The sequence below is a fragment of the Stenotrophomonas sp. SMYL20 genome (assembly GCF_036320045.1).
Taxonomy (GTDB): domain Bacteria; phylum Pseudomonadota; class Gammaproteobacteria; order Xanthomonadales; family Xanthomonadaceae; genus Stenotrophomonas; species Stenotrophomonas maltophilia_A.
Map to the genome: position 1 here is coordinate 1 of NZ_JAWIRT010000009.1, position 56,993 is coordinate 56,993.

Genomic DNA, 56,993 nt, shown 5'->3' on the forward strand with positions numbered 1-56,993 from the left:
GGGGGGGCCTTCCCGGGGGGTGGGCGCCATGGATGGCGCCATCGAGCTTACAGGGACGTACTTGCAGCGTCCCCTGCATGGCCCACCCGACCGGCCAAACACGCGATCCGCTCTACGCGCCCAGCCACGAGGGGCTCAGCCGTTCGCGGCCAACTCAGCATCCAGCGCGCGCAGGCGATCTACCGTCCCGACATCGGTCCAGCGCCCGCGATGGTGCTGCCCCGTCATCAACCCCTGTGCCATGAAGTGCTTCTGCAGCGGCACCACCGAGAACTTCGGTGGGAGCCGCTCGCTGCCCGGTGCATCACCGATCACCGTGTGCCAGTCGGCCACGATGGAAGGGCGATACACGCCGATGCCGGCATAGGTCAGGCACGGGCCTTCGCGGTCGTGGTGCAGCAACCCCTGCGCGTCGAGCCGGTAGTCACCGTGCGGGTGCTGCGCCGGATTGTCGACCAGAATCAGATGCGCCTGGCCCTGCGGCTCGCGCGGCAGCGTGGTGAAATCGAAATCGGTCCAGATGTCGCCGTTCACCACCAGGAACGGGGCGTCGCCCAGCACCGGCAGTGCATTGAGGATGCCGCCGCCGGTTTCCAGCGGGGTCTGCCCTTCGTACATGAAATGCAGGCGCAGGCCCCATTGGCTGCCATCGCCCAGCGTCGCTGGAAACTGTTCGGCCAGCCATGCGGTGTTGACCACCACCTCGCGCACACCGAGTGCGGCCAGGCGTTCCAGGTGCCAGACGATCAGCGGTTTGCCGGCCACGTCCAGCAGCGGCTTGGGCGTGTGCAGGGTCAGCGGGCGCATGCGCTCGCCGAGGCCGGCAGCAAAGATCAGTGCCTTCATCGGGCCACGCGCATCGGTGTGGTCAGGTCGGCCAGCGCCGGCTTGATGCGGTGTTCCAGCAGCTGCTGCAGCGGTGCCAGCTCGCGGTAGCGCGGCAGCACTTCATCCAGATAGGTGATGAAGCGCGGCGCGTCGTCCAGGTAATGGCCCTTGTTGTCGCGATAGCGCAGGCGGCAGAACAGGCCGAGGATCTTCACGTGGCGCTGGATGCCCATCCAGTCGGCATCGCGCAGGAAGGTGGCACGGTCGGGCACCGGCAGGCCGGCGTTGCGGGCGCGCTCGTGATACTGCGCCAGCCACTCGTCCACACGCTGCAGCGGCCAGCTCAGGAACGCGTCCTTGAACAAGCTCATCGCATCGTAGGCGATCGGGCCGCGCACCAGGTCCTGGAAATCCAGCACTGCCGGACCATTCTCGACCGGCATCAGATTGCGCGGCATGTAGTCGCGATGGGTCATCAGCTGGGCCTGGCCCAGCGCGTTGTCCATCAAGCGGCGGTGCACCAGCTGCAGCCCTTCAATCTCGCCGCAGTCCAGTTCCAGGTTCAGGTGGCGCAGCAGGAACCATTCGTCGAACAGGCCGGCATCGCGCTGCAGCAGTGCTTCGCCGAACTGGCCGAAGTCGGCCGGCACCGGGATCGCCTGCAGGCGCAGCAGCTGTTCGATCGAACGGCCGAACCATTCATCGGCGTTGCGCTCGTCGAGGATCTTCGCCAGGGTCGGGCCGCCGAGATCTTCCAGCAGCAGGAAGCCGGCATCCAGATCCTGTGCCAGCAGCGCGGGCACACGCAGGCCGTTGTCATCCAGCAGGCCGCGCATGCGCAGCCACGGGCGCGGATCTTCCAGCCCCGGCGGGGCGTCCATCACGATGTGGCTGCCGCGCGTGCTGGTGGTGCGCCAGTAGCTGCGCATGCCGGCATCGACCGAGGCGCGTTCGACCACCGCACTGGAATCATCGAGCTGGGTACGGGCCCACTGCAGGCGCTGCGCGCTGCGCTGGGGATCGGAGGCGGGTTCGGTCATGCAGGCATATCCGGGCGCGCCGGGCGCGCCTACGTCGGGAACAGGAAGGGAAGAGGGTGCGGGATCAGCGGCGACCGCTGAACAGACGCAGGACGGCCAGCACGGCCACCGCGCCCAGCACCGCACCGAGGAAGCCGGCCGGCTCACCGGGGGCGTACCAGCCCATGTACTGGCCGAACCACCCGGCCAGCAGCGCGCCGATGATGCCCAGCACGATGGTCAGCAGGCAGCCCATGCGGTTGTTGCCGGGCATGAAGAATCGCCCGAGCAGGCCGACGAAGAAGCCGACCAGGATGATGTAGAGCCAGCTGCTGCTGCCGAACAGACCATTCATGCGCGCGATTTCCACCAAGGGTGGACGCAGCCTAGCAAGGCCAGGCTGCGTCCGTCACGGTGTGCCGGATTCAGCAGCAGCCGTGGTCGCCGTGGCGGGTGCCACTGTCGGCAGCCACCGGCGAACCGCTGGTCTCGCCGCGCAGGCTGGCGGCGTAGTGCTCGCTGATCACCTTGGACACGCAGGCGGTGACCTTCTTGCCCATCGGAATGTGCAGGAACTCGTTCGGGCCGTGTGCATTGGAGTGCGGGCCGAGCACGCCGGTGATCATGAACTGGGCGCCCGGGAACTTCTCACCCAGCATGCCCATGAACGGGATCGAGCCACCTTCGCCCATGTACATCGCCGGCTTGCCGAAGAAGGCCTGGCTGGCGTCGTCGATGGCCTGGGTCAGCCACGGCGCCATGGCCGGGGCGTTCCAGCCGGTGGAGGCCTTTTCCAGATCCAGAGTGACCTGCGCGCCGTTCGGCGGATCGCGCAGCAGCGCTTCCTTCAGCAGCTCACCGCAGGTCTTGCCATCGGCGGTCGGCGGCAGGCGCAGCGACAGCTTCACCGAGGTCTGCGGGCGCAGCACGTTGCCGGCCGATTCCAGCGCCGGCATGCCACCGACGCCGGTGACCGACAGTGCCGGGCGCCAGGTGCGGTTGAGCACCAGCTCGGTCAGGTCCTCGTTCATCGGACGCAGACCGTCGACCATCGGGAACTTCTCGAAGATCTCGGTATCGACCACTTCGGCGGCGCGCTTGGCCTGTTCCTGGCGCTCGGCCGGGATCTCAACGTTCATGCCGTCGATCAGGATGCGGCCGGTGTCCTGGTCCTCGATGCGCGACAGCAGCTGGCGCAGCAGGCGGAAGCTGGACGGCACCACGCCGGAGGCATCGCCGGAGTGCACGCCTTCGTTGAGCACCTTCACGGTGAAGTTGCCGCCGGTCAGGCCGCGCAGCGAGGTGGTGCACCACAGCTGGTCGTAGTTGGCGCAGCCCGAATCCAGGCAGACCACCAGCGACGGCTTGCCGATGCGGTCGGCGAGGTGGTCGACGTAGGCCGGCAGGTCATAGCTGCCCGACTCTTCACAGGCTTCGATCAGCACCACGCAGCGGGCGTGCGGCAGGCCCTGGGCCTGCAGCGCCAGCACGGCGGCCAGCGAGCCGAAGATGGCGTAGCCGTCGTCCGCACCGCCGCGGCCATACAGCTTGTCGCCGCGCAGGACCGGGGTCCACGGGCCGAGGTCGTCGTCCCAGCCGGTCATTTCCGGCTGTTTGTCGAGGTGGCCGTAGAGCAGGATGGTGTCGTCGCCGGTTTCGGCGCCGGTAGCCGGAATTTCCAGGAAGATCAGCGGGGTACGGCCTTCCAGACGCACCACTTCAACCTTCAGGCCGGGCAGCTGCTGGGCCTTGGCCCAGTTCTCCATCAGGGTGACCGCCTGTTCCATGTAGCCGTTCTGCACCCAATTGGCGTCGAACATCGGCGACTTGTTGGGAATGCGGATGTAGTCGACCAACTGCGGGACGATTTCGCTGTCCCACTTGTCATTGACGAATTGGCCGAGCTTGGCGCTGTCCATCTGAAACTCCGGTTGCATGGGCTGATCCAGCCATTCTACGCCTGTGCCGTGGGTAGGGTTTTTCCTACATCACGTCGGGTATTTGGCTGGCTTTTAGAAATCCAGGAAACCGATAGGCTGTGTGCATGTGGTGACGGACACTGTTCCTACCGACGGGATTGCCGGTCGGGACGGCCAGAATCACAAGGAGATACACGTCGTGCCTTGGAGTGTCGTGTTGAGGGCACTGGTGCTGGTCGTGTGGATCGCTGGGGCGCATGCCGCCGAACCGATCGACATCAACCGCGCCGATGCCCAGGCGCTGCAGCAGGGATTGACGATGGTCGGAGCCGCCAAGGCCGAGGCGATCGTCGAGCACCGGCGCAGACACGGCCCGTTTCATCGCGTCGAGGACCTGACGCAGGTGAAGGGGATAGGGAAAGCAATCGTCGAACGGAATCGACAGCGGATCACCGTAGGCAACAGGTTGTTGCCGGCGGATCCGGTACCCGGATCGGTACCGGTGCGAACCGTACCGAGGCGCTGACAGCAGGAATCGTCGGAACCGGCAGGAGGCTGGTTCACCGGTCACGGACAGGAAGGCCGTGACTACCGACCGCCGCAGGACGCGGCACCAATCACCAGGATGGTGGCATCACAGACCTGTGGAAGGGGCTGAGATACAAACAGGACAGACGCGGCCGCGTGCAGGATGCAACGCTACCCCCACAGCGCAGGATGCGAGGGGGCGGCAGCAGGCCGACAAGGACGTAACGATTGCCCGGTACGACACATGGCTGTGTCGCCGGGCAGTTTCATTTCCGGCGCCTGGTTTTGCCGCGGCCACCACGGGTCGATGGTGTACGGTGGCCGCACCGCATGGAAAGGACCCCCGCTGGATGCTTCTGCACCGCCCCACCACCCTGATGCTCGCCCTTGCACTGGCTCTGCCGCTGCCGCTGCTGGGCCATGCCGCTGCGCCGACGCCGGCCGCCAAGCCTGCCGCTGCCGCAGCCAGCACCGCCGAAGTGCGCGGACCGACCGACCTCAAGCCGGGCGAATACCTGTGGCATCCGGAAATTTCACCGACCGGCCCGATCGTGCTGGTGGTCAGCCTCGATGAGCAGCGCGCGTACGTGTACCGCAACGGCATTGCCATCGGCCTGACCACGATCAGCTCGGGCAAGGCCGGGCATGAGACGCCGACCGGCGTGTTCACCATCCTGCAGAAGGACAAGGACCACAAGTCCAACCTCTACAACAGCGCGCCGATGCCCTACATGCAGCGGCTGACCTGGGACGGCATCGCCCTGCATGGCGGCAGCCTGCCCGGTCATCCGGCCTCGCATGGCTGCGTGCGCCTGCCGCAGGCCTTCGCGCAGAAGCTGTTCAGTGAAACCCAGCGTGGCGACACCGTGGTCGTGGCCGATGCCAAGAGTTCGCCGATGACGCTGGCCTATCCGTCGGTGTTGGCGCCGGTCAACGCGCGCGGCCAGGCCCTTCCGGAAACCGAGGGTGGGGCCCCGGCGCAGGCCTGGTGGGATGACGCCGCGGCGCCGACCGGGCAGGTCGGCATCCTGGTCAGCTTGCACGACCAGCGCCTGTACGTGCTGCGCGATGGCGTGATGATCGGCGAGTCGCCGCTGAAGGCCGACGCCCTGCCGGCGTTCCAGGGCACCACCCTGTTCGTGATGGGGCAGGGCTACAGCGATACGCCCAGCCCGCTGGACGCGAACAAGCGCCTGCACCAGTGGACGGCCTATCCGCTGCTGGGCCAGGACCGTGCCCAGGCCACGCCGGACCTGCTGGCCACGCCCTCGCTGCCGATGGCGTTGCCGGCCGATTTCGCCCGCCAGCTGTACCAGGTGCTGGTACCGGGCACGACCCTGCTGGTGACCTCGCTGCCGGCGGTCCGCCCAAGCCCGGCTGAATCCGGGATGCAGCCGGTCTTGGAATCCGAGCCGCCAGGGTCCACCCTCAAGGGCAACTGAGTCCCTTCGTTGTGCCCATGACTGCATCCCGCCTGTGCCGGCTGGCCGCGTTCGGCCTGCTGGCGACCTCGGCCAGTGCTCCGGCGCTGGCACAGACGCCCGCCCTTGCCACCAGTGCCGATGATCTGGCCGCCTTGCTGTCGCGCAGTGCGCCCAAGGCCGACCGCCACGTATTGCAGCTGGCGGCGCACGCCATGCGCTGCGCGCTGCAGCGGCCGGAGCTGGGCATCAATGGTGATCGCCTCAGCGTGATCGATTATTCGCGGCCGTCCACCGAGCCGCGCCTGTGGGTGTTCGACCTGGCCCACCAGCGCCTGCTGTTCGAGGAATGGGTGGCGCATGGCCGCAACAGCGGTGAGAACCGCACCGAACACTTCTCCAACCGCGATGGCAGCTTCATGTCCAGCCTCGGCGCGTTCACCGCGCAGGAGACCTACATGGGCGGCAATGGGTACTCGCTGCGCCTGGCCGGGCTGGAACCGGGCTTCAACGACCGCGCGCGTGACCGAGCCATCGTCATCCATGGTGCGCCGTACGTGAACCCGGCGACTGCGCAGCTGCAGGGGCGGCTGGGCCGCAGCCTGGGTTGCCCTGCGGTGCGGCTGTCGGTGGCCAAGCCGCTGATCGATGCGTTGCGTGGCGGCACGATGGTGTTTGCTTACTACCCCGACCAGGATTGGCTGAAGCACTCGCAGCTGCTGGGCGGTGAGTGTGGTGGCCAGGGCACGCTCGCCACGCGGTGATGCATGACGGCGCGCGGCATGATGCAATGCGCCGATGAACATCGACTCCCTGTTGCACACTCCGAGCCAGGTGATCTCCCGCCTGGACTATCGCCGCGAACGCTGGCGCAACGGCCTGGGCTGGACCCGCGAGATCCTGCGCCTGCCGGCGCAGGGTGACGACTGGGCGCTGCGCCTGTCGGTGGCCGAGATCGAACAGGACGCCGCGTTCTCTGCTTTCCCCGGCGTGGAGCGCGAACTGGTGCTGCTGCAGGGCAATGGCGTGCGCCTGCGTTTCGAGGATGGCCGTGTGGCCGAGGTGCTGCCACCGCACGGGCGCGTGCGTTTTGCTGGTGAGGAAGCGCTGCACGGTGAACTGGTCGATGGCACCACCCACGACTTCAACCTGATGTGGAAGCGCGAGCTGCTGCAGGCCGAACTGCTGCACCGGCCGCTGGTGGGCACGATGTTCTTCTTCTGCGAACCGGGCGTTGCCTGGGCGCTGCATCTGCTGGCCGGTCAGGCAGAGTTTGGTGCAGATAGTGGCCTGCCGGCGCTGCAGGCGGGAGACACTGCGTGGTTGGCGGCCGGTGAACGGCAGCGTCATGCGGTGCAGGGCGGTGGCGAATTGCTGGCGATCCGGGTGAGTGCGGCGGGGGGATGATTCCTGGGCGCCGGTTGGCACTATCCACGCCATGCGTGGATGCGGCCACCGACACCGCGTCATGGTGCGAACCAAGGTTCGCACCCACCAGAAAGCGGTTCGCACCAGCCGAATCTGTTCAGTAGATCCACGCCATGCGTGGATGCGGCCACCGACACCGCGTCATGGTGCGAACCAAGGTTCGCACCCACCAGAAAGCGGTTCGCGCCAGCCGAATCTGTTCAGTAGATCCACGCCATGCGTGGATGCGGCCACCGATGCCGCGTCACGGTGCGAACCAAGGTTCGCACCCACCAGGAATCGGTTCGCACCCACTAGGATGCGGTGGCCTCAATACACATCGCGCCGGTAACGACCGGCCAGCAGTAGCGCTTCCTTACCCGCGGTACCCAGCACCTGCTCGATCACTGCATCCACCGCCGGGGCCATGCCCTGCAGGCTGCCGCAGACCAGGATCGTCGCGCCTTCATCCACCCACTGCCGCAGCGTTGCCGCTTCGGCCAGCAGCCGGTCCTGCACATAGCGGTGCGCGCCGCCATCGCGGCTGAATACCGCATCCAACCGCGCCAGCGTGCCGTCTTCCAGCATCGCCTGCAGTTCTTCACCGAAGTGGAAGTCGTGCGCGGCGGTGCGCTCACCGAACAGCAGCCAGGTGCGGCGTGCGCCACTGCGTACGCGTTCGTGCAGATGCGCGCGCAGGCCGGCGATGCCGGTGCCGTTGCCGATCAGCAGCAGCGGCACGTCGGCGGGCGCGCCATGGAAATTGTCGTTGCGGCGCAGACGCAGCTGTACCGGTTCGCCGATGGCAGCGTGGTCGCACAGCCAGCCGCTGCCAATGCCGGGTGTACCGTCAGCGCGCAGCTGGCGGCGCAGCAGCAGCTCAACCGCACCGTCGGCCATGACCGAGGCGATCGAGTACTCGCGATGCGGCAGCGGTTGCAGGGTCGCCAGCAAGGCAGGCAGATCACCCGGGGGAACCAATGAGGGCAGGTGCGAGCGCGCGACGCGTGCCAGCAACGTCTGCCCGTCATCCAGCACGGTGTCCGCGTCGAAGCGTTGTGCATCCAGCCAGGCACGCACGGTGTGCGATGCGTGCTGCGGGCCGATCTCGGCGATGTCACCGGCCTGCCACTGCGCATTTGCATCGGCCGGGGGCTGCAGGCGCAACCAGTACACCGGACCACCGGGGCTGCCCGGGTTCAGATGCTCGCGTTGCAGCAGCGTCCACGGCTGGTACTCGGCCGGGCTCCAGTCGGGCAGTTCGCTGGCGTTACCGCCGAGTTGTCCCAGCAACTGTTGCCAATGACGCAGTGCTGCCGGATCGGCGTTGTCGACCTCGATGGCGTCGAACAGCGGATGCGCGCCGTGCTGGCGCAGCCAAGTGTCCAGCTGGTGGCCGAATCCGCAGAAGTGGCCATAGCTGCGGTCGCCCAGCGCGAGCACGCCGTAGTGCAGGTGCTGCAGCGGGGGCGGGGTGGCCATCACCCCGCGCAGGAACGGCAGGGCGTGGTCGGGTGGATCGCCTTCGCCGGTGGTGCTGGCAATGAACAACGCGCGCTGGCTGGAAGCCAGCAGTGCTGCATCCACCTCATGCAGCCCGCGCACGCGCACTGGCACGCCGGCACCGCGCAGGGCCTCGGCGCTGCGTTCGGCCAGTTCGCGGGCGAAGCCGGTCTGGCTGGACCAGACCAGCAGGATGGGCGCGGTGTCTCCGGTTGCGGCGTCGTCGCGCGGGCGCCCACGCCACCACAGGGCCGCGCAGGCCAGCGCATACAACACCGTGGCGAGCACCGCGATCTGCGAGTGCCGCGCCGGTGGTGCGCCCCGCCACCACGCTTCGCCGAGATGCAGGCGAAGCAGTGCCCAGCCGATCGCTGCCAGCAGGAGCAGAACCAGTGCGTTGCCGAGCCAGGCGCGCGATGGACGTGCGCTCATGCGTCCTGCTCGTCGAGCAGGCGCTGGAAGGCGCTGCTGAGAAATTCCTGCGGGCCGTCTGCCGCACGCTGCAGGTAGCGCGCAGCCAGTCCTTCGCGCTCGGCCAGTGCCATGCCCTGTTCGCGACCGAGTACGGTCAGTGCGGTGGCCCAGGCATCGGCGTGCATGGCGTCGTCGGCCACCACGGTTACTGCCGCGGCAACCTGCCGCACCGGTCTGCCTGAGCGCGGGTCCAGGCTGTGACTGTAGGCCTCGCCATCGGCCTGGTACTGGTGCCAGCGATCGCCGGAGGTGGCCACCGCCTTGCCGTCCAGCGCCAGTACCCGTGGCGGGGTATCGGTGTGGGCGTCTTCTTCGGGTGCGGATTCCACCAGCACGCGCCACGGCTGGCCGTCCGGTTTGCGGCCGTAGCCGGCCAGTTCGCCGCCGACTTCGATCAGCGCGGCAGTGATGCCTTGTCCACGCAACCAGGCGGCCACGTGATCGACACCGAAGCCCTTGGCGATCGCAGAGAGATCCAGTTCCAGTCCACCCGGTTGCAGCAGCGCATCGTCCTGCCACTGCAGGCGCTGCCAACCGCAGCGATCACGCGTGGCCTGCAGGGTAGCGTCGTCGGGCTGGCGGCGTTCGCCGGCATGTGCCCCGAAGCCCCACAGTGCAACCAGCGGACCGATGGTGGGATCGAAGGCGCCGCCACTGGCGGAAGCGATGGCCTGTGCGCAGGCCAGAACGTGACGGGTTTCGGCCGGCAGCACGCACCATTGGCCGGCGTCGGCGCGGTTGTAGCGGCTCAGATCCGAACCACGCTCCCAGGTGCTCATCTGCGCGACCACCCCGTCCACCCGCGCCTGGATGCCAGCATGCAGCGGGTGCAGGTCGCGCTGGCGCGGTGCGACCAGCGACACGCTCCAGGTGGTGCCCATGGTGGTGCCGCCGAGGCGGGCGATGTCGAGCAGGGGATCGGTCATGGTGGTGTGCTGCAGGCGCGATGCCGGGGGCTGCCCGGCATCGCAGTCCACATTACTGCGGCAGCACTTCCAGCGTGGCGACGTAGCTCAGGCGGCGCTTGGCGGCCTGCTTCACCGAGGTCTTGTTGTCCTCGGTGCCGGTTTCCAGCCAGTACATGCCAGCTTCCGGCCAGGTCACCTTGATCTCGCCCTTGGCGTCGCTGGTCAACTTCTGCTCGTCCTGCGCGTTGCGGTAGCGGGTGGCGCCACGCACGATCTCGAACTCCAGGCCGGCGGTCGGCTTGCCGTCGACCAGCACGCGGAAGGTGGCTTCCTCGCCGGCGAACAGATCATTCGGGTGGCCGACGGCGACCAGCTCGATGCCACGGTTGGTCGGCTTCAGCGCGGTGTCGTTCGGGGCGCCGTTGGTGACGAAGGTCTCCACGCGGCCGACCGACTGGCTCACTTCCAGCTTCTTCGCATCCTTTGGCAGTTCGCCGAAGGTGGCGACGCTGCCGCGCCAGCGCTTGCGCTCGCCGTTCTGCTCGTAGGTGGCGAACAGGCCGTCATTGACCGACGCGATGCGGTAGGTGCCCGGCTGCTTCAGCTCGACATCGAACACGCTGCGGTACTTGCCGGTGGACGCGTTCTGCGGCTGCACGGTGCTGCCGTCCGGCGCGGTGATCACCACCGACTCCAGGCGCAGCGGCACGTGGTTGAAATAGAACAGGTCGTTGGAGACCGCACCGTCGACGGTGATCCACGGCGCATTGCCGGCGATCACGGTCTGCGAGGGCAGCAGCCAGGCCTTGTGGGCCAGGGCGGAGAAGGGAAGGGCAGCGGCCAGAGCGGCGGCGAGGACGAGCGTGCGCTTCATGCGGAAGACTCCAGGTGGATGCAGGGTGGTGCGGCGAGAGGAGGGGAATTACGACTTAATCCCCTCCGTCCCCTTTTCAGGGTTTGACGGCGAGGGTGACCTGGCCCAGTTCGGTGGCGCCCTGCGCCTTGCCGTTCTGTGCGGCGGTGGCCGGCCAGGTGAAGGGGATCTTCAGCAGTTCACGGCCGCCGACTTCGCGCACCGCTTCCACCACCAGGGTGTAGTTGCCCGGGGCCAGCTGCTTCAGCGCCGGCTGCTTGTCGTTGAACGACAGCGCGTGCTTGCCGGCCGGGCGGGTCGGGCCGGTCACGCCGTCCACCGGCACCTGCAGGGTGCGGCCGCTCTTGCGCCACCACTGGCGCAGGTCCGGCAGCCACTTGGTGCCGTGGCCTTCGCTGTTGCTGGTCTGCTGGTACCAGACCGACAGGTTGGCCGCGACCTTCTGGTCGGCGCCTTCCAGCCACACCGCCACATATGGGCGGTGGTACTCGGCCACGTTGAGCTTGGGCACTTCGACGTTGATGTCGAGGGTGGTGGCATAGGCCGGCGAGGTGGCCAGCAGGCCACTGAGGGCGATGGTCAGGGTGACGCGCATGGGGCGGCTCCGGAAACGAAGGGAAGTCAGTGGATCAGCAGCAGGGCGATCAGCAGCGGGATCATCAGGCCGAGGCCGACCAGCGGCCAGGTCATGCGCCGCTGCCGCGCATGCAGGTGCAGCAGGAACAGGCCGGTGATGCAGAACACCAGGCAGGCCACGGCGAACAGGTCCAGGAACCAACCCCATGCTGGGCCGGCATTGCGGCCCTTGTGCAGGTCGTTGAGATAGGACACCGCGCCGCGCGAGGTGGATTCGTATTCCACAGCGCCGGTTTCGCGGTCGATGCTCAACCAGGCATCGCCGCCGGGGCGTGGCAGTGACAGGTAGATCTCCTCGGCCGACCACTCGGCCGGGCGCCCGCCGATGGCGATGCCCAGCTGCGTGTCCAGCCATTGCCGGGCCGGGCGCGGGATCGGCGCGTTGCCATCCTCGCGCGTGCCCAGCTGGCCCAGCAGCGCGGCCGGCAGTTCCAGATGCTGGTTCTGCACCTCGGGCTTGGCCTCGATCTTCGCGGCATGGTTGAGGGTCAGGCCGGTCACCGCAAATAGCAGCATGCCGATCAGGCAGACCGCCGAGCTGATCCAGTGCCACTGGTGCAGCGTCCGCAGCCAGAAGCCACGGTTCTGTTGCTGCTGCACGGTGGAAGAGGCAGGACGGCTCACGGCACGGTTCGAGGCGGACGGGGACTCCCCATTACATCATTGATGAGAATAGCTCGCAATTGCGTGTCGTTCTGTATCCCTGGGGGATTGCCGGCCAGCGGCCGGCACTACCGACTGGCCGGCAATCCCGCGGATCAGTAGATCCACGCCATGCGTGGATGGAGCGGTGCCGACCAAGGTTGGCACCCGCCAGGGCAGGGCGCAGAGATCAGAACTTCGCGTTCAACGAAATCCAGTAGCTGCGGCGCTGGTCCTTGGTCGCGTAGTCGTCCACGCAGCTGAACTCGCTGGGATTGAGCAGCAGGCACGACTGCGAAACGAAGTCCTTGTCGAACAGGTTGTTGACCCGCGCGTTGACCGTCAGCCACGGCGTGGCCTTCCAGCTGCCACCGAGATGGAAGATCGTGTAGTCCTCGTAATAGCGCACGTGGCGGGCGCCGGCACTGTCGATGAGGGTGTCGCGATAGCGGTCGTAGCGGCCTTCGCCGATCAGCGACAGGCTGATCGCTTCGTTGATCTGCCAGTTGAGGCTGGCGTTGGCCATGTGCTTTGCCGGCGTGGTGCCAGAGATCGGGCGTCCCTTGTCGGGGCCGCTGGTCTGCTCGCTCTTGGTCCACGTGTAGTTGCCGCGCAACTGCAGGTTGTCGAGCAGGTCGACATGACCGGCCAGTTCTGCGCCGCGGGTCTCGGCCTTGTCGATGTTCACGCTCTGGGTGAAGGTGCTGTAGCCCAGTGCCGCCCAGCCCGGGCCGATGTCCACGCAGTAACCGCTGCCGGCGCGGGCCACTTCGCAGTTCGGGAACGTGCCGCCGCTGGCGATCTTGTCTTCGAACTTGTTGAAGAAGCCGGTGACATTGAAGCCCCAGCGCTGGCCTTCGTAGTACGCGGCCAGCTCGTAGTTGGTGCTGGTTTCAGGCTTCAGGTTCGGCGAACCCACCAGCGGCAGCACGCCCTGGCCACCGAAGCCGGTGATGCCCGGGAACAGCTGATCCGGTCGCGGGGTCTTGTAGCCGGTGCTGACGCCACCCTTGAAGGTCCAGGCGTCAGTGGCGTTCCACACCAGGTAGCCGCGCGGGCTGACATGGCTGCCGAACACGTTGTGGTCGTCGTAGCGCAGGCCGAAGGTGGCGGTGAGGGTGTCGGTCAGCGACCAGTTGTCCTCGGCGAACAGCGCCCACATGCGGTGCTTCTGCTTGGTGTTGCTGCGGTAACCGGCGCCGTCCATGCCGAACACGCCGTCGATCATGTCAGTGTCGTTGTACTGGCCGCCGACGGTCAGCTTGTGCGCGCCGAAGTCGAGGTCGAGCATGGTGTCGAGCACGTAGCCTTCCAGCTCCATGGTGCGCAGCGGACGCGGCAGGAATGCCTGCAGGCGTGCCATTTCACTTGGGTTGAGGGCGGCCAGTGCATTGCCGCGGCCGGCCGCGCAGTTGTTGGCGCCGCCGGTGCGGCGGCAGACGTCGTTCCACAGGGTCTGCAGGTTGGCGCGTTCGTCCAGGGTCAGCGGCAGCGAGCGGCCCAGGTTGCTGCTCTTGCTGTGGGTCAGCGAGGTCTGCCAGGTGCCGAAGCTGTAGCGGCCCTGGTGGGTCAGCGACAACTGGTCGCGCTCGTAGCGCTGGTAGGCGGTGTAGCCCACGCGCGGCTGCACCACGCGGCGGGTGACGGTACCGCTGCCGTTCGGGTTGGGGATGACGGCATTGCCGACGCGCCACAGGCTGGCCAGGCTGTCGAGGGTGCCGGTCTGGCCCTCGCTGTTGTCGTACTTCTGCCGCGACACGTCGTAGTCCAGCCACAGTTCGTGGTCATCGTTGACGTGGAAGTTCAGCCGCACACCGGTGTTCCAGTTGGTGTTGGCCACCGACTTGCCGCCGCCACCGAAGCCGATGCTGCGTTCCCACAGACTGCCGTCGGGCAGGGTCAGTGCATCCCACTCCGGATTGGAGGCCTTGGCGTCGTAGTAGCTGCCGCGTACTGCCAGGCCGATACGGTCCTTGACCAGCGGGCCGCTGAGGTAGACGTCGGTGGTGCGTGCATCGCCGAACTGATCGTCCTGCTGCACGGTGAAGCCCTGGGTGAGCGCGCCGTGCCAGCTGTCCTGGTTGCGACGGGTGATGATGTTGATCACGCCGCCCATTGCATCCGAGCCGTACAGCGTGGACATCGGGCCGCGCACCACTTCAATGCGCTCGATGGCATCCAGCGGCGGCAGGTAGGCGAACTGGCCACCGCCGAAGTTGTTCGGATACAGCTGGCCGACATTGCTCTGGCGGCGGCCGTCGATCAGCACCAGGGTGTACTCGGAGGGCAGGCCGCGCATCGAGATGGTGGCACGGCCGTTCTTGTCGCTGGCTTCCAGGCCGACGTCGATGCCTTCAACGTCACGCAGCGCGTCGACCAGATTGGTGTACGGGCGCTTGCTGAGTTCTTCGCGGCTGACCACGCTGATGCTGGCGGGTGCATCGACCACCTTCTGCTCAAAGCCGGAGGCGGTGACCACCACCTTGTCCAGCGTCTGTGGCGCGCCGGAAGCGTCACCGTGGGCGAAGGCCGGGGCGGTCATGGCCGCCAGCACGGCGCTGGTCAGCAGGGTACGGGACAGGGACGAACGGACACGATGGCGCTGGGCCATGGCAGTAACCTCGAAGGATGCAGGGTGGTGCAATGCCAGGCGCGAACGGCGCGGCATGCACGGGGAGGCCCGGTCAGGGGCGGCAGGGATGAAGCAGGCAGCGGCGTGCGGGCACGACCGCGCAGGCGGTCACGCGGGGCCGTGATTCAGGCGAGCGGCGGCGCCTGGCCGCGTTGCTGGCGGCGCCCGGGCGCGTCGGCCCAGGGCGTGTCCGGAGCGGCCAGCGGCCAGTCCGGGCGCACGCCGGGCATGGCCGGCGTGGTGGGTACGAGTTCAAGCTCGGTGCGCAGCCATTGGCTGGCCAGCAGCAACGGCGGGCGTGCCTTCTCGGCCGATTTCACCGGGGCGGCAGCACAGCGGCGCAGTTTGGCCGGTGCTTCTTCCTGCGGGGACGCTTCGCCACCGCGCTCTTCCAGCGGCATCTGCACGGCCATTCCGGCCTGGCCGTGGGGCAGCAGCGGCAGGGTGCCCAGCAGCAAAGCCAGCATCGCCACCCACGCCAGCAGGCTGGCCAGCGCAGGACGCTGACCGCGCATGGCGGTGCCCATCTTTCGATGGATGAGTGGGCGAGGGCGAAGCGGGCGCAGCAAGCAGGGGTCCCCAGGGGTCTGCCGGCAGCGGCCGGCATCAACGGGGCGTGATTGTAATGAGAGCTGTTAGCTGTTGCAAATGAGAATGATTGCCAAATTGTCGCGGGTCGGCCGGATGGGGCTCAGACTTCGCTCCAGCGTCGCAGCAGGTTGTGGTACACGCCGGTCAGCTGCAGGATCGCCTCGGCGTCACCGCCGGTCTGCCGCAGGCGCTCGATCGAGCCATCCATTTCCCACAGCAGGCGGCGCTGCACATCGTCGCGGATCATGCTCTGTACCCAGAAGAACGAGGCCACGCGCGCACCGCGGGTGACCGGCCGCACCTGGTGCAGGCTGCTGGACGGATACACGATCAGGTCGCCGGCCGGCAGCTTTACCTCGTGCTCGCCGTAGGTATCGCTGATGATCAGCTCGCCGCCTTCGTATTCGTCCGGATCGGACAGGAACAGGGTGCAGGAGATGTCCGAGCGCAGCTGTTCGCCGTTGGCCAGGTTCATCACCGCGCCATCGACATGGAAGCCATAGGTGCCGCCCCCGCTGTAGCGGTTGAAACGCGGCGGCAGGATCTTCAGGGGCAGCGCGGCAGCAAAGAACAAGGGGCTGCGGCTCAGCGCGGCCAGTAGGTCCCTGCCCAGCTCCGCTTTCAGGGGAGATGCATCGGGTAGCTGCAGATTGTGCTTGACCATCGCGCCCTGTGCACCGACGGTCTCGCGACCGTCGGTCCAGTCTGCAGCGTCGAGTCGCCTGCGTGCCTGCGCCACGTCCTGGGGTGAAAGCACGTCGGGAATGTGCAGCAGCATGGCGGTTCCTTTGGGGGCGCGGGGGAGTGGGCTCCCCCGCGTGCTGCATCAGAAGCGGATGTCCGCGCTGAGCAGGAAGGTGCGCGGGGCACCCGGGGTGTAACGGTAGCCGCTCTTGTTGATGCTGGCCACGTACTGCTTGTCGAACAGGTTGTAGCCGTTCAAGCGCAGCGAGATCGTCTCATTGATTGCCCAGGACACGACCGCGTCATACACCACGTAGGACTTGGTGAACGACGGGGTGCCCACCGCGCCGTCGGTGCCGCGGTGCATGCCGGCGGCATAGCGTACGCCGCCGCCCACGGTGATGCCGTAGGGCAGGGTGTAGCTGGTCCAGCCGGTGAATGTGTCGTCCGGGGTATAGGTCAGGTTGGTGGTGCCATCGGCGGCCACCTTCGCGCCTTCCCTTACGTCGGTGTCCAGGTGGCTGTATCCGGCGCTGACCGACCAGTTGTCGGTCAGGCGGCCGACTGCGGAGAGCTCCACGCCCTTGACCCGCTTGCTGCCGGTCTGGGTCGGGTTGCCGGCATCGTCGAGCACGGTGGTGTTGATCTCGTTGTCCACGTCCGTCTGGAACAACGCAAGGTTCACTGCCAGAGCGTCATCCAGGAAGGCCCACTTGCTGCCCACTTCGAAGGTCTTGGCCTTCTGCGGATCCAGCTTGGGATTGTCGGCACTGCTGGCCGAGCTGCTCAGCTGGAAGTTGGCGCCACCCGGGGGTTGCTGCGAGATGGCGTAGTTGGCGTAGACGCTGACCGCATCGCCGACCTTGTAGAGGGCGCCGAGCTTCCAGTTCAGCAGCGTATCGGACGCGTCCAGCGTCGGGTTGCGCAGCACCGTGCCGGCAGGATTGCTGCCACACGCCGGGCCGCCGCGGCCACCACACACCGACGCGCTGGCGTACTCGGTCTTGTAGTGGTCCGCACGCACGCCAGCGGTCAACAGGAAGCTTTCGCCGAAGGACAGGGTATCGAACAGGTACACCGAGGAGGTGGTGGTCTTGCCATGTGCATCGGCGCCGTTGTGCGCCCAGTTCAGGCCGCTGACGTTCCAGTCCGGGTTGTACAGGTTCGCAGCGGGCCAGCTGGTGCCGGCAGCGGCGGCCTGGCCGTAGCTGTCCAGTTCTTCACGGGTGAATTCCAGGCCAGCGCTCAATGCGTGCCCGACCGCGCCGGTGGCGAAGTCGGCGCGCAGGTTCAGCTGATCGGTGAGGATCGTGTTGCGCTGGTCCTTGAAGGTCGGCAGGCTGCGCGCGATGGCGTAGCTGGAAAGGTCGGCCGGGTTGGCATAGGTGATGTTGCCGGTCGGGCGGCCGCCTGCGCCGCGCACGCCGGTGCCCATGAAGGCGGTGAGCAGGTAATCCTGTTCGGTGCGACCCCAGCGGGCGGTGTTGGTCAGGCGCACGCTGTCGTTGAAGTCGTGCTCGAAACGGAACGTGGCCATCTTCGCGGTCACGTCATCGTGGTCGGCGCGGGTGCCGTAGAAGTTCTCCGGATCGACCGGGTGCCCGGCCAGCGCTTCCAGCGTCGGCTGCGGCGTCCAGCCCGGCAGGCCCAGGGTGGGCACGCCACCATCGGGCACGTTGTCCTGCTTCACATACAGCAGGTTGAGGTAGTAGCGGGTGGCGGTACCCAGACCGAAGGCCAGCGACGGTGCGATGCCCCAGCGCTTGTTCTGCACGTGGTCGCGGCCGGGCTGGTCGCTGTCCTGCCACATGCCGTTGATGCGCAGCGCGCTGGTGGTGCCCAGCGACTGGTTCCAGTCGGCGGTGGCGCGGCGCTGCTGGTCGCTGCCCAGCGAAATGCTGGCCGACGTCGCGTCCTGCAGGTTGGCCTGCTTGCTGACAAGGTTGATCGCGCCGGTCGGCGCCGAACGGCCATTGTCGGTGCCGGCCGGCCCCTTGGTCACTTCCACCTGTTCGATGTTGAACACATCGCGCGAGATCGAGCCCAGGTCGCGCACACCGTCCACATACAAGCTGTTGGAGGTGTCGAAGCCGCGCATGAACAGCGCATCGCCGGTGGTCGTGTTGCCGTTCTCGCCGGCATAGAAGGTGCCCACGCCCGGGCTGTTGCGCAGCGCCTCGGTCAGCGTGGTGGCACCCTGCTGGTTGAACAGGTCGCTGGTAATCACTTGGATGGTTTGCGGCGTGTCCTGCAGGCGCTGGGTGAACTTCGGCGAGGCCACCTTGTCGGCTTTGTAGCCCCGGGTGGCGTGCACGTCGATCTTGTCCAGCGTGCGGGCGTTGTCGGTGGCTTCAGCGTGGGCCAGCGCGGGCAGGGTGGCCAGGCCGAGGCCGGCGGCAAGACTGGCGGTGGCCAGCGGCAGGGTACGAAGCGGCGAAGCGTGCTTGCGGCTCTTGATCGGGTTCATGGGCGTCTGCAGAAGTGGAACAGGGAGAGGCGGCCGGCGCGGGCCGCGCGGCAGCAGTACGTAGAACGAGGGGGGCGTGCGGATGCGGCTGCGCATGGCGCAGCAGAGCGTCAGGCCAGCAGCGCGGGCGGTGCGTGGGATGGGGGCTGGCGCCGGCCCGGTGCGAGCACCGGAGGGGTCGGTGTCACCGGCGCCGGAGCGTCTGCAGGTGCATTGTCAGGGTGCTGCAGGCAGAGTCGCCGCAGGGCACGAGGTTGGTCACCGCGACTGCCATCGGGTTCGGATTCAGCGGGGTGCATCGCCTGTTCGTGCGGCAGCACGTGTGGCGGGGACGCGGGCGACACATCATGAGCATACAGAGTCGGCGCATCGGCGGTCGCCGTGTGCCTGCCTTCATGCAACGCAGACCAGCCCAACACCAGCGTCAGCAGTACGGCCACGAGCAGCGGCCACCCTTGACGGGCAAGCTGGCACAGCGTGGCGGTTGGCGCGGGCGAAGCCATGGCGCGGGGGCGGAGTCGTTACGAAGATGTTACGTAGAATAACATCAACGATAATGATTCGCATGTACGGGTCGTTCCGGGCCACCGAGATGGCCCGGGGACGCCCTGGGGAGGCTCTAATGGCCTTTCGGTAGATCCTCCCCATGAGTGGATGCTCTTTCGCGGGGCACCCCTTGGGAGATCTCTCCGGGCCGCGCACCGCCTCAATCCCGGTCGTCGCGGGTCCAGACGGCGTCGTGCTCGCGCTTCACCGGAAACTTGGGCACAGGGCTGTAGGCCGGGGCGCACAGGGCGCGGCCGTCACGCACGTCGAAGCGCGCGCCGTGCAGCACGCACTCCACGCTGCCCTCGATGGTGTTGAACTCGCCCGAGGACAGCTCGAACTCTTCATGTGTGCACTGGTCTTCCAGCGCGTACAACTCACCGTCGAGGTTGAACACCACGATCGGCGTGCCGGTTACCTCGTCGAACACGCTCTTCATTTCACCCGGCAGCAGCTCGGTGCCGGCACAGACGAAGGTCCAGGTATCGCTCACGCGGCGGCTCCGGCCAGCGGCTTTTCCAGGATCTCGAAGCGCAGGTCGTCGCGCTTGGGAATGCCGAAGCGTTCGTCGCCGTACGGGAACGGCTTCTTGATGCCGGTGCGCAGATAGCCGCGGCGCTCGTAGAAGGCGATCAGCTCGTCGCGCACGTCGATCACCGTCATCTGCATCACCGGCACCTTCCATTCGCGTGCGGCGTGGGCTTCGGCGGCGTCCATCAGCTGCTTGCCGACGCCGCCGCCCTGCTGGGCCGGATCGACCGAGAACATGCCGAAGTAGCCCTTGCCATCGACATCGGCGACGTGGGCGCAGGCCACCAGCTGGCCATCGCGCTCGGCCAGCAGGATGGTGGAGCGCGGGCGGTCCAGGTCGGCCTGGATGCCTTCAGCGTCGATGCGGGCGCCGTCCAGCAGGTCGGCTTCGGTGGTCCAGCCAACGCGGCTGGCGTCACCCCGATAGGCCGAGGTGACGAGGGCAATGAGGGCGGGGATGTCGGCCGACGTGGCGGCGCGGAAGGTCAGGGTGCTCATGGGGACATTCTAGGTGGAGCGGGGAAGGGCGCGGGAGGCAGCCGATTGGGGGGGGGGGGGCTTTGCCGAGTTTGGCCAATGCGCGGGGTTGACGCCATCTTCATTATTCGTTCATATCCATGGTCAGCACCCGCCCACCGTGAAGCAACGCGTGGCTGTCTGCCGGAGTGGGTGCCGCCTGGTCGAAGGCCAACTGCCGTTCGGCGCGGGTGGGGCACACAGGGAAGTCGATCCAGGGAGGATCTTCATGCAGTCTCGCCTCATTTCTCATCCGCGCGCCGCAACGGCTGCCAAGGGTCTGTTTCTCGGTTTCATTGCCCTGTGCGTGCTGGCACCGGTCGGCGTTTCCGCCCAGATTGTTCCCACCTGGCGCCAGGAGTACGACAAGCGGCTGAAGTACGGGGACATTGTCGAACCGCTGAAGGGCGAGATCTTCGGCGAGCAGGTCAACCTCTATGACGGTTCGATCAGCTTCAAGGCCACGGATGTTTCGATTCCGGGCAATGGCAGCCTGACGATGACCTTGGGCCGCAGCTATCGCGATGGCGATCGCAGTAGTGAGAGCCCATTCTCGGATTGGGATCTGGATATCCCGTCCATGTCCGGCGTCTATGGCGATCTGCCGGAGACCGCTGCTGTCGGCTATTGGGCGCCCGCTGCGCGCTGCAGTACGGTGGCGGCGCCTCCGTCACTGGAGGTCTGGAACCGTCGCCGCACCCAGACCGTAAATTTCTATCCCAATACTTTCTGGGATGGCGTGCGCCTCTCCCTGCCAGGTGGTGGCGGTGAGCCGGTCCTGGGAGGCAGCGGTGATGCGCGTCAGCCGCAGCCACAGTTTGGCGAACCGACGCCTTGGAATACCAAGGGCGGCTGGACGTTCAGTTGCCTGACCGCCCTGAAGAGTGGACAGCCGGGACAAGGCTTCCTTGGCCATGCTCCCGACGGCACTAAGTACTACTTCGACTGGATGGTCGCCAAGCCCCACAACGGTGCAACGCTGCAACCCTACGGACCTGAAAGCAATGCACTGCTGAATCGAAAGCTTGTGTTCCTGTACCCATCGCAGGTTGTGGATCGCTTCGGCAACTGGGTGCGCTACGAGTGGAGCGGCGACCGGCTGTTGCGCATGGTTGCCAACGATGGCCGCGAGATCAGCCTGGCCTACAACGCGAAAGGACTGATCGCATCCGCAACCGCTGCAGGGCGCACCTGGATTTACGGGTACACGGAGGCCGATATCCTGCGGACAGTGACGCTGCCGGACGGAACCCAATGGGTCTACAACCTGCCGCCGCTGTCAGTCACCCACAAGTACGCCGACTACATCGGGCAGGGCATCTGGGAGTACATGGACTACCCGGCCACATGCTCGCGCGTCAACAAGATCGTGGCTAGCGAGATCACCCTGAGTATCCAGCATCCGTCGGGTGCGTTGGGAACGTTCCTGTTCCGTCCGTTCCGCCATGGGCGCAAGAATGTGAAGCTGGATTGCCAGACCTCTGGTGACAATCACCTGTTTGCCGATGGCTGGAACTACACGCCGGTCTACCGTGACGCAATGTCGCTGGTGGCCAAGACCATCAGCGGTCCGGGGATGCCTACTGCACAGTGGACCTATCAATACACCAATCTCAATGGTGCCTACGCTCAGGACCTGGGCGGTCCAGTAATCCCGGTAGGCCAGGCGGAGCCGAAGATCACTACCGAGACGTTGCCCGATGGTGTCGTTCGCGTCTACGAGTTCGGCAAGGAAGTTGCCTACAACGACGGCCTGTTGCTGTCCACGACAACGCGTGCGGGTGGCTCGGTCGTGCGCGTTGACCGCAACAATTACTATCCGGATGCCCAGCTGGATGCGGCGCCCTTCCCGAAAGAGGCCGGCAAGGACTTCAAGTACGGTGCGAGCGATCTCAAGGCCCATTACAACCGCCCCGTCCAATCCACTGTGGTGGAACAGGATGGCGTGCAGTTCACCCGCACCGTGCAGGCCTTTGATGCATTTGCGCGCGAAGTCACCGTCGTCGAAGCGAATTCCGCTGGCCAGAGTCGCACCACCAGCACCAGCTACTACGACAATCCCACGCTATGGGTGAACGGCCAGGCGGCGCGCAGTGTGCTCAATGGCATCGAACAGTCCCGCACCGAATTCGATACGGCCAAAGCACTGCCGCTGCGCGCCTACGCATTTGGCCGCCTGGCGCAGCAGGTGACCTATGCAGCCGACGGCACGGTTGCCTCGGTGGCCGATGGCCGTGGAAATACCAGCCATCTGTCGGGATGGAAGCGTGGTGTTCCGCAGCAGCTCCGCATGCCGGCCACGCCCGAAGCGCCCAATGGTGCGGTGCGCACGGTTGCCGTGGACGACAACGGTTGGATCACCTCGCTGACCGACGAAACCGGCGCAACCACCGGCTTCAGCTACGACAGCATGGGCAGGCTGCGCAGCCAGCAGTTCCCTGGCGGCGACAGCGTTAACTGGAATGGCGTAACCATGGACCTGCAGCGGCTGGGTGGCGCGCAGCTGGGGGTGCCCGCCGGTGCGTGGAAGCACTCCCGCACGCAGGGCGGACGGCGCACGGATACCTACCTGGATGCGATGTTCCGCCCGGTGCTGGTGACCGAAAACGCCAACAATGTGCTGGACAGTGCCGTGGTGACCCGCTACGACACCAGCGGCAAGACCGTGTTTGCCTCGTATCCCACGCGGCAGCTCTCCGATATCAATGCCACCCTGACTGGCACCACGACGCAGTACGACGCGTTGGGCCGCCCCACCGTGGTCAGTCAATCGTCCGAGTTGGGGGCACTGGTTACCCGCACCGAGTACGTGGGCAACCTGTCGGTGAAGGTGACCAACCCCCGCGGCCAGGGCACGACGACCCGTCACCTTGCCTACGACCAGCCCAGCTACGAGATGCCGCTGACGCTGCAGCACCCGGAAGGCGTGGTGACCGAGATCCAGCGCGACACGCTGGGCAAGCCGCTGGCGATCACCCGCCGCAATGCAGACGGCAGCCAATCGCTCACCCGCCGCTACGTCTATGACGGCTACCAGCAGCTGTGCAAGACCATCGAGCCGGAAACCGGTGCGACCGTGCAGGACTACGATGCGGCAGGCAACGTGCTGTGGTCGGCGGCCGGCACGGGTTTGACCAGCACGACCGACTGCAACCGCAGTGAAGCCCTGGCCAGCGGCCGCGCGGTGAAGCGTAGTTACGACGCCGCCAACCGCTTGTCGACCCTGATCTTCCCGGATGGGCGCGGAAATCAGAACTGGTCCTACGCACCTGATGGTCTGCCGGCCGAGATCAGTACGCAGAACGATCCGACCCGGCCGATGGTCGTCAACCGCTACCAGTACAACCGCCGCCGCCTGCTCAGCGGCGAAACCCTGCAGCATCCGGATCTGGGAAGCCTGAGCCTGGCCTATGGCTACGATGCCAACGGCACGCTGGCCAGCAATACCTATCCGGGTGGGCGTTTCGTCAGCTATGCGCCGGACGCACTGGGTCGGGCGACGACGGTCGGCGGCTATGCGAAGGAGGCCAGTTACTTTGCCAACGGCGCGTTGGCCCGCTTCGTATATGGCAACGGAATCGTGCACACGTTGACCCAGAATGCCCGCGGGCTGCCCGACCGCAGCCGCGATGCCACTGCAGCGGCCGCAGTGCTGGATGACAGCTATGACTACGATGCTGGTGGCAACGTGATGGCCATTTCCGATGGTCTGCCCGGGGCGCCCGGCAACCGGGACATGACCTATGACGGCCTGGACCGGTTGCGGACGGTCACTGCGCCGGGCTTCGGCAACGCCTTGTATGAGTATGACGCGTTGGACAACCTGCGCCGTGCCAAGGTCGGCAGCCGCGATCGTACGCACTACTTCGATCCGACCAATCGACTGGTCAACGTGATTGAAACCGGAACCGGCGCAACTGTGACCGGTCTTGGATATGACGTGCAGGGCAATCTTTCGGTGCGCAATGGTCAAGCTTTCGCGTTTGACTACGGCAACCGGCTGCGCGCGGCGGGAACAGCAGAGAGCTACGAGTACGACGCCCACGGTCGCCGGGTGAAGGCTGGTGCCAGTGGCAAGGGGGCAATCTACTCGTTCTACGACAACGGCGGCGTGCTGCGATTCCAGCGCAACGAACGTACCGGCAAGCAGACCGACTATCTCTACCTGTCAGGCAGCCTGGTTTCCCAGGTGCATGGTGAAGCCGCACCCAGCGTTCCCGCGCTGAGTGCGCCGGGCTACATCACCCAGGGCAGCGTGAACCTGACCTGGAGCCCGGCCGGTGGTGCCAACCGCTATGAGTTGCAGCGTGCCCTTGCGGGCACCTGGAGCACGGTCTTCGATGGCGCGGCGCAATCATTCACCAGCACCGGCCTGGTCACGGGTACCTATCAGTTCCGGGTGCGCGGTTGTCGTGCGGTGTGCGGCGGATGGAGCAATGTCGCATCAGTGGCCGTGGCATTGGCGCCATCCACCGTGCCGACCTTGAACCTGCCTGCCACGGCCTTCAATGGCAGTTACAGCGTGGCTTGGTCTGCGGCTTCCGGTGCCGAGCGCTATGAGCTGGAGGAAAGCGCCAATGGTGGCGCTTGGGTCCAGGTGCACAACGCCATTGGCCAGTCCAAGGCCTTCAGTGGCAAGGCAGCGGGAAGCTACAACTACCGGGTTCGCGCATGTAACCCGGTGGGGTGCACGGGATACAGCGCCACGGCTGCGGTGACGGTCGTATATCCGCCTGCCACTGCGCCCGGACTCTCTGCGCCGGCACGCGCTGCGCCGGGCAGTATCGGCATTGGCTGGAACGGGGTGGCTGGTGCCACGCGTTACACCCTGCAGGAGAGTAGCAATGGTGGCGGATGGGTCACGCTGTTCGACGGCAACGCGGGTTCCTATGCCACCGCTGCGCGCGGTGTGGGCAACTATGGCTATCGGGTTGCCGCCTGCAATGGCGCGGGCTGCGGACCGTGGTCGGCTACGTCGACGGTAGCGGTGATCGGGCCGCCGACGATCGAGCCGGTGATCAGTGCGCCGGGCCTGGTGAACGTGCCGCAGTACAGCCTGAGCTGGTCGGTGCCGGCCAACAGCGAGAGCTTCGTGCTGGAGGAGAGTGCCAACGGTGGTGGCTGGACGGTGGTGCATAACGGCGGCGGGAACAGCTTTGGTGCCAGCCGTGGCAAAGGCAGCTACGCCTATCGCGTGAGGGCGTGCAATTTCGCGGGGTGCAGTCCGTACTCGGGAGTCGTGACTGTCGCGGTGGTGCTGCCGCCGGGGGCGACGAGTCTCTATCTAGCAGAGTGGTTGACGACCCGCAGGCCGCCCTATCAGGTCCAGTGCTCTGCAGGATGGAGTCTGGTGGCAGACGCAACCGAGTATCAGCTTGAAAGCGGTGGCGGTGGCAAGCGTCTTTACACGGGCCCCAAGACCTACGTGCAGTCGAATGGCGGGACCTACTGCGCGCATGAGTATCGCGTGCGTGCCTGTAATGCAGGCGGTTGCTCCCCATGGTCGGCCGAACGGCCGGTCACCCAAGGTGTACTGAGCTGGGACTAAGCCATGAATGGACTCTCTTCGCTGTTGATTCGGGCGGTACTCGCGGTGGTGGTGCTGGCGGCCTGCGTGGCTCCGGCAGTCGCCCAGGAAGTGGTCGAGTACATCCACACTGATGCACTGGGTTCACCGGTGGCGATCACCGATGCCAGCGGAAACGTCATCGAGCGTGCGGTGTATGAGCCGTATGGGGCGGTGGTGAATCGGCCGTTGAAAGATGGGCCGGGATATACGGGGCATGTGACGGACTCGGGGACCGGGCTGAGTTACATGCAGCAGCGGTACTACGACGCACAACTTGGGATGTTTATCTCAGTTGACGAGGTGACGCCGCATGATCAACAGCATGAACATTTCAACCGCTACTGGTACGCGCGTGGAAATCCGCAAAGGTACCTCGATTCGGACGGGCGAGCTCCAACTGACAAGGTTGAGCCGCCCCCAGAGCCGACCACGCTGCCAACTGTCAACGCGATCGCTCCGCCAATGCCGATGCCTGTCGCGCCAGTGAGGGCAACGCCGACCCCCCTTCCGCGCATTTCTTTGCCAGCGCTGGGTGGATTTGTTGTCCCGCGTGTGGTCTTGTTGCCTGTATTGTTGCTAACGCCTAACGAAATGGGGGCGTCTCCATGCGAGATGCCCGGTGGCCCCCCCTGTGGCGAGTTGGCTCAGTACTCAAAGGGAAAAGAGAACGTCCGCGACTCGGGGCTTCGTGACCTAACGGATGAAGAAGTAAGTAGGCGTGCTCGACAGCCAGGAATTTCTGGCAAGGAGAAGCGGCGATATCAGACAGAGGAAAAGGCTAGAGGTCTTAGGAATAAAACAAAACGTGAAGAGAATGGGTGAGGTCTAGAATGTGGTACTGTGCTCATGCGGTATTTTTCTATCAATATGAAGGGCAGGATTCATTTGTCGTGCACGAGAATGTGTACTTGATTGGTGCGGAAGACGAAGAAAAGGCTATGTTTAAGGCGAAGTCGATCGCCCTTGAGTATGAGCAAATTGGTGTGGATAGCTATCTTGAATGTGATGGGAAAAGGGCAGAATACAAATTCTCGGGAATTAGGAAGCTGATTTCTGTTCAGGTTGATTCCGATGTTGCAGATTCTTCTGCAATTTGCTCTGGGGTGGAGCTCACTTACTCTGTGATGGAGGTTGGGAGTATTCTCGACGTTGAGAGAATTGCTCGCGGTGAATTAGTTGCTGTTAACTACATTGAGTGATGTGTGTTTCCAGTTTTTGCTTCTATGCCAGGGGGCTCGGTTTTTTTATCCATTGATTGGTTTTCCGTGATGGAAGTGGGGGCTGTGGTTTGCCGGGGTGCTGCTTTCTATGATGTGCCCATCGGCCAACAAGAAACGCCGTAGTTCCCTGCGGTGTTTGCATCTATCCCGTGCTTCTTCCGGAATATCACCCTGGCAACTTCCGCACCTTGGTCGGCGCGGTCATGAGCCGCTCGATCTCGACGTGCGTGTTGTAGAACGCCAGCGAGGCATGGCAGGTAGCCGCGACGCCGAAGTACTGCAGCAGCGGCCACGCGTAGTTCGGGCCCGAGCGCGCTTTCATTCTGTCAGGTCGGGCAGGGTTGCGAGGTCGTGGGCAAGCGCGCCATCGATCAGGAACAACACCACTGTGGCCTTCTCCGGCGCTTCGCCGAGGTTTCCCGTGGGGTTCTCGCACGTGCTTGACTCTGGTGAATCTTCATCCAAGCAACTTACGCACCGTGGTCAATGCGGTCATGAATCGCTCGATCTCGGCGTGCCAAGTCGAGCGGGGTGGCTAGGTCTTGCGCAAGCGCGCCATCGTTCAGGAACGAGACTACGGCAGCCTTCTCCAGCGCTTCGCCGATGCGATGCTGAACAACGATATGACGTCTCGGCATCGACTTAGCAATTTCATGGGGTTCTTCAGGGTCGAAGGGCGGCTTGACGCAAAGCGTCTTGATAAGCAACTTTCGGGAAAGTGACTGGGTTCGGTTTCGATGAAGATCAAAGTTCTTCTATCTGCTGCCTTATCGATGCCGCTTCTTGCCTCCTGTGTGCAGGACCGCGGTTGTCTTCTTCGGGTGGCCAACCAGGACCACGACAGCTCCTCATCTCAGAAGATCCATGCTGATATGGATGAGGTAATACATTCGCGCCCTGTGGATGGGGCGCGGGAAGTGAATGCAGAGTTGGTGGTATCGCAGCTCGAACTCTCTCGGGAAGGTCGGAGAAATAGAAGGATCTTCTATGTATTGACTGATGGTGGCGGGAGATTATTGAATGCGGGGACTTGCGGTATTGACGAAGACCAGTGTGCCTCGGTCATTGTGAAGCGAATGATCGGGTTCTGTGAAAGGATGTAGATTGCGGGTGCGCTAAGTTTTGGGAGGGGTTTCAGTGAAGAATTCCCAAGTGCTTGATCGCTTTGGGCGGCTGGTCGATATTATTGTGGCGGTGCTTTGCTTGTTGGGGCTTACAGCCTGCGGCGGAAGAGATGAAGGTTTGGGTGTGGTCATAAATCATGGGCCGGGAAACGCAGCGGCTAATCACTACGCACTGGCGCTCGAGTCAGTTTTCAGTTCTTCCGAGAGTGTGCCGGAAGCGCAAATATGCAGGGTGCATTTAATTGATGTCAGGAAATCATTTGAACAGGCTGGAAGCGAAAGGGCGAGGGTATATTTCGTCTTGGCCGATCATCAAGGTGTCGTCAGGTCGGCGGACACCTGCGGGCTTCCTATGAATGAGTGCGTGACGATTATTGCCGAGAGGTCGAGGGTGGGCTGTCGGCTGGAAAAAGAGTTGGATCTCCACTGATTCGGACGGCACTCGCGGTATTGGTGCGCGTGGCCCGTATAAGGCGTCGCGGCGGTCGGATGGGATGTATACGGCACCGCTACTGAGGGGCAGTGAGAGGGCGGCGCGGATATGCAGTAATGAATCGTTCGGACAATGGGAAACTGCAGTCCGATGAGCTGAAGTCATTTCATGTCGATTGGGATTCCAAGTGCAGGGCTTTTGTTGATGAGCTTGGCTATCAATGATTCAGTGAATTTTTCGGCTGACAGGGGGGGGCTTGGGGTTTGTGGGTGTGGAGCGAAGAAAGTGAGCGGGTATCCATGGCGCTGGATGGCGACGCGGAGGTGTGGGCATGAATTTTAATTTCCGGTTTTTCATGGTTATTGTTTTTATTTTCTATGGGGCTGGTTGCAGGTATCAAGAAGGTGGGGGCGCACCGTCTGGAAAGACCTGTGGGGTCGAGGGCAGCTCCGCTTGCCGAGTCAGCTTCCGGGAACTAGCTGCTACGCCCCGGCTATTCGATGGAAAGTTGGTGCGGATGGAGGGCTATCTCGGGGTGAGCCGGGAGCTTTTTGTACTGAATTCAAGCAAGGAGCTGTTTGAGGCCGGAGTGACTGAGGAGACCCAAGTTCGAATTAGAGGGCCAATAGATCTGCAGCAAAGCGTATTTGACGAATACGCGTATTCATGGGTTTCGATAATTGGGGTGTTCAGGATAAGAGAGAGTGACAATTCGACAGGTGACCTGCTGCTTGGCGAAATTCACGCCCCCCTTGAAGTTCGCTCCCTACGAATCCCTGGTCCCGTGCCACGTGCGAGATTTGGAGATGTGCTCGTCAATCTTGAAGATCTGAAGTGAGTGATAGGTTGCGGAAATGGCGTTATGTGCTTTCATTTCTGCCTCCGTGGCAGAAAGGCGGGATGATCCACAGGCGCGCCAAACATGTGATCGTATGGTCCCCATGTTAGGGTTGACACTTGTCACAAAGGGGCTCGGGCACAATCTCGATGGCTTGCAGAGTCGCAGATGTCACGGTAGGTCATAGCACTCCTGGGCTGTTCAGTTTTCCAAGTTGCGCGGTTGCGTCTGTGTCATTGCGAACTGATCGATCACGTCGATAGGCTTTGGGGGAATTTCCCCTTGGTTGATGAATATGAGGTTTCGAATTGAGCGCTGTCGATGAAAAGAATCTCGTTTTAGCCTGTCTGCGGTGACTGTTTGAATCCGAGCCTGCTTCCGTGGAACAGGCGTCTGGCTGGTACCATAGGGCGGAATTTATCAAGGACGTGCTTCGGTCAATTTCGTATGAAATCGGGGTTCCTCACGTGATATGGCACTATCTTGATGACGCCGATATCCGTATTCGCGATCCCCGCTATGCCGAAGCACAGGTGTTGGCCGTTAGGCAGAGTATTGATGAGTGGGCTTGAGTGCAGTCAGAGAAGCCATGAGCAATAAATGTTGCTTGCCAGACTTCATTGCGGCATCCCTCTCGGATGCTACCCCTCCGGATCTCCCTCTTCTCCGGGAAGACTGGGCGGGGATGGCGTTTGATCGCAACCTGTATGAGGATTTTGCTCCGAATGATGTTTGGGTGGCGTGGCTGAGCGCACTTTCGGAGCACTTTGCAGATATCGCGATGTGCGCGGTTCGATGTTCAGAGTGCTCCGACGGGGGAAGCCCCGTGGAAATTGAGCGAGGTCTGGATGGCCTGCGCTCCTACTGGCTCGAAGATGGGAACTTCATGCGTGATCATTATTTGTATTCGCATGATGGTCGCTGGGTTGTAAAGCTGGATCAGGACGTGACGTTGTTTGCGGGAGATGTCACTTTCCTTGCGAATGTTGTCGCGCGACTTGGTGGTGTAGAGCATGTCGAGAAGATGATGCGACGGGACCTGATTGGCACAGCTGAGGACGTAGTTGGCCTCGGTGGGTACGTCAAGGGTCTTCTTGCGCCATTGAGCGCATCGACTCCATAGCTGATTGCTGGGTAGAAGATTGGGTGTGCAGGTGCTATGTGATGGAGTAGCCTCAAAAGGAGGAGCTGAGTGCCAGGGTTTGTTGAAAGCTTCCCCATTTTGGCTTCCATTATTCTAGGTGCCATGTGGATAAACGCATTTGCGGCTCACAGGATGTTGCTTAAAATCGAGCGTGAACGGCCGGAAGTACTCGCTGCAGTCGGAATCATCAAGGTTGATTGGTGGCTTAGGTGCTTGCGCGGTATTGCAGTGCTTGCCCTTACTTCCAAAGGGCAGACGCTCCATCAGGGGGAACGGTGGGTGTTGAGGGGCGTCGTGATGATGTACGTCTTCTTGATTGCCTCCGGGGTATCCATGCTTGTTGGCATGTAAAAGACGGCGCCTCAAGGCCGTTGATGGTGGATGGATCGGCATTACGGTGAGATTGCCCGTTCCTGGCATCACTCGGTGTTTCCCGGTCACGCCTCTGCTTGCTTTCGTCCAGCGCGCAATAAAAAAACGCCGCAGTTTCCTGCGGCGTTCTCATACTTCCCCGATTCTGGCGAATCCTCAGCCCAGCAGCTTTCGCACCTTCGTCAATGCCGTCATGAACCGCTCGATCTCGGCATGCGTGTTGTAGAACGCCAGCGAAGCTCGGCAGGTAGCCGCGACGCCGAAGTACTGCAGCAGCGGGTGTGCGCAGTGTTGGCCCGAGCGCACGGCCACGCCTTCCAGGTCGAGCAGGGTCGCCAGGTCGTGCGCATGCGCGCCATCGATCAGGAAAGAGACCACCGCAGCCTTCTCCGGCGCTTCGCCGATGATACGCAGGCCGTCGACGCGGCGCAGCTCTTCGGTGAAGTGCGCCAGCAGTTCGGCTTCGCGGGCTTCCACGTTCTCCTGGCCAAGCTGCTGCAGGTAGTCGGCAGCCACACCCAGGCCGATGAAACCGGCGATGTTCGGGGTGCCGGCTTCGAACTTGTGCGGGGCATCGTTGAACACGGTGCCGTCGAAGCTGACTTCCTTGATCATCTCGCCGCCGCCGAGGAACGGCGGCATCGCGTCCAAGTGCTCGCGACGGGCCCACAGCGCACCGGTGCCGGTCGGGCCGCACATCTTGTGGCCGGTAATGGCGTAGAAATCGCAGCCGATCGCGGCGACGTCGACCTTGCGGTGCGGCACGGCCTGCGAGCCATCGACCACGGTGATGATGCCGCGCTTGCGCGCTTCGCGGCAGATCTCGCGCACCGGATTGACCGTGCCCAGCACGTTGGAGACATGAGTAACCGCCAGCAGCTTGACCTCCGGGGTCATCGCCGCGCGCAGCGCATCCAGATCGAGTGCGCCATCGGGGGTGATCTCGGCCACGCGGATGGTGGCGCCGGTACGCTGCGCGACCAGCTGCCACGGCACGATGTTGGCGTGGTGCTCCATGCGCGTGATCAGGATCACGTCACCGGCCTTCAGCCGCGGCAGCGCCCACGAATAGGCCACCAGGTTGATGGCGAAGGTGGTGCCACTGCACAGCACCAGGTCGCTGGGCCGCACGTTGAGGAAGCGCGCCAGCTTGTTGCGTGCGCCTTCGTAGGCATCGGTGGCTTCGCTGCCCAGTGCATGCACCGCGCGGCTGACGTTGGCGTTGTAGCGGCGGTAGAACTCGTCCACCGCGCCGATCACCTGCACCGGCTTCTGGCCGGTGTTGGCGTTGTCGAAATAGACCAGCGGCTTGCCGTGCACTTCACGCATCAACAGCGGGAAGTCGAGACGGACGCGGTCCCAGTCGGGGGCGCCGGTGCGTTCTTCGATCGGTCGCGGCGTGGACAGGTTCATGCCACACCCGCCTCGGCGAGGGCCTTGTCCAGGCGACGTGCCAGCTGCGCACGCAGTGCGTCGGGCAGGATCTTCAGCGGCTCGTGGCAGAACGCGGCGCTCAGCAGAGCCTGCGCCTGTGCCTGCGGCAGGCCGCGCGAGCGCAGGTAGAACAGCGCATTGGCATCGAGCTGGCCGACGGTCGCGCCGTGCGCGGCCTTCACTTCATCGGCGTCGATCACCAGCGTCGGCTGGGTGTCGATCTCGGCATCGGCCGACAGCAGCAGGTTCTTGTTGGACAGGTTCGCGTCGGTGCCATCGGCGCCTTCGCGGATCTGGATGCCACCATGGAACACCACGCGGCTGCGGTTGGCGGCGACGCCGCGCCACAGTAGCTCGCAGGCGGTATCGCGTGCGATGTGGTCGATGCCCAGGCGGGTTTCGACGTGGCGGCGGCCATTGCCGAGCAGCACGCCGTTGGCGGTCAGCTGGGCGTTGTCGCCTTCCAGGCGTACGTTCAGTTCATGGCGGCTGAGCGCAGCGCCCAGTTCCAGGTCGACGCGGTGGTACTGCGCGTCGCGGGCCAGCACCGCGTCGGTGCGCAGGAAGCTGGTCTGGCGCGCGCTGCCTGCCTGCACGCGGGCGTGCTTGAGCACGGCATCACGGGCGACGTGGGCATGCAGCACGGTGTTGTCCAGGTGGGCGGAGTCACCCACGCTGAAGCGATGCTCGACCACGCTCAGGCTGGCGCCGGCACGCAGTTCGATCAGGTGACGGTGGTGCCAGGCCAGGTCGGTGTCGCCGGCGACGCTGGCGAATACCAGCTGCAGCGGCGTTTCGACCTGCACGCCTTCGTCCACGCGCAGCACCACGCCTTCGTCGGCCAGTGCGGCGTTGAGGCGGGCGAAGACCTCTTCACTGCGCTCGTAGCGGCGGCCGAGGAAACGCACGGCGTCTTCGCCGGCGGCCAGTGCGGCCGACAGCGGCTGCAGCTGCACGCCGGCCGGCAGCGCCTGCACGTCGCTCAGCGCGGCATCCAGGCGACCGTTGACGAACACCAGGCGCGGCGCCGGAATGTCGTCCAGCAGCGCGGCGTCCAACGCAGGGCCCTGCAGCGGCGCCGCAGCGAACGCACGGCGTTCCAGCTGGCGCAGCGAGGTGTACTTCCAGGCTTCGTTGCGGGCGGCCGGCAGGCCGTCGCGCAGGGCCGCATCCAGCACTTCGCGGCGCGCATCGCTGCCGCAGAAGGCCTGGGCCATCGAATCAAGCAGGGCGCTCATCAGACTGCCGCCTCGGGCACGACCCGGTCCTTCAGGAAGTCATAGCCGTGCGCTTCCAGTTCCAGTGCCAGCTCCGGGCCGCCACTCTTGACGATGCGGCCATCGGCCAGCACGTGCACCACGTCCGGCTTGATGTAGTCCAGCAGGCGCTGGTAGTGGGTGATGACCAGGAACGAGCGGTCGGCGGCGCGCAGTGCGTTGACGCCGTCGGCCACGCTCTTCAGCGCGTCGATGTCCAGGCCCGAGTCGGTCTCGTCCAGGATCGCCAGCTTCGGTTCCAGCACGGCCAGCTGGAAGATCTCGTTGCGCTTCTTCTCGCCACCGGAGAAGCCTTCGTTGACGCCACGGTGCAGCAGTTCGTCCTTCAGGTGCAGCACGGCCAGCTTCTGGCGCACCAGCTTGAGGAACTGCATGGAATCGAGTTCTTCCTCACCGCGCGCCTTGCGCTGGGCGTTCAGTGCCGCGCGCAGGAAGTAGGTGTTGTTCACGCCCGGGATTTCCACCGGGTACTGGAACGCCAGGAACAGGCCGGCAGCGGCGCGCGCTTCCGGGTCCTGCTCCAGCAGGTCGACGCCGTCGAACTGCACGCTGCCTTCGGTCACTTCGTAGCCGTCGCGGCCGGCCAGGACATTGCCCAGGGTGGACTTGCCGGCGCCGTTCGGGCCCATGATGGCGTGCACCTGGCCGGGCTGGACGTCCAGCGACAGGCCCTTGAGGATTTCCTTGTCGCCGATGCGGGCGTGGAGGTTTTCGATCTTCAGCATGGTGGGGGTTTCCGTGGGGCGGGCCGCGGCCCGCCGGTAAAGAGAATGCGTTTGCGAGGGGCAGGGGCGGGCGGTCAGCCCACCGAACCTTCCAGCGAGACTTCCAGCAGCTTCTTGGCTTCCACCGCGAACTCCATCGGCAGTTCGCGGAACACCTGCTTGCAGAAGCCGTCGACGATCATCGACACCGCGTCTTCCTGGCTGATGCCACGGGCGCGGCAGTAGAACAGCTGGTCGTCGGAAATCTTCGAGGTGGTGGCCTCGTGCTCGACGGTGGCGCCCGGGTTCTTCACCTCGATGTAGGGGAAGGTGTGCGCGCCGCACTGCTTGCCGATCAGCAGCGAATCACACTGGGTGTAGTTGCGCGCGCCATCGGCATTGCGGTCCACACGCACCAGGCCGCGGTAGGTGTTCTGGCCGCGGCCGGCGCTGATGCCCTTGCTGACGATCTTGCTCTTGGTGCGCTTGCCGACGTGGATCATCTTGGTGCCGGTGTCGGCCTGCTGGCGGTGATGGGTCAGCGCCACGGAGTGGAACTCACCGACCGAGTCGTCGCCCAGCAGCACGCAGGACGGGTACTTCCAGGTGATCGCCGAGCCGGTTTCGACCTGGGTCCAGGTGACCTTGCTGCGCGCACCACGGCACTCGGCACGCTTGGTGACGAAGTTGTAGATGCCGCCGACGCCGTTCTCGTCGCCCGGGTACCAGTTCTGCACGGTGGAGTACTTGATCTCCGCGTCTTCCAGCGCGACCAGCTCGACCACCGCAGCGTGCAGCTGGTTCTCGTCGCGCATCGGCGCGGTGCAGCCTTCCAGGTAGGACACGTAGGCCTTGTCCTCGCACACGATGAGGGTGCGCTCGAACTGGCCGGTGTGGCCGGCATTGATGCGGAAGTAGGTGCTCAGTTCCATCGGGCAGCGAACGCCCTTGGGAATGAACACGAAGCTGCCATCGGAGAACACCGCCGAATTGAGCGCGGCGAAGTAGTTGTCGCCCACCGGCACCACGGTGCCCAGGTACTGGCGGACCAGTTCCGGGTGTTCCTTGATGGCCTCGGACATCGAGCAGAAAATGATGCCCTTCTCGGCCAGTTCCTTGCGGAACGTGGTGCCGACGGACACCGAGTCGAACACCGCGTCCACCGCCACGCCGGCCAGCTTGGCACGCTCGTGCAGCGGCACGCCCAGCTTGTCGTAGGTGTCGAGCAGTTCCTTCGGCACGTCATCCAGCGAGGCGTACTTCGGGCCCTTCGGCGCGGAGTAGTAGCTGAGCGCCTGCAGGTCGATCGGCGCGATCTCCAGCTTGGCCCAGTCCGGCATCGGCATGGTCAGGAAGTGGCGGTAGGCGTCCAGGCGCCACTGCGTCATCCACTCCGGCTCTTCCTTCTTGGCCGACAGGGCACGGATGGTGTCCTCGTCCAGGCCCGGCGGCAGGGAGTCCGATTCGATCTCGGTGATGAAGCCGGCCGAATACTTGCGGCCGAGCTGCTCGTGGATCTCGCGGTTGGGGGTGTCGTCGTGGGCGACGTTTTCGATGGTTTCGGTGGCCATGGGGGGCTGCCTACGGATCAGGAGACGACGTCGACAGCGATGGTGCGGCGCTGTTCGTCATCGGCAAGGGGGAGAGGGGGCAGGATCTGCGCAAGGGTGACATCGCGCAGGGCCTCGGAGACCACGTCGTTGATCAGCCGCCAGCTGCTGCGCGCGCCGCACTTGGGCGCCATGCCGCACTGGTGGTGGTCGTGGCTGCATTCGGTCAGGGCCAGTGGCCCTTCCATCGCTTCGACCACTTCGAACAGCGAGATCTCGATGGCCGGGCGGGTCAGGCGGTAGCCGCCACGCACGCCGCGCAGGCCTTCAACCAGGCCGGCCTGGGCCAGCGGCTTGAGCACCTTGCTGACGGTGGGCGGCTCCAGACCGGTGAATTCGGCCAGCTCGGTGGCACTGAGCACCTCGCCCGGACGGGCGGCGAGCACGGTCAGCACGACGGTGGCGTAATCGGTGAGTTTGGTGACGCGCAACATGGGGATGCGAGTGGTTCTTAAAGCGGACTGAAATTGTACGCTTTTATTCGCCGCCATCCAACCCGGGCATTCAGCCGGCGCTGGGGCCGGGCCGGGAGGACACACCGGGGCCGTTGCCAGGGCGCAATGCTGCGCCAACGGGGTGATTTTCGCAATCACCCGGAATGGGCGAGAATCCCTGTTCCATTCGCTGCAAACAGCCCGTGCCGATGCCGAAGAAGATCCAAGCCCGCAAGTCCGCCATCCATGGCAACGGCGTGTTCGCCGTGGCCCCGATCAAGCAGGGCGAGCGCGTGATCCAGTACAAGGGCCTGCTGCGCAGCCACGGCGACGTTGATGCCGATGACAGCGGCGACGTCGAAAGTGGCCATACCTTCCTGTTCACCCTCAACGACGACTGGGTGATCGATGCCAACTACAAGGGCAATGACGCGCGCTGGATCAACCACAGCTGCGACCCGAACTGCGAGGCGGTGATCGAGGAAGACGAGGACGGCGACAGCCGCGGCGACAAGGTGTTCATCGAGGCGCTGCGCGATATCAAGGCCGGCGAAGAGTTGACCTACAACTACGGCATCACCCTGGCCGAGCGTCACACCGCCAAGCTGAAGAAGATCTGGGAGTGCCGCTGCGGCTCGCCCAAGTGCACCGGCACCATGCTGCAGCCCAAGCGCTGACCCGCAGCGGGTAGTGGCGGGGGCGGGGGGGGGCCCGCCGGGGGGGGGGGGGGGGGCGCCCCGCGGCGCCGCGCGCCCCGGGCCCCCCCACAATCGGCCCCCCCCCCCCCCCCCGCCCCCGGCACTACCTTACTTACCCAGCACGCCTGCCGGCACCAGGTTGCCCAGGTTCTGGTTGAAGGTGACCACCAGCTTGCCGTTCTTCACCTGCGCCGACTGCACCTGCAGGGCGCCGAGCAGGCCGGCCACGGCCGGGTCCAGCTTGTAGATCGGTTCGCGCTGGGCGTAGTCGCTCAGCCAGGCATTGAGCAGGCCGCGGGTGCGCGAATCGAGGCGACCGCCCTGGTTGGCCGGGGTGAAGTCATCCACGCTCGGCTGCTGCAGGTGGAAGCCCTGGGTCTGCGCGTCGTAGCGCAGTCCACTGCTGAGCTTCACCGTGCCCAGCTTGGCCGGGTTGCCACCGGCGGTGGCCAGTGCCACATCCATGCCCAGGTTCAACCGTTCGCCGGCCGGAAGACTCAGTTGCGGGTGACTCATGGTCAGGGCGATCAGGCCGCCGAGGGCGTCCTGGGTGCGCGGGAAGCTGCCATCGAGGTACTGCTGCACGTCACTGGCGCCGACCGACAGTTCGCGGCCGGAGATGGAAGGGGCGGCCTGGGCGCCGATCGCAGCGGCGATCAGTACGGTGGAGGCGGCGAGGCGGGTCATCAGGGAACGCAGGCGCATGGCGGTGACCGGTGGATATGAATGGACGAATCAAAGAGTAGCCGTGCCGGCTGAATCGCGCGTGCATGCCGCTGCAACGGTTCAGTCCAGCGTTGGCCGCAGTTGCGCCGACTGGATCTGCCAGGCGCGGCCATCGGCACGGGGTTGCACCCGGTACCAGCCGCCGAAGCGGAAGGTGCCCTCAGGGGTCACTGCGCGGATCTGCACCGGAACCTCCAGCAGCTGCGGCGGCTGGTGACCGTCGCGCGCGATCGGTAGTTCGCTGGTCAGGCGCAGGCTGCGCACGTCCGTGAGCTGGCGCAATGCGGCATCGTCGGCGCGTCGTGCATCGCTGGGCGGGAATGTCCACGCGGCGTCGACGGCCTTGCGATCGCGATTGAGCAGGGCCATGACATAGGCATTGAGCATTCCCGCCGGCAGCTCGGCCTCGGCCGCGACGGCGGCAAACAGGGGATCGACATCGATGGCCTGCACGGCCGGTGCATCGCCTTCTGCGGCGGTCTGTGACTTCGTGCGGGCAGCCACCTCGGCCGTGGCCGACGGTGTGGCATCCGCTGGATCGGATTGCGATGTCGGCCGGGAACAGGCCAGCAGCACCAGCGGTGCGAGCAGTATCAGGAACCTGCGCATGTCTGCCTCCTCCCCGAGGCGAACGGAAGGAGGCAGTGTATCGGCTGTGCCGCGATCAGCGCGAGGAGGGCAGCTGTTCCAGTGCATCCAGCGCTGGCAGCACCTGCGTGGCGATGGCGGCCAGGGCATGGCCTTCGGTGTCGGCGTGGCGCTGCACGATGTCGCGCAGCAGCTGGGTGGCGATCACCAGGGTCGCGCGCTCGTCGCCGCTGATACCAGCGGTGCGCGGCGCCGCTTCCAGCAGGCGCATCAGGTCGCGGCTTGCGCGATGTTCCAGTTCGATGGTGCAGCGCCCGGTGCACTGCAACCCGTCCTTTTCGATGGGGGTCACCGAGATCCGGTAGCGGGTGGAGGGGCTGGCCATGAGGGTGTGCTCGCCGTAGCTGTGGAGGATGTGCCCACCTTAGGCAAGGCCGTGCCCGGCGGCGATGGCCGGGGCTGCACGCAGTGTTCCACCCGGTACGTTCCGGGGCCGCAACGGACCACGCCCAGCCAATGGCGACGGGCCTGTACGCGCATTCCCGGGGATGCGGCAACGCTGTGTTGCGGGCTGTGTTGGGACAAAAAAAACGGGACGGCCAGAGCCGTCCCGTCGGAATCCGCGTTGGGGCGCGCGCTTACAGCGCGGCGTCCTTCAGCTTCTTCAGCGGACGCACCTTCAGCTTGGTGGTGGCCGGCTTGGCAGCGAACCACTGCTCTTCCTTGGTGAACGGGTTGATGCCCTTGCGCTTCGGCTTGGCCGGCACATTGACGGTGGTGATCTTCAGCAGGCCCGGCAGGGTGAAGGAGCCAGCGCCCTTCTTGTGCACCGAGGAGGCGACGGCGCTTTCAAGCGAGGCCAGCACAGCGCGGACGTCCTTGGCGATGACGCCGGAGGCTTCAGCGATGTGTGCAACCAGGCCGGACTTGGTCAGCACTTCCTTGATCGGCTTCGGAGCGGCCGGCTTGGCGGCTGCCTTCGTCGCGACTTTCTTCACTGCCTTCTTCGGGGCAGCCTTCTTAGCGGTCTTTGCCATGGTTTCCTGTTCCGTGAACGGTTGGTTGTTTGGTCGGCGCCGAACCCCGTCGGCAAGCGCAATGTAGGGCAACTCTCGGGCGCCGCCAATAGCCCGAAGCGTGGAAAGTGCATGTTTTTTCATATCCAGGCCGATTCAGTACATGGCCGGCAGTGGGGGAAGGGGGTGTGGCAGCGCGCGCGATGGTCCTCGCCCGCGCATCGGAGGAATGCGCGAAACCACTGAAAACAAGGGAAAAATGCGCGCCGGTCTGGCGAAGAAGTGACCAGTTGTCCGGTTTCCGGTGGACCTGTGGCGTGTGGCGGAGCGACGCAGGGCTAACGCCTCCCGTGCGAGGGTGACCGTTCATCACCGTCACGCAGGAGCAGCACATGGGAATCTCGCGACACGCCACCGCGCACTGGGAAGGCGATCTGAAGTCGGGCAAGGGGCAGTTGAGCACGCCGCAGAGTGGGCTGCTGGACAAGACCCGCTACGGCTTCAACAGCCGCTTCGGCGACGAAAAGGGCACCAATCCGGAAGAGCTGATCGCTGCCGCGCACGCCGGCTGTTTCACCATGGCGCTGTCGGCCAAGCTCGGCGAGGCCGGCTTCACCCCGACTTCGCTGGATACCGAAGCCAAGGTCGATCTGTCGCTGGAAGGCGGCCCGCAGCTGTCGCAGATCCGGCTGAAGGTGAAGGCGGTGGTGCCGGGCATCGACGCGACGCAGTTCCGTGCGATTGCCGATGACGCCAAGCAGAACTGCCCGGTATCCAAGGCGCTGAGCGCAGTGCCGATCAGCCTGGAAGCCGAGCTGGGCTGAGGGTAGTGCCGGCCGCTGGCCGGCAACCGCATGATGTCGAGGTCCAGGTAGCAGCCGGCCAGCGTTATGGCGGCCTTCCTGGCCGCCACCCTCCGGGCCGTCGCATCCGACGTTGGCAGCGGCTCCTGCCGCTGCCTTCGGCTCTACCACCCCCCATCACAATCACCAATCAAGGGTGCCGGTAATCACCGTCTGCACCTGGCCACCGGACCAGACTTCCCCGTCTTCATCGACGAAAAGGGTCAGGCGCGCGTCGTGGCCGACTTCGCGGCCCTGGCTGACTTCGAACGGTGCGCGACCACGGGGCAGCGCATCGCGCAGGTCCAGCCATGCGGCCAGCACCGCATTGGCAGCACCGGAGGCGGCGTCCTCGAAGCGGCGTCCATTGCCGACGAAGGCACGTACCGCCAGATCGAAGCCCTCGCTGCCATCGCTGAAGGCATAGGCGAACACGCCCATGCTGTCGGTGGACTCGGCCAGTGCGGCCACCGCATCCCAGTCCGGCTGCAGCGCGCGCAATGCGGCCTCATCGGCCACCTGCACCACCCACCAGCTGCGTCCGCCCTGCATCCGCGCCGGCGGCAGCGTGCCCAGCGGCCAGTCCTTCAGTGCGGCCTGCAGGCGTGGATCGGTCGCCTCGGCAGTCTCGGCCAGCTGCGCGCGCGGCGTGCGGATGGCGATGCGCTGCTGCACACCCTCACCGCTGACGCGCAGCGGCAGGGCACCGGCAATGCCGTCCTGCACCAGCACACCATCAACCGCTGCGGCCAGGCCGGCCTGCAGCACCGCATGTGCGGTGCCGACGCTGGGGTGGCCGGCAAACGGAACTTCCTTCTGCGGGCTGAACATGCGCAGGCGGTAGCTGGCACCGGCGACCTGCGGCGGGAACACGAAGGTGGTTTCGGGCAGGCGCGTCCAGCGCGCGATGGCCTGCATGCTGGCGCCGTCCAGGCCCTCGGCATCGAGCACCACGGCCAGCGGATTGCCAGCGCCGGCGCGCGGGGAAAACACATCCAGCTGCAGGAAACGGCGGGTGGACATCAGGCGGCACTCCAGTAAACAGGCCGCATAGCGTAGCGCGGGGCACCCAAAAGGGGACGGAGGGAATTAAGTCGCTTTTGCCCCATGTGCCATAAGCGACTTAATTCCCTCCGTCCCCTTTTTTCCGTGGGCTACCAGCGGATGTGGCCGTCGATGACCGGTTGCACCTGGCCGCCGATCCAGACCGTGCCCTGCGCATCGATCTGCACCTGCACGCGGCCATCGCGGCCGACTTCGCGGCCCTGGCTGGCCACGTAGTGGCCCTCGCGGCCGGGCAGGGCATCGCGCTGCCGCAGCCAGGCACCGATCAGGGCATTGGCGCTGCCGGTGACCGGATCTTCCGGCACGCTGGCCGCATCAGCGGGGCAGAAGGCGCGCACCACCCGGGTGTGGTCGCTGCCAGCTTCGTCGGCGAACACGGCCAGGCCGGTGGCATCAGTGGTGAGGCTCCAGTCGGCCAGTGCGGCCATGTCCGGCACCAGGTTGCGTACGGCGGAGGCGTCGCGCAGCGGCAGCAGCCACCAGCGAGCGCCGTTGTCCCATAGTTCGGGTACGTGCCCGCTGGCAGCCAGCGCCAGCAGCGTTTCCGGCGCTCCGTCCGCCGCTGTGTCCAGTTGCTGCGCCGGTGGGCTGGCCAGTTGGATCTGCAGTGCCTCGGCCGGGCCGCTCACCCGTACCGGCAGCAACCCCGCCGCGCATTGCTGCAGCAGGGCACCGTCGCGTGGTTGCGCCAGGCCGCAGGTCACCGCCGCCCAGGCGGCGCCGACGCTGGGGTGGCCGGCAAATGCCAGCTCGCGGGTCGGAGTGAAGATGCGGATGTGGTAGTCGGCGCCCGGCGCACTGGGGCGCAGGAAGAACACCGTCTCGGACAGGTTCAGCCAGGCGGCCAGGGCCTGCATCTGGCTGCTGGAGAGCTCGTCGGCGTCCAGGATGACGCCCAGTGGGTTGCCGGTGCCGGGGCGGGGGGCGAAGACATCGAGCTGCAGGTAACGGAGGACGGCCATCTACGGGGATATTGCGCTTAGAATCAAAGGTTCCGCCCCCGAGGGCGGCTTCCCCACATTTTACATAGCCAATCCATGTCAGCTTCCCCCCTTGTCGATCGTTGGATCGTACTGAAGTTCGGCGGCACCTCGGTGTCGCGTCGTCATCGCTGGGACACGATCGGGAAGCTGGCGAAAAAACGTGCGGAAGAGACCGGCTCGCGCGTGCTGGTGGTGGTTTCGGCGCTGTCCGGGGTCACCAACGAACTGACCGCGATCGCCGATGGCGCGCCGGACAGCCGTGATCGCGTGGCCGCGCTGGTCGAACGCCATGAAGGCTTCCTGGCCGAACTGGGCCTGGGCCGCGAAGTGCTGGCCGAGCGCCTGGCAGTGCTGCAGGGACTGCTCGATGACCCGCGTGCGGCCACCCGTCCGCTGCAGTGGCAGGCCGAAGTGCTGGGCCAGGGCGAACTGCTGTCCTCCACCCTGGGTGCTGCCTACCTGCACGCCTCGGGCCTGGACATGGGCTGGATGGATGCCCGCCAGTGGCTGGACGCGATGCCGCCGCAGCCGAACCAGAGCGACTGGTCGCAGCGCCTGTCGGTGAACTGCCAGTGGCGTGCCGATGCGGAGTGGATGCAGCGCTTCCGCGCGCAGCCGACCCGCCTGCTGATCACCCAGGGTTTCATCTCGCGGCATGCCGATGGCGGTACCGCCATCCTCGGCCGTGGTGGCTCGGATACCTCGGCGGCGTACTTCGGCGCGCTGCTCGGCGCCAGCCGCGTGGAGATCTGGACCGACGTGCCGGGCATGTTCAGCGCCAACCCGAAGGATGTGCCGGACGCGCGCCTGCTGACCCGCCTGGACTATTACGAGGCGCAGGAAATCGCCACCACTGGCGCCAAGGTGTTGCACCCGCGCTCGATCAAGCCGTGCCGCGATGCCGGCGTGCCGATGGCCATCCTCGATACCGAGCGCCCGGAACTGCCGGGCACCAGCATCGATGGCAGCGCTGCGCCGGTCCCGGGCGTGAAGGCGATCAGCCGCCGCAACGGCATCGTGCTGGTGTCGATGGAAGGCATCGGCATGTGGCAGCAGGTCGGCTTCCTGGCCGATGTGTTCAACCTGTTCAAGAAGCATGGCCTGTCGGTGGACCTGATCGGTTCGGCCGAAACCAACGTCACCGTGTCGCTGGATCCGTCCGAGAACCTGGTCAACACCGATGTGCTGGCCGCGCTGTCGGCCGACCTGTCGCAGATCTGCAAGGTGAAGGTGATCGTGCCGTGCGCGGCGATCACCCTGGTTGGTCGCGGCATGCGCTCGCTGCTGCACAAGCTGTCGGACGTGTGGGCCACCTTCGGCCGCGAGCGCGTGCACATGATCTCGCAGTCGTCCAACGACCTGAACCTGACCTTCGTCATCGACGAAGCCGATGCCGATGGCTTGCTGCCGATCCTGCATGCCGAGCTGATCGACAGCGGTGCGATGCCGGTGGAAGAGACCGAAGTGTTCGGCCCACGCTGGCGCGAGATCGCCGGCACCGTGCGCCCGCGTGGCACGCCGTGGTGGCGGGGCCAGCGGGCGCACCTGCTGCAGCTGGCCGACGCCGGTACGCCGCGCTATGTCTACCACCTGCCGACCGTGCGCGCCCGTGCCCGCGCGCTGGCCGCGATCAAGCCGATCGACCAGCGCTACTACGCGATCAAGGCCAACAGCCACCCGGCCATCCTGCAGCTGCTGGAAGCCGAGGGCTTCGGCCTTGAGTGTGTATCGCACGGCGAACTGAAGCACGTGTTCCAGCACCTGCCGGAACTGTCGCCCAAGCGTGTGCTGTTCACCCCCAGCTTCTGCCCGCGCAGCGAGTACGAAGCCGCGTTCGCGCTGGGCGTGACCGTCACCGTCGACAACGTCGAAGCGCTGCAGCGCTGGCCGGACCTGTTCCGCAACCGCGAGCTGTGGCTGCGCGTGGATCTGGGCCGTGGCGAAGGCCACCATGCCAAGGTCCGCACCGGCGGCAAGGACTCCAAGTTCGGCCTGCCGATCGCCCGCGTCGATGAGTTCGTGCGCGCGGCCACCGATCTGGGCAGCCGCGTGGTCGGCCTGCATGCGCATCTGGGCAGTGGCGTGGAAACCGCGCAGCACTGGCGCCTGATGTGCGATGAGCTGGCCGGTTTCGCCCGCCGCATCGGCAGCGTGCACACCATCGATATCGGCGGTGGCCTGCCGATTCCGTACAGCGACGAAGACGAGCCGTTCGACCTGGACGCCTGGGCCGAGGGCCTGGCCGAGGTCAAGGCGCTGCATCCGGCGTTCCGCCTGGCGATCGAGCCGGGCCGCTACCTGGTGGCCGAATCCGGCGTGCTGCTGACCCATGTCACCCAGGTGGTGGAGAAGGACGGCGTGCGCCGTGTTGGCCTGGATGCCGGCATGAACGCACTGATGCGCCCGGCCCTGTACGACGCCTGGCACGACATCGAGAATCTCAGCCGCCAGGGCGGCTATGCCGAAGCCGCGTTCGATGTGGTCGGCCCGATCTGCGAATCCAGCGATGTGTTCGGCAAGCGCCGCAAGCTGCCGGTGTCGACCGCGCCGGACGATGTGATGCTGATCGCCGACGCCGGCGCCTACGGCTATTCGATGGCCAATACCTACAACCAGCGGATGCTGCCGCGCGAAGACGTGATCGAATGACCACCGCGCGCGCCCTGCACCCGCCCACCGACACGCCCCGCGCCATCGCGCGGGCCCGTGCCTGACCGGATACACCATGACTGCTTTCGACAAACACCAGGTTTCCCGCTTCCGCTTCGTCCGCTGCGAATTCGCCGCGGATACCGGCGTGGCCAGGCTGGTCTACGCCTTTGATGACGGCCCGGAGATGGTGGAAACCATCACCGTGCCGGGCGCCCCGTTCGTGCTCGACGAAGCGCGTAGCGCCGCCGTGCAGCGCGCGCTGCAGCTGCTGCACCTGATCGCCGGTGTCAGCTACTACAAGGCGGGCGTGCCGGAGACGGTCAGCATCGACAGCTATGCCATCGATGCCGATACCGCTGCGCTGGTGGAGACGGTCTACCTCAACGGCCTGGGTGAATTTGCCTACCGCAACGGCCTGAACCTGCGCGGGCGCTTCCGCCTGCCGGTGCAGGGCGAGGCAGTGCAGGCGCCGGTGCTGGGCCTGCAGCCGCACGCGCTGGTGGCGATCGGTGGCGGCAAGGATTCGCTGGTCAGCATCGAAGCGCTGCGCCGTGCCGGCGTGGACGAGACGGTGACCTGGATCGGTGGCTCGCAGCTGATCCGTGCCTGCGCTGAACGCACCGGCCTGCCGACGCTGAACCTGGGCCGCGCGCTGGCGCCGGAACTGTTCGAGCTGAACCGCCAGGGTGCGTGGAACGGGCATATCCCGGTCACTGCGGTGAACTCGGCGATCATGGTGCTGGCCGCGCTGCTGCAGGGCGTGGACCAGGTGGTGTTCTCCAACGAACGTTCGGCCAGCTACGGCAGCCAGATTCCGGGCACCGGCGAAGTGAACCACCAGTGGTCCAAGGGCTGGGCATTCGAGCAGGCGTTCGGCAGCCATGTGCAGACGCACGTAGCGGCGGACCTGCAGTACTACTCGCTGCTGCGCCCGATGTCGGAGCTGGCAGTGGCCCGCCAGTTCGCCAAGACCGATTTCTACGACGCGCATTTCTCCAGCTGCAACCGCAACTTCCACATCCTCGGCGAGCGCCCGGTGAACCGCTGGTGCGGTGTCTGCCCGAAGTGCCATTTCGTGTTCCTGGCGCTGGCCCCGTTCATGCCCAAGACGCGCCTGGTGCGCATCTTCGGCCGCAACCTGCTGGACGATGCCGAGCAGGCCGGTGGCTTCGATGCACTGCTGGAATTCCAGGACCACAAGCCGTTCGAGTGCGTGGGCGAAGGCCGCGAATCGCGTGCGGCGATGGCGACCCTGGCGCAGCGCCCGGAGTGGAAGGAAGACGTGCTGGTGAAGCGCTTCTGCAATGAGATCCAGCCGCAGCTGGATGCCGCCGAACTGGAACTGGCACCGCTGCTGCAGCTGCAGGGCGAGCACCGCGTTCCGGCTGCGCTGTGGGAACGGGTGCGTGAAGATTTCGAAGCTTGAAGGAAAGCGCGTCGCGCTGTGGGGCTGGGGCCGTGAGGGCCGTGCGGCGTTTGCGGTGCTGCGTGAGCGTCTGCCGGCACTGCCGCTGAGCCTGTTCTGCCCGGCGGCCGAGGTAGAGGCCGCACGTGCGGAAACACAGGGCGTGCTGGACGTGCGTGGCGAGCCTTCCGCTGAAGCGCTGGCCGCGTTCGATGTGGTGATCAAATCGCCCGGCATCAGCCCGTACCAGCCGGTCGCGCTGGCGGCGGCGGCGCAGGGCACCACCTTCATCGGTGGCACCGCGCTGTGGTTCGCCGAACATGCAGGTGCCGATGGCATCGTGCACGACACCGTGTGTGTGACCGGTACCAAAGGCAAGAGCACCACCACCGCGCTGGTCGCGCACCTGTTGCGCGCGGCCGGCCACCGCACCGGCCTGGTCGGCAACATCGGCCTGCCGCTGCTGGAAGTGCTGGACCCGCAGCCCGCACCCGCGTACTGGGCGGTGGAACTGTCCAGCTACCAGACCGGCGAAGTGGCGCGCAGTGGCGCCCATCCGCAGGTAGCGGTGGTGCTGAACCTGTTCCCGGAGCACCTGGATTGGCACGGCAGCGAGCAGCGTTACATCGAGGACAAGCTGCGGCTGGTGACTGAAGCCGCACCGCGCATCGCCGTGCTCAATGCCGCCGATCCGCATCTGGCTGCGCTGTCGCTGCCCGATAGCGAAGTGGTCTGGTTCAACCAGCCGCAGGGCTGGCATATGCGCGGTGACATCGTGCATCGCGGCGAGCAAGCCGTGTTCGATACCCGCAACACGCCGCTGCCGGGTCGCCACAACCGCGGCAACCTTTGTGCGGTACTGGCGGCGCTGGAAGCGCTGGGGCTGGACGCCGTGGCGCTGGCATCGGCGGTGCAGGATTTCCGTCCGCTGCCGAATCGCCTGCAGCGCATCGGCGCGGCCGATGGCCTGACCTACGTCAACGATTCGATCAGCACCACGCCGCATGCCAGCCTGGCCGCGCTGGAGTGCTTCGCCGGGCAGCGCATCGCGTTGCTGGTGGGCGGGCATGACCGTGGCCTGGACTGGACCGATTTCATGCAGCACATGGCGCACGACGTGCCGCCGGTGGAGATCGTGACGATGGGCAGCAACGGCCCGCGCATCCACGCGATGCTGCAGCCGCTGGCCGATGCCGGTCGCTTCGGTCTGCACGCGGCGGCGGATCTGCCCGAGGCAATGGCGCTGGCACGTGCCGCGTTGGGTTCTGAGGGCGGGGTGGTATTGCTGTCGCCGGGCGCGCCTAGTTTCGGCGCCTACCGTGACTACGTGGCGCGTGGCCGCCATTTCGCTGAGCTGGCTGGGTTTGACCCGGAGAGCATCAGCGCGATTCCCGGGCTGGGTATCGCTTGAAGGTAGTGCCGGCCGCTGGCCGGCAACCTCCGGAGAAATTCATCCACGCATGGCGTGGATCTACTGCTCCTCGTCGATGAACGCGTAGCCGCCTTCGATCAGCTGCTGCAGGTACGCATCGAAGCTGGGCGCGATCACCGCATAGCTGTCCGGATCGTGCAGGTAGCGCACCACCTGGCCGACCGTACCGCCCGGCGCGGGATCAAAATCCAGGTACAGCATCGAGGTGCCGCCGTTGTTCATGCAGTGCGAGAAGCACAGGCGGCGGTTCATCGGCAGATCGGCGTCGATGCCCTCACCCAGGATCTCCGGCTCGTCATCCAGCCACTCTTCGTAGATGGAACGGATGCTGTCGTCCCACTGCTGCTGGTCCTCGAAGATCTGCGCGACCGAGCGCAGGTAGTAGGGGTAATCGCCCACATCTGAACCCAGCATCAGCACGCAGACCTCACCGCCGGGATACTCGCGGAAATGGGTGCCATCCACGCGGGACAACAGTTCCACCAGGCTGTCCGGCACCTGCGGCCACTGCGCTCGCAGGCGCTGCAGGTCTTCGGCGCTGGCGCCCTGGACCCAAGCCCACTGCGGGGCATCCTCGGCAGGCAAACGCGGAACAAGGCCAGACAGGAAGCGATCAACAAGATTCATGCGAAAAAAGGGGACGGAGGGGATTAAGTCGTATCCAACCACACCTGCGTCACGTCGCCAATGCAGAATGCGACGCGGGAGGGGCGAATACGGCTTAATCCCCTCCGTCCCCTTTTTCTTGCGGAGCAGGCGCATGAATCGTTGGCGATGCGGTGTGGCGGTGATGCTGGGGCTGGCGGCGATGCCGGCGTGGGCGGCGATGAAGACTCAGCCGGTGGAGTGGAAGCACCAGGGCACGACTTTCAGCGGCGTGCTGGTCTATGACGACGGCGACAACGATAAGCGCCCCGGGCTGGTGATGGTGCCGAACTGGAAAGGCGTGAACGAATCGGCGGTCGAGAAGGCCAAGCAGCTGGCTGGCGATGACTATGTGGTGCTGGTGGCCGATGTCTACGGCAAGAGCGTGCGGCCGAAGACCGATGCCGAGGCCGGGCCGGTGGCGACCAAGCTCCGCAACGACCGGCCGCTGCTGCGTGCGCGCGCGCTGGAAGCGGTGAACGTGCTCAAGGCCCAGGCCGGCAAGGCGCCGCTCGATGCCAGCCGGATCGGTGCGGTGGGCTTCTGTTTCGGTGGCACCACGGTGCTGGAGCTGGCCCGTGCCGGTGCGCCGCTGGCAGGGGTGGTCAGCCTGCACGGCGGGCTGGGTTCGCCGCTGCCGGCACAGGCTGGTGGCAGCCACCCGTCGGTGCTGGTGCTCAATGGCGCCGACGACACCAGCGTGACCGCCGAGGACATCGGCAGCTTCCAGAAAGAAATGGACGCGGCCAAGGTCGATTGGGAGTTCACCAACTACAGCGGCGCGGTGCACTGCTTTGCCGAGCGCGATGCCAACAGCCCGCCGGGCTGCCAGTACAACGAGCGCGCGGCGAAGCGCGCGTGGAAGGCGCTGGATGAGTTCTTCGAGGAGCGCTTCGAGAAACGTTGAACCGTGCAGCGGTAGTGCCGGCCGCTGGCCGGCATTCCCGTGACATCCGCAGCATCATGAGGTTGCCGGCCAGCGGCCGGCACTACAATGCGGTAAACGCGATCGGTCGGCAGCCACCGGAATGCCGGTTTGGTGGGTGCCGACCGTTGGTCGGCACGCCTCAACCCATCAATGCGAACGCTGCACCGCGTAGCGGGCCAGGCCGCGCAGGGCAGCCACGGCATCATTGTCGGCCAGGCCATCGAGCGCGCGCTCGGCGGCTTCGGCATATTCCTCGGCACGCGCGCGGCTGTACTCCAGCCCGCCGGTAGCGCGGATCGCGGCCAGCACTTCCGGCATCGCCGAGGCGTCGCCGTCCTGCACGATGGTGCGCAGGCGCTCGCGGGTGGCGTCGTCGGAGTGCGCCATCGCGTGGATCAGGGGCAGCGTGGCCTTGCCCTCGGCGAGGTCGTCACCCAGGTTCTTGCCCAGCTCCTCGGCATTGGCCGAATAGTCCAGCACGTCGTCGGCAATCTGGAACGCGTAGCCCAGGTGCATGCCGTAGTCGAACAGGGCCTGCTGGGTGGCTTCATCCACGCCGCTGGCCAGCGCGCCCAGGCGGGTGCCGGCGGCGAACAGCACCGCGGTCTTGCGCTCGATCACGCGCAGGTAGGCGGCTTCGTCGGTATCCGGGTTGTGCACGTGCAGCAGCTGCAGCACTTCACCCTCGGCGATGCGGTTGGTGGCATCGGCCAGGATCTGCATCACCGACATGCGCTCCAGCTCGACCATCAGCTGGAAGCTGCGCGAGTACAGGAAGTCGCCGACCAGCACGCTGGGCGCGTTGCCCCACAGGGCGTTGGCGGTGCTGCGGCCACGGCGCAGGCTGGATTCGTCCACCACGTCGTCGTGCAGCAGGGTGGAGGTGTGGATGAACTCGATGATCGCCGCCAGCTGGTGGTGGTCCGGGCCGGCCTGGCCGACCGCATGGCCGGCCAGCATCACCAGCATCGGGCGCAGGCGTTTGCCGCCGGCGGAAATGATGTGATCGGCGATCTGGTTGATCAGCACGACGTCCGAGGACAGGCGGCGCCGGATCAGGGCGTCGACGGCGGCCATGTCGGCCGCGGCAAGCGACTGGATCTGGGGCAGGCCCAGGGCGGGACGGGTGTCTTCGGTGATGGTCATGCGATCAGGCTTTCAGGCTCATCGCTGATTATAGGCGTTGCCTGTGAATTCGGGCGCAAACCGGGCAGGCCGGCGTCTGCGGCCCGGCCACGGATGCCGCCTGCGTGAATACGTATGCAGGTTGCGCCATGCCCGTGAGGCCACCGCTAAGCTTGCGGCATCAGGATTTCGGCCCGCTCCCGGCGGGTCCCGCACGCCCGGAGGGGGGCTGTCGATGTCGCACTATCCATGGTGGCGCGGAGCCGTCATCTACCAGATCTACCCGCGCAGTTTCCTTGACGCCAACGGCGACGGGGTAGGCGACCTGCCGGGCATCATCCAGCGCCTGGACCACATCGCAACGCTGGGCGTGGACGCGATCTGGATCTCGCCGTTCTTCAAATCGCCGATGGCCGACTTCGGCTACGACATCGCCGACTACCGCGACGTCGACCCGCTGTTCGGCAGCCTGGACGACTTCGACCGCCTGCTGGCCAAGGCGCACGGTCTGGGCCTGAAGGTGATGATCGACCAGGTGCTGAGCCATACCTCGATCGAGCACGCCTGGTTCCGCGAGAGCCGCCAGGACCGGACCAACCCCAAGGCCGACTGGTACGTGTGGGCGGACCCGCGCGAGGACGGCACGCCGCCCAACAACTGGCTGTCGCTGTTCGGCGGCGGCGCCTGGCAGTGGGAGCCGCGCCGAGAGCAGTACTACCTGCACAACTTCCTGGTCGACCAGCCGGACCTGAACTTCCATCACCCGGACGTGCAGCAGGCCACCCTGGACAACGTGCGCTTCTGGCTGGACCGCGGCGTGGATGGCTTCCGCCTGGATGCGATCAACTTCTGCTTCCATGACGCGCAGCTGCGCGACAACCCGGCCAAGCCGGCGGAGAAGCGCTTCGGTCGCGGCTTCAGCCCGGACAACCCGTACGCCTACCAGTACCACTATTACAACAACACCCAGCCGGAGAACCTGCCGTTCCTGGAGAGGCTGCGCGCGCTGCTGGACGAGTATCCGGGGGCGGTCAGCCTGGGCGAGATCTCCTCGGAGGACTCGCTGGCCACCACCGCCGAGTACACCCGGGATGGTCGTCTGCACATGGGCTACAGCTTCGAGCTGCTGGTGGACGACTACAGCGCGGCCTATATCCGCGACACGGTCTCGCGGCTGGAAGCGGCGATGATCGAAGGCTGGCCGTGCTGGGCGGTTTCGAATCACGACGTGGAGCGGGCGGTCAGCCGCTGGGGCGGCCACCCGGCTGACCCGCGCCTGGCGAGGATGCTGGTGGCGATGCTGTGCTCGCTGCGCGGCTCGGTCTGCCTGTACCAGGGCGAGGAACTGGGCCTGGCCGAGGCCGAGGTGCCGTTCGAGGCCCTGCAGGACCCCTATGGCATCACCTTCTGGCCCAACTTCAAGGGCCGCGATGGCTGCCGGACCCCACTGCCGTGGACCGACGCGCCGCTGGCCGGTTTCACCGCCGGCCAGCCGTGGCTGCCGATTCCGCCCGAGCACCGCGCCGCGGCCGTGGCGGTGCAGGAGCGCGACCCGGACTCGGTCCTGGCTGCGTTCCGCGGGTTCCTGGCCTGGCGGCATAGCCAGCCGGCACTCCTGCATGGCAGCATCCGATTCATCGAAAGCGCCGAGCCAGTGCTGCTGTTCGAGCGTATGCTTGCAGATGAAACCCTCCTGCTGGCCTTCAACCTGTCGGCCGAGGCGGTGAACCATCCGCTGCCGCCGGGCAACTGGCAGCAGGTGGCGGTGCCGGGCCCGGATGCGGGCACGGTGCAGGGCAATGAACTCCGGCTGCCGCCGCGCGCGGTGTATTGCGCCCGACGCAGCTGACCGTTTTCTCCGGTGGCGGTACTTGCGGGGACGGGGCCGAAGCGCCCCGTCCCTTTTTTGTGGGTGGGCTTCCGGTGAAGGGCATCCACGCATGGCGTGGATCTACTGGGGATGGCCCTTATCCACGCCATGCGTGGATGGGCCTCGCCGACCAACGGCCGGCATGCGCGCAAAAGAAAACCCGCTGCCTGCGTAGCGGGTTTCCGGTCCTGCTCCCCTTGTGCTGCCGGCCAGCGGCCGGCACTACCCGGTCGTGGTCAGAACTTGTAGTTCACGCCCAGCATGTAGGTGCGGCCCCACTCGATGTATTCCAGCGGGCGGTCCTTGCTGCCGGCGTAGGTGCGGTACGGCTCGTTGGTCAGGTTGCTGCCCTGCAGCAGCAGGGTCAGCCCGCGCAGGCTGCTGCTGTCGCTGAAGGTGTAGCTGACCTGTGCATCGGTCACGTTCTCGCCCACCACGTAGCGCAGCGTGCGATTGCCGTTGAAGTTGCCGATCTCACCGATGAAGTCCGAACGGCGGCGCTGGCTCACACGTGCTTCAAAGCCGCTGCGCTCGTAGTAGGCGGTGAAGTTGTACACGCGCTTGGACAGTCCCGGCAGGCTGATCGGGTCGGTGCCCACACTGGAGGCGCTCTCCGGATCCAGGATGGTGATGTCGCTCTTGTTGAAGGTCGCGCTGGCCTGCACGCCGAAGCCGCGCAGGCTGTCGGTCAGCATCTCCAGCGGGAACGACCCGGTCAGCTCCAGCCCCTTCAACGTGCCGCCCTTGCCGTTCTGCGGCGTGGAGAAGGTGCCGGTGGTCAGCACCGGTGCGGTCATGCCCGGCGGTGGCACGTAGTTGCCGAGCAGGCCGCTGAAGTCGTAGTTGTCCACCGACTGCGTGTAGACGTAGCTCTTCAGGTCCTTGTAGAAGATCGCCGCAGCCACGTAGGCCTTCTCGCCGAAGTACTTCTCATAGGACAGATCCAGCGCGGTGGCGCGCCACGGATCCAGCAGCGGATTGCCACCGCTGCCACCGGGGCGGCCGTTGTTGGTATCCACGCCGAATTCCAGGCCGGCACGCATCTGGTCCACGCGCGGGCGCGCGACCTGCTTGGCGGCGGCGAAGCGCAGCGTCTGCTGGTGCGGGAACATGAACACCAGGTTCAAGCTCGGCAGCCAATCCTTGTAGGTCTTGCCGGCAGAGAAGGGCTGGATGTTGCTGCCCGCCGGCTGCGAGCTGTCCCAGTAGCGCGAGTCCGAGCTCTGGTCGGTGTGCTGCATCTGCACGCCGATGTTGCCGCGCACGCCGACCACGCCGATGTCGGTATTGATGTTCAGGCGTGCCCACGCCGTGGTGATCTTCTCCTCGACCGTCCACGACTTGGGAATCAGGTAGTCCAGGTTGTCGACCGGGTTGAAGGTCATGTAACGACCGACGGCTGCCGGCACATTCCACGACGGGATGTAGCCGATGCCGGCGAAACCGAGGTTGACCGGGCGGTACTGCAGGTCCGGTGCGATGGTGGATTCGCCTTGGGCGCCGAGCAGGATGTTGCCTTCGGCCTGGGCCTTCTGCTTGCGACGGTCGGCATAGTTCACGCCCACGTCCACATCCGAGAACCAGCTGGACATGGCCTCGGGAACCGGCAGCGTCGCCGCCAGCTTGGCGCCCTTCAAGCGGTCTTCGACCTCTGGCACCTTGCCGTAGCCGGAACCATAGATCGTGTTGGTCAGGAACAGGCTGTCCGGATTGGAATAGTCGCGCCCCGGCGTGATCTGCGAGAAGCTGTTGTTGTTCACCACCAGCCCGATCGTGTCGAACTGCGGGCGCGGCACCAGCTGCAGGTTGTTTTCCAGGTTGATCTCGCGGCGGGTCGCCTTGGAGTAGTTCAGGTCGGCGACCAGCTTCACGCCACCGACGTTGAACTCGTTGTTCCAGCCGAACGCATCGATCTTGTCCTTGCGCTTGTTGTACATGCCGCGCACCAGCGGGTATGCATTGTTGATCGTGCCGCCGGTGAAGCTGCCATCGGCATTGCGGCCGACATTGCTGAACACCGGCAGGATCGCGTTGGGGTTGTTGCTGTCCTCGCCGTTGCCGCTGAGGCTCAGCTCGAACTGGTTGGCGGTGTCGATCTGCTCGGCTTCGGTGTGGAACGCATCGAAGGTGCTGGTCCAGCTGTTGCTGGGGCGGAACTGGATCGTTGCCATCACGCCGTCGCGCTTGTTGTTGCCGGTGCGACGCAGGGCCTTGATGCCATCGGTGAAGTAGGTGCCAGGTGCGATTCCGCGACGCTCGCCCTTGTCGGTGTGTTCGGTGGTCCAGGGCTCGTACAGGCCGACCTGGTTCTCCTGGATCGGCATGTCGCTGTGCGCATAACCAATGGCGATGCCCAGGGTGTTGTCGAAGAACTGGTCGATGTAGCTGGCGCTGAAACGGTTGCCATACGGGTCGATGTTGGCAGCGCGGCCCAGGGAGCTCTTCTGGTAGCGGCCGCTGACCGCGATCACGCGCTCGCCGAAGCTGAGCGGGCGTGCGGTCTGCATGTCGATGGTGCCCGACAGGCCCTGGCCGACCAGCGCCGCGTCCGGGGTCTTGTACACGGTCACGCCGTTGACCAGCTCGGACGGGTACTGGTCGAATTCGACGCCGCGGTTGTCGCCGGTGCTGACCACTTCACGGCCATTGAGCAGGGTGGTGGCGAAGTCGGGCGACAGGCCACGCACACTGATCACCTGCGCACGGCCGGCCACGCGCTGGGCAGCCAGGCCGGGCAGGCGCGAGATGGATTCGGCGATGCTGACGTCGGGCAGCTTGCCGATGTCTTCGGCGGAGATCGCTTCGACCACCGAGGTGGCGTCCTGCTTGATCGCGATTGCGTTCTCGATGCCGCGGCGGATGCCGGTGACCTGCACCGTATCCAGGTTGGTGGCGGCGGTGGCGGCCGGCGTGGTGGTGCTCTGCGTGGACTGTGCCGACGCCAGCGTCGGCGCCAGGACAACGGCCAGCGCGATGCTCAGCGCGCTGCGCTTGTGGTTCAACATTTTCCCCTCCCAGGCAATGTTGCAGATCGATTCGTGAACGTCCCGGAGTGACCGTGGACGTGCGACGCGGTGGCCGCTGTCGTCGCCGCTATGGTAGGCAGCGCGTTCTTCGCGGGAATCACCCTGCATACGTATTCAATGGCGTTTGCAGGGGTGTAATCGCTTTCAGGTACCTCGTGCGGTAGTGGCGGGGGGGGGGGGGGCCCCCCCCCCCCCCCCCCCCCCCCCCGGCGCCGCCCCCCCCCCCCCCCCCCACTACCGGGGCATTCAAAGCGGCGTGAAACGGATGGCCTGCCCGCCACCCGGCGCAAGCACCAGCGTCAGTGCGTCGGCGCTGGTCACCTCTCGGGTTTCGCGCGCGAATGCGAAGGGATTGCTGCGGAAATCCGCGCCCTCGCCATCGCGGTAGATCTCGGCGCGGTAGCGCACGCCCGGTTCCAGGAAGCCCAGCGACACCGGCAGCACACGGCCGTGCTCGTCGGTGATGCTGCCGAGGAACCAGTCGCGGCTGTTGCGGTCGCGGCGCACGATCGTCACGTAGTCGCCCACTTCGCCATCGAGCACGCGGCTCTGCTCCCAGTCCACCGCGACGTCTTCGATGAAGCGGAATGCCTGGCGATGCTGCAGGTAGTGCTCGGGCAGGTCGGCGGCCATCTGGATCGGGCTGTACAGCACCACGTACAGCGCCAGCTGGCGTGCCAGCGTGCTGGGAATGGCCTGGCCGTGGCGGCCCTTCAGGCTGAGGATGCCGGGGGTGTAATCCATCGGCCCGGCCAGCATGCGGGTGAACACCAGGTTGACCTCATGTTCCGGCGGGTTCGGCGGCTGGCCCCAGGCGTTGTACTCCATGCCACGTGCGCCTTCGCGCGAGATCCAGTTGGGATAGGTGCGGCGCAGGCCGGTGTCCTTGATCGGCTCATGCGGGTTCACCGACAGATGGCGGCGCGCTGCTTCCTGCACCACCGTCAGATGGTGGCGGGCCATGAACTGACCGTCGTGCCACTCGCGCCACCGCGGGCCGCCCGAGGGATTGCGGCGGTCGACCTGGCCGTCGTCACAGACGTAGCCGGTCTTGAACTGGTCCACGCCCAGCCGCGCGTACAGGTCCAGCGCAGCGTCCAGCTGCTCCTCGTAGTGCTCGATGGCGCAGCCGGTTTCATGGTGGCCGATCAGGTGCACGCCCTTGTTCAGGCCATACGCCGACAGCGCTTCAATGTCGAAATCGGGCGTGGCACGGGTGAAATCGAAGTCGTAGCCATTGCCCACCCACATGCCGTCCCAGCCCGGATTCCAGCCTTCCACCAGCACGCCACGGAAGCCGTGCGCGGCGGCGAAGTCGATCACCTTCTTCGTCTTGGCGGTGGTGGCCGCATGCTTCGGCCCGGTCGCCCAGCTCTCGTTGTCCAGGTGCATCGACCACCACACCCCCAGGTACTTGGCCGGCTTCACCCAGCTCACATCACCCAGCGCATTGGGTTCGTTGAGGTTGAGGATCAGGTCCGATTCGACCAGGCCACCGGCACGGTCGGCAATCTGCAGCGTGCGCCACGGCGTGGCGAAGGGCAGGGCGCGGCGCACCTTCCAGCCTTCGGCCGAGGGCGAGAGCTGCGCGCGCAGGCGCTGGCCCTCGGTGCGGCGCAGCCACATGCCGGCGTAGTCCACCAGCGCCGCCTCGTGGATCGCCACGTGCAGGCCATCGCGGCTGCGCAGGGTCATCGGCGTATGCAC

General features: G+C 65.7%; 47 protein-coding genes and 2 pseudogenes (1 of these 49 running past the window's edge). 17 read left to right on the forward strand and 32 right to left on the reverse strand.

Annotated features, from left to right (window positions below; all coding sequences use genetic code 11):
• Positions 1 to 135: 135 nt before the first annotated feature.
• The 4 genes from murU to V3B48_RS08455 all read right to left on the reverse strand — a co-directional run bounded on the left by murU (position 136) and on the right by V3B48_RS08455 (position 3,766).
• Positions 136 to 846: an N-acetylmuramate alpha-1-phosphate uridylyltransferase MurU gene (murU, locus tag V3B48_RS08440; protein ID WP_182267368.1), complete on the reverse strand. Its 711-nt coding sequence runs from the start codon at positions 844 to 846 to the stop codon at positions 136 to 138.
• Positions 843 to 1,868, reverse strand: a complete 1,026-nt coding sequence (locus tag V3B48_RS08445; protein ID WP_182267369.1) for a phosphotransferase — start codon at positions 1,866 to 1,868, stop codon at positions 843 to 845. Before V3B48_RS08445 ends, murU begins: the two co-directional genes overlap by 4 nt.
• A gap of 64 nt (positions 1,869 to 1,932) precedes the next feature.
• Positions 1,933 to 2,202, reverse strand: coding sequence for a GlsB/YeaQ/YmgE family stress response membrane protein (locus tag V3B48_RS08450; protein WP_049398791.1), 270 nt, complete (start codon positions 2,200 to 2,202; stop codon positions 1,933 to 1,935).
• A gap of 70 nt (positions 2,203 to 2,272) precedes the next feature.
• Entirely contained in the window at positions 2,273 to 3,766 is a 1,494-nt protein-coding gene (locus tag V3B48_RS08455) for a M20 family metallopeptidase (RefSeq protein WP_010483606.1), read from the reverse strand.
• Positions 3,767 to 3,965: 199 nt separating this feature from the next.
• Here V3B48_RS08455 and V3B48_RS08460 point away from each other — a divergent pair, with 199 nt between their 5' ends.
• The 4 genes from V3B48_RS08460 (at position 3,966) to V3B48_RS08475 (ending at position 7,122) form a co-directional block, all read left to right on the forward strand.
• Positions 3,966 to 4,292 (forward strand): helix-hairpin-helix domain-containing protein, encoded by a 327-nt coding sequence (locus V3B48_RS08460; RefSeq protein ID WP_012510302.1) that lies wholly within the window; start codon positions 3,966 to 3,968, stop codon positions 4,290 to 4,292.
• A 352-nt stretch (positions 4,293 to 4,644) separates the two neighbouring features.
• Entirely contained in the window at positions 4,645 to 5,736 is a 1,092-nt protein-coding gene (locus V3B48_RS08465; RefSeq protein ID WP_329893520.1) for a L,D-transpeptidase, read from the forward strand.
• A gap of 17 nt (positions 5,737 to 5,753) precedes the next feature.
• Entirely contained in the window at positions 5,754 to 6,479 is a 726-nt protein-coding gene (locus V3B48_RS08470; protein ID WP_071228075.1) for a murein L,D-transpeptidase catalytic domain family protein, read from the forward strand.
• Between the two features lie 34 nt (positions 6,480 to 6,513).
• Entirely contained in the window at positions 6,514 to 7,122 is a 609-nt protein-coding gene (locus V3B48_RS08475) for a HutD family protein (protein ID WP_197616153.1), read from the forward strand.
• 330 nt (positions 7,123 to 7,452) lie between these two features.
• Here V3B48_RS08475 and V3B48_RS08480 read toward each other — a convergent pair whose 3' ends face one another.
• The 11 genes from V3B48_RS08480 to V3B48_RS08530 all read right to left on the reverse strand — a co-directional run bounded on the left by V3B48_RS08480 (position 7,453) and on the right by V3B48_RS08530 (position 20,108).
• On the reverse strand, positions 7,453 to 9,057 hold the full coding sequence (locus V3B48_RS08480; RefSeq protein ID WP_329893521.1) for a sulfite reductase subunit alpha: 1,605 nt from the start codon (positions 9,055 to 9,057) through the stop codon (positions 7,453 to 7,455).
• Complete coding sequence (locus V3B48_RS08485) at positions 9,054 to 10,025, reverse strand: FAD:protein FMN transferase (RefSeq protein ID WP_329893522.1); 972 nt, start codon at positions 10,023 to 10,025, stop codon at positions 9,054 to 9,056. The genes V3B48_RS08480 and V3B48_RS08485 overlap by 4 nt, the downstream gene beginning before the upstream one ends.
• Positions 10,026 to 10,077: 52 nt before the next feature.
• Entirely contained in the window at positions 10,078 to 10,881 is an 804-nt protein-coding gene (locus V3B48_RS08490; protein ID WP_329893523.1) for a DUF4198 domain-containing protein, read from the reverse strand.
• 76 nt (positions 10,882 to 10,957) lie between these two features.
• Complete coding sequence (locus tag V3B48_RS08495) at positions 10,958 to 11,476, reverse strand: DUF2271 domain-containing protein (RefSeq protein WP_004147429.1); 519 nt, start codon at positions 11,474 to 11,476, stop codon at positions 10,958 to 10,960.
• A 26-nt stretch (positions 11,477 to 11,502) separates the two neighbouring features.
• Positions 11,503 to 12,141 (reverse strand): PepSY-associated TM helix domain-containing protein, encoded by a 639-nt coding sequence (locus V3B48_RS08500; RefSeq protein WP_032129249.1) that lies wholly within the window; start codon positions 12,139 to 12,141, stop codon positions 11,503 to 11,505.
• 208 nt (positions 12,142 to 12,349) lie between these two features.
• Entirely contained in the window at positions 12,350 to 14,770 is a 2,421-nt protein-coding gene (locus V3B48_RS08505) for a TonB-dependent receptor (RefSeq protein ID WP_285303068.1), read from the reverse strand.
• Positions 14,771 to 14,916: 146 nt separating this feature from the next.
• Positions 14,917 to 15,318, reverse strand: a complete 402-nt coding sequence (locus V3B48_RS08510; RefSeq protein ID WP_049398800.1) for a hypothetical protein — start codon at positions 15,316 to 15,318, stop codon at positions 14,917 to 14,919.
• A 164-nt stretch (positions 15,319 to 15,482) separates the two neighbouring features.
• Complete coding sequence (locus tag V3B48_RS08515; protein ID WP_049398802.1) at positions 15,483 to 16,160, reverse strand: Fe2+-dependent dioxygenase; 678 nt, start codon at positions 16,158 to 16,160, stop codon at positions 15,483 to 15,485.
• Between the two features lie 48 nt (positions 16,161 to 16,208).
• The gene (locus V3B48_RS08520; protein ID WP_279912749.1) at positions 16,209 to 18,533 is read right to left on the reverse strand and encodes a catecholate siderophore receptor Fiu; all 2,325 of its coding nucleotides are present in this window, start codon (positions 18,531 to 18,533) and stop codon (positions 16,209 to 16,211) included.
• Between the two features lie 706 nt (positions 18,534 to 19,239).
• Positions 19,240 to 19,572 carry a non-heme iron oxygenase ferredoxin subunit gene (locus tag V3B48_RS08525; RefSeq protein ID WP_032129243.1) on the reverse strand — a complete coding sequence of 111 codons (333 nt, stop codon included), beginning with the start codon at positions 19,570 to 19,572 and terminating at the stop codon, positions 19,240 to 19,242.
• Positions 19,569 to 20,108, reverse strand: coding sequence for a GNAT family N-acetyltransferase (locus V3B48_RS08530; protein WP_049398806.1), 540 nt, complete (start codon positions 20,106 to 20,108; stop codon positions 19,569 to 19,571). Before V3B48_RS08530 ends, V3B48_RS08525 begins: the two co-directional genes overlap by 4 nt.
• Before the next feature lie 247 nt (positions 20,109 to 20,355).
• Here V3B48_RS08530 and V3B48_RS08535 point away from each other — a divergent pair, with 247 nt between their 5' ends.
• Genes V3B48_RS08535 through V3B48_RS08545 form a run of 3 tightly spaced genes read left to right on the forward strand, consistent with a single transcriptional unit; the run spans position 20,356 to position 26,894 of the window.
• Complete coding sequence (locus V3B48_RS08535) at positions 20,356 to 25,674, forward strand: wall-associated protein (RefSeq protein WP_329893524.1); 5,319 nt, start codon at positions 20,356 to 20,358, stop codon at positions 25,672 to 25,674.
• Between the two features lie 3 nt (positions 25,675 to 25,677).
• Entirely contained in the window at positions 25,678 to 26,517 is an 840-nt protein-coding gene (locus V3B48_RS08540) for an RHS repeat-associated core domain-containing protein (RefSeq protein WP_329893525.1), read from the forward strand.
• 8 nt (positions 26,518 to 26,525) lie between these two features.
• On the forward strand, positions 26,526 to 26,894 hold the full coding sequence (locus tag V3B48_RS08545; protein ID WP_121503986.1) for a DUF4288 domain-containing protein: 369 nt from the start codon (positions 26,526 to 26,528) through the stop codon (positions 26,892 to 26,894).
• 187 nt (positions 26,895 to 27,081) lie between these two features.
• On the opposite strand, the pseudogene V3B48_RS08550 reads toward V3B48_RS08545, so the two are convergent.
• Both V3B48_RS08550 and V3B48_RS08555 read right to left on the reverse strand, forming a co-directional pair.
• Positions 27,082 to 27,317: pseudogene (locus V3B48_RS08550) on the reverse strand (aminotransferase class V-fold PLP-dependent enzyme); the annotation flags it as partial.
• Positions 27,318 to 27,372: 55 nt separating this feature from the next.
• Positions 27,373 to 27,505, reverse strand: a pseudogene (locus V3B48_RS08555) (cysteine desulfurase CsdA); the annotation flags it as partial.
• A gap of 547 nt (positions 27,506 to 28,052) precedes the next feature.
• On the opposite strand from V3B48_RS08555, the gene V3B48_RS08560 reads away from it, so the two are divergent.
• From V3B48_RS08560 to V3B48_RS08570, 3 genes are all read left to right on the forward strand, one after another.
• Positions 28,053 to 28,469, forward strand: coding sequence for a hypothetical protein (locus tag V3B48_RS08560; RefSeq protein ID WP_329893526.1), 417 nt, complete (start codon positions 28,053 to 28,055; stop codon positions 28,467 to 28,469).
• A gap of 334 nt (positions 28,470 to 28,803) precedes the next feature.
• The gene (locus tag V3B48_RS08565) at positions 28,804 to 29,310 is read left to right on the forward strand and encodes a hypothetical protein (RefSeq protein WP_329893527.1); all 507 of its coding nucleotides are present in this window, start codon (positions 28,804 to 28,806) and stop codon (positions 29,308 to 29,310) included.
• A 589-nt stretch (positions 29,311 to 29,899) separates the two neighbouring features.
• Complete coding sequence (locus V3B48_RS08570; protein ID WP_329893528.1) at positions 29,900 to 30,433, forward strand: hypothetical protein; 534 nt, start codon at positions 29,900 to 29,902, stop codon at positions 30,431 to 30,433.
• Between the two features lie 549 nt (positions 30,434 to 30,982).
• Here V3B48_RS08570 and V3B48_RS08575 read toward each other — a convergent pair.
• The 5 genes from V3B48_RS08575 to V3B48_RS08595 form a co-directional block, all read right to left on the reverse strand.
• Positions 30,983 to 32,239: a cysteine desulfurase gene (locus V3B48_RS08575; protein ID WP_005408431.1), complete on the reverse strand. Its 1,257-nt coding sequence runs from the start codon at positions 32,237 to 32,239 to the stop codon at positions 30,983 to 30,985.
• The gene (gene sufD / locus V3B48_RS08580) at positions 32,236 to 33,498 is read right to left on the reverse strand and encodes a Fe-S cluster assembly protein SufD (RefSeq protein WP_329893529.1); all 1,263 of its coding nucleotides are present in this window, start codon (positions 33,496 to 33,498) and stop codon (positions 32,236 to 32,238) included. The genes V3B48_RS08575 and sufD overlap by 4 nt, the downstream gene beginning before the upstream one ends.
• A complete protein-coding gene (gene sufC / locus V3B48_RS08585; protein WP_019337095.1) occupies positions 33,498 to 34,262 on the reverse strand; it encodes a Fe-S cluster assembly ATPase SufC in 765 nt (254 codons plus the stop codon). The genes sufD and sufC overlap by 1 nt, the downstream gene beginning before the upstream one ends.
• Positions 34,263 to 34,336: 74 nt before the next feature.
• Positions 34,337 to 35,812, reverse strand: a complete 1,476-nt coding sequence (sufB, locus tag V3B48_RS08590) for a Fe-S cluster assembly protein SufB (protein ID WP_043396952.1) — start codon at positions 35,810 to 35,812, stop codon at positions 34,337 to 34,339.
• 17 nt (positions 35,813 to 35,829) lie between these two features.
• Entirely contained in the window at positions 35,830 to 36,285 is a 456-nt protein-coding gene (locus V3B48_RS08595; RefSeq protein WP_005408436.1) for an SUF system Fe-S cluster assembly regulator, read from the reverse strand.
• A gap of 209 nt (positions 36,286 to 36,494) precedes the next feature.
• On the opposite strand from V3B48_RS08595, the gene V3B48_RS08600 reads away from it, so the two are divergent.
• Positions 36,495 to 36,962 carry an SET domain-containing protein-lysine N-methyltransferase gene (locus V3B48_RS08600; RefSeq protein WP_012479369.1) on the forward strand — a complete coding sequence of 156 codons (468 nt, stop codon included), beginning with the start codon at positions 36,495 to 36,497 and terminating at the stop codon, positions 36,960 to 36,962.
• Positions 36,963 to 37,091: 129 nt separating this feature from the next.
• On the opposite strand, the gene V3B48_RS08605 is transcribed toward V3B48_RS08600, so the two are convergent.
• The 4 genes from V3B48_RS08605 to V3B48_RS08620 all read right to left on the reverse strand — a co-directional run bounded on the left by V3B48_RS08605 (position 37,092) and on the right by V3B48_RS08620 (position 39,334).
• Entirely contained in the window at positions 37,092 to 37,688 is a 597-nt protein-coding gene (locus tag V3B48_RS08605; RefSeq protein WP_012510326.1) for a DUF1439 domain-containing protein, read from the reverse strand.
• A gap of 81 nt (positions 37,689 to 37,769) precedes the next feature.
• Positions 37,770 to 38,318 carry a hypothetical protein gene (locus V3B48_RS08610; protein WP_329893530.1) on the reverse strand — a complete coding sequence of 183 codons (549 nt, stop codon included), beginning with the start codon at positions 38,316 to 38,318 and terminating at the stop codon, positions 37,770 to 37,772.
• A gap of 55 nt (positions 38,319 to 38,373) precedes the next feature.
• Complete coding sequence (locus V3B48_RS08615; RefSeq protein ID WP_032129232.1) at positions 38,374 to 38,682, reverse strand: DUF3861 family protein; 309 nt, start codon at positions 38,680 to 38,682, stop codon at positions 38,374 to 38,376.
• Between the two features lie 253 nt (positions 38,683 to 38,935).
• Entirely contained in the window at positions 38,936 to 39,334 is a 399-nt protein-coding gene (locus tag V3B48_RS08620; RefSeq protein WP_010483539.1) for an HU family DNA-binding protein, read from the reverse strand.
• 371 nt (positions 39,335 to 39,705) lie between these two features.
• Here V3B48_RS08620 and V3B48_RS08625 point away from each other — a divergent pair, with 371 nt between their 5' ends.
• Entirely contained in the window at positions 39,706 to 40,137 is a 432-nt protein-coding gene (locus V3B48_RS08625; protein ID WP_005408443.1) for an OsmC family protein, read from the forward strand.
• A 162-nt stretch (positions 40,138 to 40,299) separates the two neighbouring features.
• Here V3B48_RS08625 and V3B48_RS08630 read toward each other — a convergent pair whose 3' ends face one another.
• Together V3B48_RS08630 and V3B48_RS08635 are read right to left on the reverse strand one after the other, a co-directional pair.
• Positions 40,300 to 41,178 carry a PhzF family phenazine biosynthesis protein gene (locus V3B48_RS08630; RefSeq protein WP_329893531.1) on the reverse strand — a complete coding sequence of 293 codons (879 nt, stop codon included), beginning with the start codon at positions 41,176 to 41,178 and terminating at the stop codon, positions 40,300 to 40,302.
• Between the two features lie 131 nt (positions 41,179 to 41,309).
• A complete protein-coding gene (locus V3B48_RS08635) occupies positions 41,310 to 42,182 on the reverse strand; it encodes a PhzF family phenazine biosynthesis protein (RefSeq protein WP_329893532.1) in 873 nt (290 codons plus the stop codon).
• Positions 42,183 to 42,257: 75 nt separating this feature from the next.
• On the opposite strand from V3B48_RS08635, the gene V3B48_RS08640 reads away from it, so the two are divergent.
• The 3 genes from V3B48_RS08640 to murD all read left to right on the forward strand — a co-directional run bounded on the left by V3B48_RS08640 (position 42,258) and on the right by murD (position 47,671).
• The gene (locus tag V3B48_RS08640) at positions 42,258 to 44,852 is read left to right on the forward strand and encodes a bifunctional aspartate kinase/diaminopimelate decarboxylase (protein ID WP_121503977.1); all 2,595 of its coding nucleotides are present in this window, start codon (positions 42,258 to 42,260) and stop codon (positions 44,850 to 44,852) included.
• A gap of 76 nt (positions 44,853 to 44,928) precedes the next feature.
• Entirely contained in the window at positions 44,929 to 46,281 is a 1,353-nt protein-coding gene (gene murL / locus V3B48_RS08645) for a UDP-N-acetyl-alpha-D-muramoyl-L-alanyl-L-glutamate epimerase (RefSeq protein WP_329893533.1), read from the forward strand.
• Entirely contained in the window at positions 46,262 to 47,671 is a 1,410-nt protein-coding gene (murD, locus tag V3B48_RS08650) for a UDP-N-acetylmuramoyl-L-alanine--D-glutamate ligase (protein WP_329893534.1), read from the forward strand. Before murL ends, murD begins: the two co-directional genes overlap by 20 nt.
• A 60-nt stretch (positions 47,672 to 47,731) precedes the next feature.
• Here murD and V3B48_RS08655 read toward each other — a convergent pair whose 3' ends face one another.
• Complete coding sequence (locus V3B48_RS08655; RefSeq protein WP_329893535.1) at positions 47,732 to 48,319, reverse strand: SMI1/KNR4 family protein; 588 nt, start codon at positions 48,317 to 48,319, stop codon at positions 47,732 to 47,734.
• Between the two features lie 133 nt (positions 48,320 to 48,452).
• On the opposite strand from V3B48_RS08655, the gene V3B48_RS08660 reads away from it, so the two are divergent.
• Complete coding sequence (locus tag V3B48_RS08660) at positions 48,453 to 49,244, forward strand: dienelactone hydrolase family protein (RefSeq protein WP_329893536.1); 792 nt, start codon at positions 48,453 to 48,455, stop codon at positions 49,242 to 49,244.
• Between the two features lie 168 nt (positions 49,245 to 49,412).
• Here the strand turns inward: V3B48_RS08660 and V3B48_RS08665 are convergent, their stop codons facing one another.
• Entirely contained in the window at positions 49,413 to 50,411 is a 999-nt protein-coding gene (locus tag V3B48_RS08665; protein ID WP_049443874.1) for a polyprenyl synthetase family protein, read from the reverse strand.
• Positions 50,412 to 50,625: 214 nt separating this feature from the next.
• Here V3B48_RS08665 and V3B48_RS08670 point away from each other — a divergent pair, with 214 nt between their 5' ends.
• Complete coding sequence (locus V3B48_RS08670) at positions 50,626 to 52,239, forward strand: alpha-glucosidase (RefSeq protein WP_285302805.1); 1,614 nt, start codon at positions 50,626 to 50,628, stop codon at positions 52,237 to 52,239.
• A 257-nt stretch (positions 52,240 to 52,496) separates the two neighbouring features.
• On the opposite strand, the gene V3B48_RS08675 is transcribed toward V3B48_RS08670, so the two are convergent.
• Positions 52,497 to 55,265, reverse strand: coding sequence for a TonB-dependent receptor (locus V3B48_RS08675; RefSeq protein ID WP_032129600.1), 2,769 nt, complete (start codon positions 55,263 to 55,265; stop codon positions 52,497 to 52,499).
• A gap of 267 nt (positions 55,266 to 55,532) precedes the next feature.
• Positions 55,533 to 56,993, reverse strand: the 3' portion of a protein-coding gene (locus tag V3B48_RS08680; RefSeq protein ID WP_329893537.1) for a glycoside hydrolase family 97 protein. Its footprint extends 591 nt past the window's final position; only the last 1,461 of its 2,052 coding nucleotides appear in the window; its start codon lies off the right edge, out of view; it ends in the stop codon at positions 55,533 to 55,535.

Coding starts and splice junctions, on each gene's coding strand:
- murU (WP_182267368.1), bottom strand. CDS start 846: ATGAAGGCACTGATCTTTGCTGCCGGCCTCGGCGAGCGCATGCGCCCG.
- V3B48_RS08445 (WP_182267369.1), bottom strand. CDS start 1,868: ATGACCGAACCCGCCTCCGATCCCCAGCGCAGCGCGCAGCGCCTGCAG.
- V3B48_RS08450 (WP_049398791.1), bottom strand. CDS start 2,202: ATGAATGGTCTGTTCGGCAGCAGCAGCTGGCTCTACATCATCCTGGTC.
- V3B48_RS08455 (WP_010483606.1), bottom strand. CDS start 3,766: ATGGACAGCGCCAAGCTCGGCCAATTCGTCAATGACAAGTGGGACAGC.
- V3B48_RS08465 (WP_329893520.1), top strand. CDS start 4,645: ATGCTTCTGCACCGCCCCACCACCCTGATGCTCGCCCTTGCACTGGCT.
- V3B48_RS08470 (WP_071228075.1), top strand. CDS start 5,754: ATGACTGCATCCCGCCTGTGCCGGCTGGCCGCGTTCGGCCTGCTGGCG.
- V3B48_RS08475 (WP_197616153.1), top strand. CDS start 6,514: ATGAACATCGACTCCCTGTTGCACACTCCGAGCCAGGTGATCTCCCGC.
- V3B48_RS08480 (WP_329893521.1), bottom strand. CDS start 9,057: ATGAGCGCACGTCCATCGCGCGCCTGGCTCGGCAACGCACTGGTTCTG.
- V3B48_RS08485 (WP_329893522.1), bottom strand. CDS start 10,025: ATGACCGATCCCCTGCTCGACATCGCCCGCCTCGGCGGCACCACCATG.
- V3B48_RS08490 (WP_329893523.1), bottom strand. CDS start 10,881: ATGAAGCGCACGCTCGTCCTCGCCGCCGCTCTGGCCGCTGCCCTTCCC.
- V3B48_RS08495 (WP_004147429.1), bottom strand. CDS start 11,476: ATGCGCGTCACCCTGACCATCGCCCTCAGTGGCCTGCTGGCCACCTCG.
- V3B48_RS08505 (WP_285303068.1), bottom strand. CDS start 14,770: ATGGCCCAGCGCCATCGTGTCCGTTCGTCCCTGTCCCGTACCCTGCTG.
- V3B48_RS08510 (WP_049398800.1), bottom strand. CDS start 15,318: ATGGGCACCGCCATGCGCGGTCAGCGTCCTGCGCTGGCCAGCCTGCTG.
- V3B48_RS08515 (WP_049398802.1), bottom strand. CDS start 16,160: ATGCTGCTGCACATTCCCGACGTGCTTTCACCCCAGGACGTGGCGCAG.
- V3B48_RS08520 (WP_279912749.1), bottom strand. CDS start 18,533: ATGAACCCGATCAAGAGCCGCAAGCACGCTTCGCCGCTTCGTACCCTG.
- V3B48_RS08530 (WP_049398806.1), bottom strand. CDS start 20,108: ATGAGCACCCTGACCTTCCGCGCCGCCACGTCGGCCGACATCCCCGCC.
- V3B48_RS08535 (WP_329893524.1), top strand. CDS start 20,356: ATGCAGTCTCGCCTCATTTCTCATCCGCGCGCCGCAACGGCTGCCAAG.
- V3B48_RS08540 (WP_329893525.1), top strand. CDS start 25,678: ATGAATGGACTCTCTTCGCTGTTGATTCGGGCGGTACTCGCGGTGGTG.
- V3B48_RS08545 (WP_121503986.1), top strand. CDS start 26,526: ATGTGGTACTGTGCTCATGCGGTATTTTTCTATCAATATGAAGGGCAG.
- V3B48_RS08565 (WP_329893527.1), top strand. CDS start 28,804: ATGAATTTTAATTTCCGGTTTTTCATGGTTATTGTTTTTATTTTCTAT.
- V3B48_RS08570 (WP_329893528.1), top strand. CDS start 29,900: ATGAGCAATAAATGTTGCTTGCCAGACTTCATTGCGGCATCCCTCTCG.
- V3B48_RS08575 (WP_005408431.1), bottom strand. CDS start 32,239: ATGAACCTGTCCACGCCGCGACCGATCGAAGAACGCACCGGCGCCCCC.
- sufD (WP_329893529.1), bottom strand. CDS start 33,498: ATGAGCGCCCTGCTTGATTCGATGGCCCAGGCCTTCTGCGGCAGCGAT.
- sufC (WP_019337095.1), bottom strand. CDS start 34,262: ATGCTGAAGATCGAAAACCTCCACGCCCGCATCGGCGACAAGGAAATC.
- sufB (WP_043396952.1), bottom strand. CDS start 35,812: ATGGCCACCGAAACCATCGAAAACGTCGCCCACGACGACACCCCCAAC.
- V3B48_RS08595 (WP_005408436.1), bottom strand. CDS start 36,285: ATGTTGCGCGTCACCAAACTCACCGATTACGCCACCGTCGTGCTGACC.
- V3B48_RS08600 (WP_012479369.1), top strand. CDS start 36,495: ATGCCGAAGAAGATCCAAGCCCGCAAGTCCGCCATCCATGGCAACGGC.
- V3B48_RS08605 (WP_012510326.1), bottom strand. CDS start 37,688: ATGCGCCTGCGTTCCCTGATGACCCGCCTCGCCGCCTCCACCGTACTG.
- V3B48_RS08610 (WP_329893530.1), bottom strand. CDS start 38,318: ATGCGCAGGTTCCTGATACTGCTCGCACCGCTGGTGCTGCTGGCCTGT.
- V3B48_RS08615 (WP_032129232.1), bottom strand. CDS start 38,682: ATGGCCAGCCCCTCCACCCGCTACCGGATCTCGGTGACCCCCATCGAA.
- V3B48_RS08620 (WP_010483539.1), bottom strand. CDS start 39,334: ATGGCAAAGACCGCTAAGAAGGCTGCCCCGAAGAAGGCAGTGAAGAAA.
- V3B48_RS08625 (WP_005408443.1), top strand. CDS start 39,706: ATGGGAATCTCGCGACACGCCACCGCGCACTGGGAAGGCGATCTGAAG.
- V3B48_RS08630 (WP_329893531.1), bottom strand. CDS start 41,178: ATGTCCACCCGCCGTTTCCTGCAGCTGGATGTGTTTTCCCCGCGCGCC.
- V3B48_RS08635 (WP_329893532.1), bottom strand. CDS start 42,182: ATGGCCGTCCTCCGTTACCTGCAGCTCGATGTCTTCGCCCCCCGCCCC.
- V3B48_RS08640 (WP_121503977.1), top strand. CDS start 42,258: ATGTCAGCTTCCCCCCTTGTCGATCGTTGGATCGTACTGAAGTTCGGC.
- murL (WP_329893533.1), top strand. CDS start 44,929: ATGACTGCTTTCGACAAACACCAGGTTTCCCGCTTCCGCTTCGTCCGC.
- V3B48_RS08655 (WP_329893535.1), bottom strand. CDS start 48,319: ATGAATCTTGTTGATCGCTTCCTGTCTGGCCTTGTTCCGCGTTTGCCT.
- V3B48_RS08660 (WP_329893536.1), top strand. CDS start 48,453: ATGAATCGTTGGCGATGCGGTGTGGCGGTGATGCTGGGGCTGGCGGCG.
- V3B48_RS08665 (WP_049443874.1), bottom strand. CDS start 50,411: ATGACCATCACCGAAGACACCCGTCCCGCCCTGGGCCTGCCCCAGATC.
- V3B48_RS08670 (WP_285302805.1), top strand. CDS start 50,626: ATGTCGCACTATCCATGGTGGCGCGGAGCCGTCATCTACCAGATCTAC.
- V3B48_RS08675 (WP_032129600.1), bottom strand. CDS start 55,265: ATGTTGAACCACAAGCGCAGCGCGCTGAGCATCGCGCTGGCCGTTGTC.